Annotated in this window: 44 protein-coding genes (1 of these 44 running past the window's edge); 14 read left to right on the forward strand and 30 right to left on the reverse strand. The window is 71.0% G+C overall.

Features of this window, described 5'->3' with window-relative positions; translation table 11 throughout:
* Positions 1 to 1,365, forward strand: a 1,365-nt coding sequence (locus tag ACYVIP_RS30265) for a hypothetical protein (protein WP_460402468.1), incomplete at its 5' end; no start/stop codon positions are given.
* Between the two features lie 70 nt (positions 1,366 to 1,435).
* Here ACYVIP_RS30265 and ACYVIP_RS30270 read toward each other — a convergent pair.
* From ACYVIP_RS30270 to ACYVIP_RS30300, 7 genes are all read right to left on the reverse strand, one after another.
* Positions 1,436 to 2,344 (reverse strand): DUF3800 domain-containing protein, encoded by a 909-nt coding sequence (locus ACYVIP_RS30270; RefSeq protein ID WP_460402470.1) that lies wholly within the window; start codon positions 2,342 to 2,344, stop codon positions 1,436 to 1,438.
* Between the two features lie 14 nt (positions 2,345 to 2,358).
* On the reverse strand, positions 2,359 to 4,266 hold the full coding sequence (locus tag ACYVIP_RS30275; protein ID WP_460402472.1) for a Xaa-Pro dipeptidyl-peptidase: 1,908 nt from the start codon (positions 4,264 to 4,266) through the stop codon (positions 2,359 to 2,361).
* Positions 4,267 to 4,301: 35 nt separating this feature from the next.
* A complete protein-coding gene (dhaM, locus tag ACYVIP_RS30280) occupies positions 4,302 to 5,024 on the reverse strand; it encodes a dihydroxyacetone kinase phosphoryl donor subunit DhaM (RefSeq protein ID WP_460402474.1) in 723 nt (240 codons plus the stop codon).
* Positions 5,021 to 5,677 carry a dihydroxyacetone kinase subunit DhaL gene (gene dhaL, locus ACYVIP_RS30285; RefSeq protein ID WP_460402476.1) on the reverse strand — a complete coding sequence of 219 codons (657 nt, stop codon included), beginning with the start codon at positions 5,675 to 5,677 and terminating at the stop codon, positions 5,021 to 5,023. The genes dhaM and dhaL overlap by 4 nt, the downstream gene beginning before the upstream one ends.
* Entirely contained in the window at positions 5,677 to 6,678 is a 1,002-nt protein-coding gene (gene dhaK, locus ACYVIP_RS30290; protein ID WP_460402478.1) for a dihydroxyacetone kinase subunit DhaK, read from the reverse strand. Before dhaK ends, dhaL begins: the two co-directional genes overlap by 1 nt.
* Positions 6,679 to 6,920: 242 nt before the next feature.
* A complete protein-coding gene (locus tag ACYVIP_RS30295) occupies positions 6,921 to 7,283 on the reverse strand; it encodes an STAS domain-containing protein (RefSeq protein WP_460402480.1) in 363 nt (120 codons plus the stop codon).
* A 94-nt stretch (positions 7,284 to 7,377) separates the two neighbouring features.
* Positions 7,378 to 8,340 carry an NAD-dependent epimerase/dehydratase family protein gene (locus ACYVIP_RS30300; protein ID WP_460402482.1) on the reverse strand — a complete coding sequence of 321 codons (963 nt, stop codon included), beginning with the start codon at positions 8,338 to 8,340 and terminating at the stop codon, positions 7,378 to 7,380.
* Positions 8,341 to 8,455: 115 nt separating this feature from the next.
* Here ACYVIP_RS30300 and ACYVIP_RS30305 point away from each other — a divergent pair, with 115 nt between their 5' ends.
* Both ACYVIP_RS30305 and ACYVIP_RS30310 read left to right on the forward strand, forming a co-directional pair.
* Positions 8,456 to 8,764, forward strand: a complete 309-nt coding sequence (locus tag ACYVIP_RS30305; protein WP_460402484.1) for a hypothetical protein — start codon at positions 8,456 to 8,458, stop codon at positions 8,762 to 8,764.
* A 447-nt stretch (positions 8,765 to 9,211) separates the two neighbouring features.
* Positions 9,212 to 12,031, forward strand: a complete 2,820-nt coding sequence (locus ACYVIP_RS30310; protein WP_460402486.1) for an ATP-binding protein — start codon at positions 9,212 to 9,214, stop codon at positions 12,029 to 12,031.
* Here ACYVIP_RS30310 and ACYVIP_RS30315 read toward each other — a convergent pair.
* On the reverse strand, positions 12,024 to 12,941 hold the full coding sequence (locus ACYVIP_RS30315; RefSeq protein WP_460402488.1) for an AraC family transcriptional regulator: 918 nt from the start codon (positions 12,939 to 12,941) through the stop codon (positions 12,024 to 12,026). The genes ACYVIP_RS30310 and ACYVIP_RS30315 overlap by 8 nt on opposite strands.
* Positions 12,942 to 13,078: 137 nt before the next feature.
* Here ACYVIP_RS30315 and ACYVIP_RS30320 point away from each other — a divergent pair, with 137 nt between their 5' ends.
* The 5 genes from ACYVIP_RS30320 (at position 13,079) to ACYVIP_RS30340 (ending at position 19,916) form a co-directional block, all read left to right on the forward strand.
* Positions 13,079 to 15,838 carry a family 78 glycoside hydrolase catalytic domain gene (locus tag ACYVIP_RS30320; RefSeq protein WP_460402490.1) on the forward strand — a complete coding sequence of 920 codons (2,760 nt, stop codon included), beginning with the start codon at positions 13,079 to 13,081 and terminating at the stop codon, positions 15,836 to 15,838.
* The gene (locus tag ACYVIP_RS30325) at positions 15,835 to 17,133 is read left to right on the forward strand and encodes an ABC transporter substrate-binding protein (RefSeq protein WP_460402492.1); all 1,299 of its coding nucleotides are present in this window, start codon (positions 15,835 to 15,837) and stop codon (positions 17,131 to 17,133) included. Before ACYVIP_RS30320 ends, ACYVIP_RS30325 begins: the two co-directional genes overlap by 4 nt.
* A gap of 2 nt (positions 17,134 to 17,135) precedes the next feature.
* Positions 17,136 to 18,005, forward strand: coding sequence for a carbohydrate ABC transporter permease (locus tag ACYVIP_RS30330; RefSeq protein WP_460402494.1), 870 nt, complete (start codon positions 17,136 to 17,138; stop codon positions 18,003 to 18,005).
* A gap of 73 nt (positions 18,006 to 18,078) precedes the next feature.
* Entirely contained in the window at positions 18,079 to 18,897 is an 819-nt protein-coding gene (locus tag ACYVIP_RS30335) for a carbohydrate ABC transporter permease (protein ID WP_460402496.1), read from the forward strand.
* 137 nt (positions 18,898 to 19,034) lie between these two features.
* Positions 19,035 to 19,916, forward strand: coding sequence for a cellulose-binding protein (locus tag ACYVIP_RS30340; protein WP_460402498.1), 882 nt, complete (start codon positions 19,035 to 19,037; stop codon positions 19,914 to 19,916).
* Positions 19,917 to 19,994: 78 nt separating this feature from the next.
* Here the strand turns inward: ACYVIP_RS30340 and ACYVIP_RS30345 are convergent, their stop codons facing one another.
* From ACYVIP_RS30345 to ACYVIP_RS30390, 10 genes are all read right to left on the reverse strand, one after another.
* The gene (locus ACYVIP_RS30345; RefSeq protein WP_460402500.1) at positions 19,995 to 22,064 is read right to left on the reverse strand and encodes an acyltransferase family protein; all 2,070 of its coding nucleotides are present in this window, start codon (positions 22,062 to 22,064) and stop codon (positions 19,995 to 19,997) included.
* 86 nt (positions 22,065 to 22,150) lie between these two features.
* Entirely contained in the window at positions 22,151 to 22,324 is a 174-nt protein-coding gene (locus ACYVIP_RS30350; RefSeq protein WP_460402565.1) for a PspC domain-containing protein, read from the reverse strand.
* A gap of 89 nt (positions 22,325 to 22,413) precedes the next feature.
* A complete protein-coding gene (locus ACYVIP_RS30355) occupies positions 22,414 to 23,565 on the reverse strand; it encodes a serine/threonine-protein kinase (protein WP_460402502.1) in 1,152 nt (383 codons plus the stop codon).
* Positions 23,566 to 23,690: 125 nt separating this feature from the next.
* On the reverse strand, positions 23,691 to 24,632 hold the full coding sequence (locus ACYVIP_RS30360) for an asparaginase domain-containing protein (protein ID WP_460402504.1): 942 nt from the start codon (positions 24,630 to 24,632) through the stop codon (positions 23,691 to 23,693).
* A gap of 66 nt (positions 24,633 to 24,698) precedes the next feature.
* The gene (locus tag ACYVIP_RS30365; protein ID WP_460402506.1) at positions 24,699 to 25,808 is read right to left on the reverse strand and encodes a HesA/MoeB/ThiF family protein; all 1,110 of its coding nucleotides are present in this window, start codon (positions 25,806 to 25,808) and stop codon (positions 24,699 to 24,701) included.
* Between the two features lie 63 nt (positions 25,809 to 25,871).
* Positions 25,872 to 26,069, reverse strand: a complete 198-nt coding sequence (locus ACYVIP_RS30370; protein ID WP_460402508.1) for a hypothetical protein — start codon at positions 26,067 to 26,069, stop codon at positions 25,872 to 25,874.
* Positions 26,070 to 26,211: 142 nt separating this feature from the next.
* A complete protein-coding gene (locus tag ACYVIP_RS30375; RefSeq protein WP_460402567.1) occupies positions 26,212 to 27,216 on the reverse strand; it encodes an HNH endonuclease signature motif containing protein in 1,005 nt (334 codons plus the stop codon).
* A 262-nt stretch (positions 27,217 to 27,478) separates the two neighbouring features.
* A complete protein-coding gene (locus tag ACYVIP_RS30380; RefSeq protein ID WP_460402510.1) occupies positions 27,479 to 30,004 on the reverse strand; it encodes a polysaccharide lyase family 8 super-sandwich domain-containing protein in 2,526 nt (841 codons plus the stop codon).
* 20 nt (positions 30,005 to 30,024) lie between these two features.
* Positions 30,025 to 30,531: a nuclear transport factor 2 family protein gene (locus ACYVIP_RS30385; RefSeq protein ID WP_460402512.1), complete on the reverse strand. Its 507-nt coding sequence runs from the start codon at positions 30,529 to 30,531 to the stop codon at positions 30,025 to 30,027.
* Between the two features lie 53 nt (positions 30,532 to 30,584).
* Positions 30,585 to 33,869, reverse strand: a complete 3,285-nt coding sequence (locus ACYVIP_RS30390) for a S8 family peptidase (protein WP_460402514.1) — start codon at positions 33,867 to 33,869, stop codon at positions 30,585 to 30,587.
* Positions 33,870 to 33,957: 88 nt separating this feature from the next.
* Here ACYVIP_RS30390 and ACYVIP_RS30395 point away from each other — a divergent pair, with 88 nt between their 5' ends.
* Positions 33,958 to 34,902: a TrmB family transcriptional regulator gene (locus ACYVIP_RS30395; protein WP_460402516.1), complete on the forward strand. Its 945-nt coding sequence runs from the start codon at positions 33,958 to 33,960 to the stop codon at positions 34,900 to 34,902.
* A 142-nt stretch (positions 34,903 to 35,044) separates the two neighbouring features.
* Here the strand turns inward: ACYVIP_RS30395 and ACYVIP_RS30400 are convergent, their stop codons facing one another.
* From ACYVIP_RS30400 to ACYVIP_RS30425, 6 genes are all read right to left on the reverse strand, one after another.
* Positions 35,045 to 36,952, reverse strand: coding sequence for a molybdopterin biosynthesis protein (locus ACYVIP_RS30400; protein ID WP_460402518.1), 1,908 nt, complete (start codon positions 36,950 to 36,952; stop codon positions 35,045 to 35,047).
* Complete coding sequence (locus tag ACYVIP_RS30405; protein WP_460402520.1) at positions 36,949 to 38,175, reverse strand: molybdopterin molybdotransferase MoeA; 1,227 nt, start codon at positions 38,173 to 38,175, stop codon at positions 36,949 to 36,951. The genes ACYVIP_RS30400 and ACYVIP_RS30405 overlap by 4 nt, the downstream gene beginning before the upstream one ends.
* Positions 38,172 to 39,911 (reverse strand): NAD(P)H-dependent oxidoreductase subunit E, encoded by a 1,740-nt coding sequence (locus ACYVIP_RS30410; RefSeq protein WP_460402522.1) that lies wholly within the window; start codon positions 39,909 to 39,911, stop codon positions 38,172 to 38,174. Before ACYVIP_RS30410 ends, ACYVIP_RS30405 begins: the two co-directional genes overlap by 4 nt.
* Entirely contained in the window at positions 39,908 to 42,808 is a 2,901-nt protein-coding gene (gene fdhF / locus ACYVIP_RS30415) for a formate dehydrogenase subunit alpha (protein ID WP_460402523.1), read from the reverse strand. Before fdhF ends, ACYVIP_RS30410 begins: the two co-directional genes overlap by 4 nt.
* Positions 42,809 to 42,971: 163 nt before the next feature.
* On the reverse strand, positions 42,972 to 44,774 hold the full coding sequence (locus ACYVIP_RS30420; protein ID WP_460402525.1) for an aldehyde ferredoxin oxidoreductase family protein: 1,803 nt from the start codon (positions 44,772 to 44,774) through the stop codon (positions 42,972 to 42,974).
* Between the two features lie 116 nt (positions 44,775 to 44,890).
* Positions 44,891 to 45,736, reverse strand: a complete 846-nt coding sequence (locus ACYVIP_RS30425; RefSeq protein ID WP_460402527.1) for an NTP transferase domain-containing protein — start codon at positions 45,734 to 45,736, stop codon at positions 44,891 to 44,893.
* Positions 45,737 to 45,844: 108 nt separating this feature from the next.
* Between ACYVIP_RS30425 and ACYVIP_RS30430 the strand changes: the two genes are divergently transcribed.
* Positions 45,845 to 47,392, forward strand: coding sequence for an MFS transporter (locus ACYVIP_RS30430; RefSeq protein WP_460402529.1), 1,548 nt, complete (start codon positions 45,845 to 45,847; stop codon positions 47,390 to 47,392).
* Positions 47,393 to 47,398: 6 nt separating this feature from the next.
* Here the strand turns inward: ACYVIP_RS30430 and ACYVIP_RS30435 are convergent, their stop codons facing one another.
* Positions 47,399 to 47,704, reverse strand: coding sequence for an antibiotic biosynthesis monooxygenase family protein (locus tag ACYVIP_RS30435; protein WP_460402531.1), 306 nt, complete (start codon positions 47,702 to 47,704; stop codon positions 47,399 to 47,401).
* 87 nt (positions 47,705 to 47,791) lie between these two features.
* Between ACYVIP_RS30435 and ACYVIP_RS30440 the strand changes: the two genes are divergently transcribed.
* The gene (locus ACYVIP_RS30440; protein WP_460402533.1) at positions 47,792 to 48,190 is read left to right on the forward strand and encodes a VOC family protein; all 399 of its coding nucleotides are present in this window, start codon (positions 47,792 to 47,794) and stop codon (positions 48,188 to 48,190) included.
* On the opposite strand, the gene ACYVIP_RS30445 is transcribed toward ACYVIP_RS30440, so the two are convergent.
* Genes ACYVIP_RS30445 through ACYVIP_RS30455 form a run of 3 tightly spaced genes read right to left on the reverse strand, consistent with a single transcriptional unit; the run spans position 48,166 to position 51,470 of the window.
* Positions 48,166 to 48,969 carry a glycoside hydrolase gene (locus tag ACYVIP_RS30445; RefSeq protein WP_460402535.1) on the reverse strand — a complete coding sequence of 268 codons (804 nt, stop codon included), beginning with the start codon at positions 48,967 to 48,969 and terminating at the stop codon, positions 48,166 to 48,168. The genes ACYVIP_RS30440 and ACYVIP_RS30445 overlap by 25 nt on opposite strands.
* 22 nt (positions 48,970 to 48,991) lie before the next feature.
* Positions 48,992 to 49,960 (reverse strand): arabinan endo-1,5-alpha-L-arabinosidase, encoded by a 969-nt coding sequence (locus tag ACYVIP_RS30450; RefSeq protein WP_460402537.1) that lies wholly within the window; start codon positions 49,958 to 49,960, stop codon positions 48,992 to 48,994.
* A 25-nt stretch (positions 49,961 to 49,985) separates the two neighbouring features.
* On the reverse strand, positions 49,986 to 51,470 hold the full coding sequence (locus tag ACYVIP_RS30455) for a family 43 glycosylhydrolase (protein WP_460402539.1): 1,485 nt from the start codon (positions 51,468 to 51,470) through the stop codon (positions 49,986 to 49,988).
* Positions 51,471 to 51,839: 369 nt separating this feature from the next.
* On the opposite strand from ACYVIP_RS30455, the gene ACYVIP_RS30460 reads away from it, so the two are divergent.
* Both ACYVIP_RS30460 and ACYVIP_RS30465 read left to right on the forward strand, forming a co-directional pair.
* On the forward strand, positions 51,840 to 54,131 hold the full coding sequence (locus tag ACYVIP_RS30460; RefSeq protein ID WP_460402541.1) for a WD40/YVTN/BNR-like repeat-containing protein: 2,292 nt from the start codon (positions 51,840 to 51,842) through the stop codon (positions 54,129 to 54,131).
* A 14-nt stretch (positions 54,132 to 54,145) separates the two neighbouring features.
* Positions 54,146 to 55,972 carry a rhamnogalacturonan lyase gene (locus tag ACYVIP_RS30465; RefSeq protein ID WP_460402543.1) on the forward strand — a complete coding sequence of 609 codons (1,827 nt, stop codon included), beginning with the start codon at positions 54,146 to 54,148 and terminating at the stop codon, positions 55,970 to 55,972.
* Between the two features lie 42 nt (positions 55,973 to 56,014).
* Here the strand turns inward: ACYVIP_RS30465 and ACYVIP_RS30470 are convergent, their stop codons facing one another.
* Entirely contained in the window at positions 56,015 to 56,446 is a 432-nt protein-coding gene (locus ACYVIP_RS30470) for an uL11 family ribosomal protein (RefSeq protein ID WP_460402545.1), read from the reverse strand.
* Positions 56,447 to 56,485: 39 nt separating this feature from the next.
* Positions 56,486 to 57,310: an aldo/keto reductase gene (locus ACYVIP_RS30475; protein ID WP_460402547.1), complete on the reverse strand. Its 825-nt coding sequence runs from the start codon at positions 57,308 to 57,310 to the stop codon at positions 56,486 to 56,488.
* Positions 57,311 to 57,512: 202 nt separating this feature from the next.
* On the opposite strand from ACYVIP_RS30475, the gene ACYVIP_RS30480 reads away from it, so the two are divergent.
* Positions 57,513 to 57,671, forward strand: the 5' end (the start) of a protein-coding gene (locus tag ACYVIP_RS30480; protein WP_460402549.1) for a helix-turn-helix transcriptional regulator. It continues 459 nt past the right edge of the window; 159 of the gene's 618 nt are visible here — the first part of the coding sequence; it begins with the start codon at positions 57,513 to 57,515; the stop codon falls past the right edge of the window.

The following is a 57,671-nucleotide window of genomic DNA, read 5'->3' on the forward strand; positions in this document are numbered from 1 at the left end:
CTCGCGCTGGTGCTCGCCGCCGGCGCGTGGCACCGGCACGGCCGGATCACCCCCGAGCCGCAGCTGGTGGCCACCCTGGTCCGGCTGACCACGGCCGTCCGGTGGGGAACGACGCACTTCGACGCGCTCGCCACCTGCGCGATCGCCCGGCGCACGACGCTGGCGCTGCTGGCCGACGCGCTGGATCCGAAGGCGGACGCGGAGGCGGCGCACGCGTGGCTGGCCGGGCTGCCGTTCGTCGACCAGGTCGGCGACGCGGTCACCCTGCACGACGCCGTGCGCGAGCCGATGCGCGAACACCTGCTCGGCGGCCGGCCCGCGCGCGAGCGGGAGTTACGCAGGCGGATCGCCGACCATCTGTACCGGCTGGGCACCCTCGGCGATCGCTCGGTGCTGACCGACCTCGCGCACCTGCTGCGCAACCCGGTGTTGCGCTGGACCTACTGCTGGGACGGGAGTTCGCGCTACCACGCCGACCGGATCCGGCCGGGCGACACCGAAGTGCTCGGCGCGGCGCTGACCGCGCGCGGGTATCCGAAGTGGTGGGCGTCCAGCGAGCCGTACCACCGGCTCGCGCCGCGCAACGTCGTGGTCGCCAGGAACGACACCGGCACGCCGGTCGGCTACGCGGTGTGGCTGACCCCCGGCTCGGCACCGCGCGAGGTGCTCGCCGGCGACGAGTTCGGCCGGGACTGCCTGCGGTTCGCCGACCGGGTCTGCGCGTCGACGGACGTGGTGATCTGGCGGGACAGCATCGACCTGTCCGGCGACGCTGGCGCGGCGTTGGCGTTGCTGAACATCGCGGTGGCGCTGCGGGCCGACGTGGCCAATCCCCGGCACGCGATCGTGCCGCTGTTCCAGCACAACGAGCGGCTGCACGAGTTCTGTCTGGCGGCTGGTGGGAAGGTGGTGCCGGAGCTGGACCGGACCGTCGACGGGCGGCCGCTGTGCGCGTACTGGATCGACTACGGCGCGGGTGGACTGCGTGCCCACCAACGGGATCACGTGTATCGGGAGCTGGGGTTGCCGCCCGCGTTGAGCGTGGAGCACGTGCGCGCGGCGTTGGAGTCGTTCTCGGTGGCGGTGTCGTTGGCCGAACATCCGCTGGCGGTGGGCATCGGGGTGGCGCAGCGGGCGGAGTCGGTGCGGGAGACGTTGCGCGCGGGGATCGCGGCGGCGTTCGGGTCGAGCAAGAAGGAGGAGGAGCTGCGGTCGGTGCTGTGGCTGCGCTACGTGGAGGCCGGCGCCACCTCGGGCGCCGCGGCGCGCGCACTGTCCATGAGCAAGGCCACATACTTCCGCCGGCTCAACACCGCCCTCCACCGCCTGACCGACCACCTGTCCGCCCAGTTCCCAGCAGGCTAGGCCCGCCCCTCGACCGCAGCGAAGGGTCCCTTCGCTGCGTCCAGTGCAGTGAAGGAGCCCTTCGCTGCGGTCAGTGTGACTGCGGTGGGGTGGGGGTTACGTAGGGGCGGAGGAGGGTGATCAGTTCGTCGTCGCCGTTGCCGTTGAGTTCGTCGGAGGCTATTCGGCGGGCCACGCCGGCGAGGAAGTCGGCCACCTGCACCCTGGCGTCCAGCCGGGAGTCGACCAGGCGCAGGCCGGCCAGGCGGCCGTCGCAGAGCTGCTTGAGCTGGGCGATGCGCGACTCGGTCAGCGAAAGCTGTTCGTCGTGCACCACCTCGATCGGGCCGTCGGTGCTCCAGTGCCGGACGGTGCGCACGATCGCCGGCACCATGGGGTCCACTGTGGACATCACGTTCGGGTCGCGCGCCAGGCTGGCCCGGTAGTCCTCGATCCGTTGGCGGCCACCGGCCATCGCGCCCAGGGTCGCCTGAACCTGTTCCTCGGTACGGAAACGCAACAGGTAGTCGATGTCCTGGAAGAAGGAGTCCACGCTCACCCGGTCACCCCGCCGGTTGCGCACCCGCACCACGCTGTTGAACGACTCCAGGAACGCCGCCCACCGCGCCGGCCCGAAGGCCTTCGGGCCACCGACATGGAGCGTGTTCGCCAGGTCCACGTCACCGTCGCCGATGAGCAGGTCGACCATCCTGGACACCAGGAACAGCGTCTTGTCCACCAGTAGCACGTGCGCCTGGCCCAGGATCGGGCCCTCGTCGCTGAGCAGCCACACCAGCACGGCCCGGTGCTTGTCCCGCAGCAGATGGTTGGCCTTGTACTCCTGGGCCGGCGACCGGATCCGGTCGCGGATCTCCGCCACACACTCCTGCGCGGCGACAGTGGACAGGCCGACACCGGCGTGGGCGAACACGTCGGTCACCCCGCCGACCAGCTTCTCGCCCTCGGAGCCGGACTCGTCACAGGCGACCTCACCGATCACCGCCACACGGTAGCTCAGCGAGACCCGCGCCACCGGTTGTCCACCGAAGTCCGGTCGACAACCGGCGCCCGCACCGACGGGGCGACCGTCACCTCGGGCAACGCCGGCGCACCACGGGTCGAGGACACCGGCAGGCGCAGCCGGCTGCGCGCCAGCTCGACCTCGACCGTCGCGCCGGTGTCGGTCGGGGTGGTGAACTCGTTGTCGCTCAAGGTGATCACCAGGCCGAGCACCCTGCCCTTGGGCAACACCACGTCGTGCGGGTTGAGCGGCCAGGTGATGGTGTACCAGCGGCCAGGCCGCAACGGGGTCGGCCTGGTCAGCGAGTCGCGGTGCGCGGCGTCCACCCAGCCGCGGGTCAGCACGCCGTAGCCGGAGGTCAGCAGGTTCTTCGCGGTGTCGCGGTAGCAGGCGTCGTCGTGTTCGGTGGCCGCGCCCCAGCACGACTCCGTGTCCAGCTCGCGGATGCCGGTGCCGTTGGTGAACGCGTGGATGCGGGTCGCGGTGCCGTAGTCGACCAGCCGCGCGGACAGCTCGGTGTTCGGCCGGGAGACCCGCACCCGCAGCGAAACCGTTGGGGTGCCGCTGATCCGCAGGTCGCGGGTGAGCGGGGCGGACAGGAACGTGAGCCTGCCGGGCACCACGGCGTTCGGCTCGGCCACCGCGGCGTGCTCGCCGAGGCCCGGGTCGTCCACGACGGTCACCGTCCCCGGTGCCGGCCGGCCGCCGAGGGTGCCCCGGCCCAGCGCCACCGGCAGCGCGACCGTGCCGCGGGCCGGCCAGTCCGGCTCGTCGACCCAGACGTCGGGGGCCCGCTCGATCGACACCATCGGCTCGCGCATGACCCCGTTGGGCAGGTCCTGGAGCCAGTAGTCGAACCAGTGGTGCAGGGTGGCGACCCACTCGGCCCGGCGGAAGTCGAACGGGTCGACGTGCCCCGGCTGGCCGAGCCAGAGCTTGCGCGGCACGTCGTGGCCGGCGAGCGCGTCCCACCACCGGGCGAGGTGCTTGGTCTCCACGTTCACGTCGTTGATGCCGTGCACGGCGAACACGCTGGCGCGGACGTCGCGCGCCTTCGGTAGGTAGTTTCGCTCGTGCCAGAAGGAGTTGTAGTTGCCGGTGGCGTCGTCGGCCCCGGCCAGCAGCGCGTCGCGCGCCGGCTGGCAGACCGCAGGCTCCCGCCCGTCGACGTGGCCGGCCAGCCAGGACGGCCCGTACTCGGGGGAATAGCGCACCCCGTTGTCGCGGTAGTAGTCATACCAACTGGAGATGGCCGCGATCGGCACGATCGTGCGCAGGTTCGGCACGCCCGTCGCGGCCACGCCGTTGGCGGTCGAGCCGTCCCAGGACTTGCCGATCATGCCGACCCTGCCGGTGGTCCAGGTCGCTCTGGCCGGCGTGCCGTCGGCGTGGGTGGCGCTGGCGCGGCCGGCGAGCCAGTCGACGACCGCCTTGGCGCCGAGGATCTCCGCCCGGCCGCCGACGTCACCGCAGCCGGTGGAGCGCCCGGTGCCGGTGAGGTCGACGGCGGCGTAGGCGTAGCCGCGCGGGACGAAGTAGTTGTCCAGGAAGAGCGGGAACCTGGTCACCGTGCCGTCGGCGGCGTACTGCTTGCGCTCGTTCTCCCGGCCGCGGCCGCAGCACTGGTTGTACGGCGAGAGGTCCATGATCACCGGGATCTTCCCGGACACGCCACGCGGGCGGATCAGGTCGACCGCGACGGTGTCGCGGCGGCCGTCGCCGTCGTTGTCGAGTGGACCGGTGACCCAGACGCTCTCCCGGATGGCGGTGGCGTAGTCGTAGGCGGGCACGGTGCTGGTGCCCTCGACATGGGACGGTCGGGGTGGCTGTGCCGCGGCGGGCACCGGGATCAGCAGGCCGGCCAGACAGCCGAGCACCCCAACGAGCGCGACGCGGTACATGACCTGAACCTAGGTCCGCGAACGTCCACAGGGAATCAGTCGGCGAAACCCCGGTCCGCCAGGTCCGCCACCCGGCGTAACGCCTCGTCCGCTTGGCGGCCGGTGGCTGCCACCTCGATGGTGTCCCCGCCCTTGGCGCCGAGGGACATCAGTGCGAGCACACTGGTGCCGGCGGCGGCCCGGTCACCGAAGCGAACCGTGACCGAAGCGTCCACTTCGGACAGTGCACGGGCGAGCAGCGCGGCCGGCCGCGCGTGCAGCCCGATCTCGTTGGTGAGCACGACCCGGATGGTCGGCGCGGCGCCATCAGCAGCGCCGGCTGAGGCACGGTCAGCACCGTCGGCGTCGCTGGCGGACGCTGCCGTGGCGAACGCCTCTGCCGCGGCTGACCGGGCGGTGGCGGCCACGGCGGCGAGGTCGGCCGATCCCTGCGCGGCCACCGCGGCGGCGACCGTCGCCTCCACCAGCGGGGCGTCCACCACCACCGCGGTCGCCGGGTCGGACAGCGCCTCCACCGCCAACTCGGCCACCATCCCGGCGCTGCCGAGGTCGTAGAGCACCACCACCCCGGCCCCACCGTCGGCCATCGCCAACGCCTCGCCGACCATGTCGAAGTCCGTGCCGACACCGCCGTCGGTGCGCCCGCCGGCCGCGACCACCGACACCGCCGGCGCCATCTGCGTGGCCACCTCGACCACACCCTCCGCCAGCCGCGCACTGTGCGAGACCACCACCAGCCCCACCCGCGGTGCGGTCATCGGGACCCGGCCGCCGTCTTCGCGAACGACGCCAGCAGCAGCGCCGTCGAGCGGGCGCCGGGATCGAGATGGCCGGCACTGCGCTCGCCGAGGTAGGACGCCCGGCCCTTGCGCGCCACCAACGGCACCGTCGACTCGGCACCGGTCCTGGCGGCATCGGCCGCCGCCGACAACACCTCGGCCACCGAACCCGCCGCCGCCACCGCCGCCACCTTCGCCGCCGCCACCTTCGCCGCCGCCACCGCCGGGGTCAGCGCGTCGACCATCGTCTTGTCGCCCGGCTCGGCCTTTCCCCTGGCCACCACGCCGATCAGCGCCGCCTCGATGGCGGCGGCGACCTCGGCCGGGCCGACGGTCGCCTGGTCACCCACGGCGGTCGCCGCACGCAGGAACGCCGTACCGTACAACGGACCGGCGGCGCCGCCGACCTTCGAGATCAGCGTGAGCGCCACCGACTTCAGCACCGCGGCCGGCGTCTCCGGCGCGGACTCGTCCAGCGCGGCCACCACGGCGGCGAAGCCCCGGTTGAGGTTCTCGCCGTGGTCGCCGTCGCCGATGACCCGGTCCAGCTCGACCAGCTCGTCGCGGTGCTCGGCGACCACCCCGGCCGCGGCGCGGATCGCGGCGGCCACGTCCCCGGCCGTGCAGGCCATCAGCTACCCCACCGCAGGGCCGCGGTGCGCACCGGCGCGTCCCACAGGTCGCGCAGCTCGTCGTCCAGCTTCAGCAGCGTCAGGCTCATGCCCTGCATCTCCAGGCTCGTCACGTACGGGCCGACCAGGCGCCGCTCGACCACGATGCCCCGCTCGGCGAGCTGCCGCTCGGCGATCCCGTGTGCCAGGTACAGCTCGAGCAGCGGGGTCGCGCCCATGGAGTTGGTGAACAACAACACCCGGTCGCCATCGGCGAACGGCAGGTCCTCGAGGATCGGCGTCAGCAGCCGGGTGACGATCCCCTCCGCGCTCTCCACCGGCATCCGCGCCCGCCCCGGCTCACCGTGGATGCCGATGCCGACCTCCATCTCGTCGTCGGCCAGCTCGAAGCTCGGCGTGCCGACGTGCGGCACGGTCGGCGCGGCGAGCGCGAGGCCCATCGAGCGGACGCCGGCCACCACCCGCTGGGCCAGCGCCAGGCAGCCGGCCAGGTCATCGCCCCGGTCCGCGGCCGCGCCGACGATCTTCTCCAGCAGCACGGTGCCGCCGACCCCGCGCCGGCCCGCGGTGAACAGGGAGTCCTTCACCGCGACGTCGTCGTCGATGACGATCGTGGCCACCTCGACGTCGCCTGCCTGCGCCAGCTCCGCGGCGGTCTCGAAGTTCAGCACGTCCCCGGTGTAGTTCTTCACGATCAGCAGCGCGCCGGCGGCGCCGTCGGTGCGCTCGATGGCCAGTTGCACCTGGTCGGGCGTCGGCGAGGTGAAGACCGCGCCGGGGCAGGCGGCGTCCAGCATCCCCGGGCCGACCAGCCCGCCGTGCATCGGCTCGTGCCCGGCGCCGCCGCCGGAGATCACCGCGACCTTGCCGCGCACCGGCGCGTCCACCCGGACCACGACCGCCGGGTCCTCGACCACCTCGAGCAGATCGGCATGCGCCAACGCCAACCCGCGCAGCGACTCAGCCACTACCGTCGACGGATCATTGATGATCTTCTTCACTACCAGCACCGTCCTGACCTGCGATTACGCCATTGTTGATCGTGGTAGGTCGCCCGTGGGCCGTGTTCGGACACGATGCCATGATCCGCGCGACCTCCGCCACGACCGGACGATATGGCCGGACGATTCTCGGCCCCGGGCAAGAGGAAACCCCGTGCTGCTGCCAGGTCGGGGGTCCGCCAGCAACACGGGGCAACCCGCTCATCGCGAGCGGGTCGCCCGGCGTTACACCGACGTACTACTCACCTTCGCTCGGCGGGCACGGCGGTCGATAGCGCGTCCTGCACGCTGCTCCGCACGTCGAGCACCTCGAGCAGTTTGGTGATCTGCATCGGCCGCAACACCTGCCGCCGGGTGGCGACGATGCGCAGGTCGATACCTCGCTCACGGGCCTGCCGGTCGATCATGATCAGCTCGTTCAGGCCGATCGAGGTCAGGAACGTCACGCCGTCGAGATCGACGACCATCGGGAATGGCGGGGTCGACAGGGCCAACGCGGTGGCGAACGCGCGGCGCACCTGGTCGAGCCCGTCGAGGTCGAACTCCCCGTGGATCCGGGTGAGCACGACGAAGTCGTGAATCTCGCGTTCGATATGGACGACCATGGCTACCTCACTGAGGAGACGAGGTATGGGAGTGGCTCCTGGCTGAACCACCACCTACCGTAGCTGTCAACCGCCGAATGCGCCTTTCGAGTGGTCAAGGTAGCGGAGGAACCTCGCCCTGAGCAGCCAACCACTCCAGAGAGTCACGAACTGTGGCCAGTGAACTGAACCGGGGTTGATAACCGAGCAACCGGACCGCCTTGGCGATGCTCGCGTTCGGGCTGTGCGCGATGTGGTCCCAGGTCATGGCGGCGGCCTGCTCGTCGACGGTTTCCCGCCACTGGTCCCAGCCGAGGAACGCCAGCCGCGCCGGGCGGCCGTACCAGCCGGCGACCGCCTCGGCGAACCCGCGCAGCGTGAGCGCGGCCGGCGACACCACGTGGAAGCTCTCGCCGACGGCCAGTGCCCGGTTGCTCATCGCGGCGGTGAACGCCTGCGCCACGTCGTCGGCGTGCACGTGGTGCACGGTCTCCAGCCCCAGGTTGGGCAGCACCAGCTCCTCGCCGGCGGCCAGCGTGGCGAAGACGTCGAGGTCGCGGTGGCCGGCCGGGTTGACCGGCGGCCAGCCGGGCCCGCTGATGTGGCCGGGGTGCAGCACGGTCGCCGGGAAGCCGGTGCGCCGCGCGTCGTCGAGCAGCAGGCGCTCGATCTCGGCCTTGCGCACGCCGTAGTCACCGAAGGGGTGCCGGGGCGCGTCCTCGGTCGTCGGCACCACCGCGCTCGGCCCGTGCACCCAGATGGTGCCGCAGTGCAGGAAGTGCTGGACCCGGCCGCGCAGCGCCTCGACGAGCTGGCGGGCGCCGTCGGGCAGGAAGCAGATGAGGTCGATCACCACGTCCGGCTCGAGGCCACGGACCCGGTCACCGAACGTGCCGGCCCGGTCCTCGGCCTCCCGGTCGGCGATCACCGTGGTGACCGCGCGCCACGCGGCATGCGACCGGTACGGATCGGACTTTCCCCTGGTCAGCACGGTTACGTCGTGGCCGGCCTCGACCAGGCGCGGCACCAGGTAGCCGCCGATGTGTCCAGTTCCGCCGATGACCGCGACCCGTGCCATGTCGTCGATCCTACGGCGCAACACATACGTCACCTGACCGATGTCTCAGCCATGGGACAGGTCAAGAGTGGCACAGGTCAAACATTGGAAGAGCGCACACGAGATGGGTGAAGCGGTGACCGCTCCGGACTGGCACGACGAGTTGGTGCTCGTGGCCGAACTGTCCAGCGTCAACAACCAGATTGCCCGGTACGTTCTCCGGCTTCTCGACGCGGACGCCGGCCGGCGAGAGCACGTTGACGTGGCAGATGAATGCGTCCTGGGCGGGCGACTCGTCGACCTCGGCTACGCACTGCAGAATCGCGCGGTGCACCGAGCCGCAGGTCTTAACGGAGATGGTGGGGCCATCGACGAAGAAGACCCGCGGCCGGCGCCGCTCGAACTGGACGGATTTCTAGCCCGACCCAGGTGCGCGATCCACTGAATGATTACCGAAGGCCCGTCAGTCGTACGTCATCCCAGGTGTGACGCTGTCGTAGGTCATACCCGGCGGGTCAGCCGCAGCTGTGCCCGCAGCCGCGAAAACCAACAGAATCGAAGCAACAAGGGCCGTGACCACTCGCGCGATTCTCATCCTTGCCTCCCAAAATTTCCCGACCAAAAGATGACCCAATAGTTCAACGGGGCGGCATGCCAAAGCGCGCTTGGGGGTTTAGAAGGGGCCCAACATATCGGTTTACCAAATTAACTATCGCATGCGAGGTGTAATAGAGGAAATAACCGGCAGCTAACGAGCGGCTAACGACTGGAGCCGTTCGTTCAACTGGGCATGGTTCACATCTGATGTGGTGTACCCCCACACCGGGTTGGTTGGCACATACCGCCCGGATGGCCGATGCTTCTCGGCCACGGCACGTCATATCGTCGAACCATGCCGGGTGGTGCGTCTGCGCTTGTTGGCCGCGACGCCGAACTCCTGAGGCTCGTCGAGTGGACCGTGGATCTCGCCGGTGGGACTGGGCGGGCGGTGTTGGTCGAGGGCGAGCCGGGTATCGGCAAGTCCTCTCTCGTGCGTGCCGTGGTCGCGGTGGCCGAGGAGCGCGGTTGTCAGGTGTTCTGGGCCGAGGGCGACGAGCTCGGTCAGGCGCTGCCCCTGCGGCCGTTGCTGGATGCGTTGCGGGCGAGGGAACTGGACAACGAGCCCCGTCTGGTGACCATCCAGCGACTGCTGCGGGGTGAGGTGGCCGGTGGTGCCGACCCGACGATGGCGGCCACTGAGCAGATGCTCACCCTGGTGACCGAACTGTGCAGTGCGGCCCCCACTGTTCTGGTGGTTGACGACCTGCAATGGGCGGATGCCGCGACGATCGGCGTGTGGGAGTACCTCACGCGTGTGGTCGACCGCTCCGCTCTGCTGCTGATCGGCATCGTCCGGCCGATCCCCCAGCGCGACGAACTTGACGCGGTTCGGCGCGCGGTCGGCGAGCCCGGCACCGTCCGCCTCGGCGGTCTGCCGCAGAAAGCGATCGCGAACCTGGTCACCGCGATCGCCGATGGCAGGCCAGGCGAGGATCTGCTGCGGCTCGCCGACGGGGCCGCCGGCAACCCGTTGTACGTGACCGAGCTGATGGAGGCGCTGCTGCGCTCGAACCGGTTGAAGACCAACGATGCCGGCACGGTCGAGGTGACCGGCGGACCCGTCCCCGACTCCCTCTACGCCGCCATCACCCACCGGCTCGACTTCCTGCCGCGCGAGCTGCGCACCACCCTGCAGGCCGCGGCGTTGCTCGGCATGGAGTTCCAGGTCTCGGACCTCGCGCTGGTGCTCAACAGCCGGATCGTCGACCTGGTGCCCGCGATCGACGAGGCCTGCGCCGCCGGAGTACTCAAGGAGGTCCGCGAGAAGCTCGCCTTCCGCCACCCGTTGATCCGCCAGGCGCTCTACGACGACATCAGCGACGCCGTCCGCCCCGCCTGGCACCGCGACGCCGCCCGCGCCCTGGCCGAAGCCGGGGTGGCACATGACCGGGTCGCCCGCCAGTTGCTCGCGGCGGTCAGCGCTCCCGGCGCGGGACCACTGGACGAGTCCCTGCTGGACTGGCTGGCCGACGCGGCGCCGACCCTCATCGCGCAGACCCCGAAGATCGCGATCGACCTGCTGCGCCAGGCCTCCCGCCGCTCCCCCGCGAGCACCCCGAGGGGCGCGGTCCTCGCCTGCCGCCTCGCCGACGCGCTGTTCCGTTCCGGGGACCGGGTCAAGGCCGAACGGGTCGCGCACCGCGCCATGGCCGTGATCTCCGACGCCGACCTACTCGTCGACCTGCACTGGACGGTCTCCCAGTGCCGCATGCTCGCCGGCCGCGCGGACGAGTCGTTCGAGTCCCTGGCCCGCGCGCTCACCCTGCCCGGCATGACCGCCCAGCACCGGGCACGGCTGCTGGTGATGACCGCGCGCGCTCACCGAGGACTTGGCGAGGTCACGATCGCGGGCCGGGTCGCCACCGAGGCGCTGGCCACCGCCGAGCAGACCGGCGACCGCTGGGCGGTCGGCTGGGCACTGCACGTACTGATCATCGTGTCGATGATGCAGGGCAACGTCGCCAACGTGCTGCCGATGTTCGAACGCGCGCTCAACGTCGTCGAGGACGACACCACCCTCACCGACCTCGGTCTGCTGTTGCAGATCAACAAGTCGGTCGCGCTCGGCGACATCGACCGGCTTGAGGACGCGATCCACGTCGCGGAGCTGGTTCGTCAGCAGGCCGACCAGACGGGCAGCCTGGTTCGGTTGGCGCAGGCGCAGAGCGCGCTCGGCGGTCTGCTCTTCGAAATCGGCCGCTGGGACGACGCGCAGGTCGAGGTCGAGACGTTGTCCGACGACTTCAAGGGGCCCGGCGAGACCTGTTGCGACCGGGGCATCGCCGCGGTGATCGCCTTCCACCGCGGCGACCCCACCACCGGCCGCCAACACCTGCAACAGGCCGCACCCAGCGCGGAGAAGATCGGCAACCGGGTCATCGCCTCCCTCACCCTCGCCCGCAGCCTCCACCACGAAATCAACGACGCCCCCGCCGAAGCACTCGCCGAACTCACCGCCTGCGTCACCGGCCACGCCGAGGAACTCGACGAGATGGAGGACCTGCTCCCCGAAGCCGCCCGCCTCGCCGCCCAGGTCGGCACCACCGGCACCGCCGGCGACATCGCCGCCCAGGCCACCATGCTCGCCCGCCAGTCAGAAGTCCCCCACCGCCTCGCCGCCGCCGCCTACTGCCGCGGCCTGCTCGACCGCGACCCGGCACTGCTCCACCACGCCGCCGAACGCTACGACCAGGCCAGCCGCCCACTACTGCGCGCCAAAGCCCTCGAAGCCGCCGCCATCACCCACGTCGGCCGGGGCGACCGGGACGCCGCCCGCTCCGCCTTCACCACCGCCGACGACCTCTACGGCGAACTCGGCGCCAACTGGGACCTCACCCACCTACGCGCCCGCCTGCGCCGCTACGGCATCCGCCGCGGCCCCCGGGCCAAGCACCGGCACGCCAAGTCCGGCTGGCAGAGCCTGACCCCGACGGAGAACAAGATCGCCGGTCTGGTCGCCGCCGGCCTGCCCAACCGGCAGATCGCCGAGCGGCTGGTGCTCTCGCCGCGCACGGTCGGCACCCACGTCTCGCACATCCTGGCCAAGCTCGGGGTTCGCTCGCGGATCGACATCGCCCGCGAGGCCGCCGAGAACGACCACGTGCTCACCTGAGCAGGCCCTTGGACCGCACCACGTCCAGGGCGATCGTGTTGTCGGTGAACCTGGCCCGGTACCCGGACGCGCTCAGTCCATAGTGGACCTTGAACCGACGGGCGAAGTAGTTCTGGTCCGGCCAGCCGACCGAGCGCGCGATGTGCGCGATCGAGTGGTCGGTGTGCAGCAGCCTGGTCGCGGCCAGCTCCACCCGCAGCCGCGACAGGTAGGCCATCGGCGGCAACCCGGTGGCGCCCTTGAACAGGCGCACCAGGTAGCCGGGCGCGAGGTGCAGCAGTTCGGCCAGCTCACGCAGCGTCCAGTGGTGCGCCGGGCGCGACTCGAGCAGCCGCATCGCGGCCACCACGGCGGGATGGGTCGGGCCGGCGGTCTCCGATGCCGGGTCGACCGTGCGCGCCAGCGCGCTGAGGAACAGCGAGAGCCGGCCGACGATGTCGCCCCGGTGCCGGTCGGCGGAGCGGAACCGCAACGCGTGCAACGCGTCCAGGTGCGTCACACACTCGGCGAGAATGTCGTCACCGAGCCGGGTGCTGAGCATTCCCCTGCGCTGCAAGGAGTACGGCCCGGTCCACAGTAGATAGCCGAGCAGCTGGTCCGCGCGCGTCCAGGCCAGCTCCCGGTGCAGCAGCTCGACCGAGATGCAGCAGTTGAACACCTCGAGCCGCCGGCAGTCCGCGTAGCCGTGCCACACCCCTGGCCGCAGCAGCACGACATCGCCGACGGTGACCGGCTGCCGGCCGGCCAGCGAGACGTGCCGGCCCTCGCCGCCGACCACCACCGCGACCTCGACGAAGCTGTGGGTGTGCAGGTGGTGGCCGGGGTCGTGGGCGTGGCGCCCGGCGTAGACCAGTGACCCGTCGACGAAGTGCAACAGGTCGTTCGCGTTCCCGACCGGGGAGCCCGCCATGACTGACCACGATAGGCGGGGCGGTGATCGAAAGTGCGTTTCGTGCTAACACCGGTACATCTCGGGCTAGCCGGGACCAGCCCCGTTGGTCGACGATCCGAACGCGGGTTGGAACGTTTCACTCACCGAGGAGTGTCATGGTCGACGCAGCGGCCCCCACCGGAATCCGCTTCGAGCAGCAGGTCCAGCCGGCGATCGGCATCGGCCACCGGCGGCCACGACTTTCCTGGTACCTGCCTTCGGCGGCACCGGGATTCCGGCAACTGGCCTACGAGATCGAGTGCCGCGGCCGGCGGTTCGTCGTCGAGTCGTCCGCGCAGACACTCGTGCCGTGGCCGGACGAACCGCTGCTCGCTCGCGAACGGGTCGAGGTGCGGGTGCGGGTGCGCGGCACCGAATGGTCGCCGTGGAGCGAGCAGGCCACCGTCGAGGCCGGCCTGCTCGACCCGGCCGACTGGACCGCCACGATGATCGGCCAGGACACCACGCACGCGCCGCTGCTCACCGGCAGGCTGACCGTTCCCGGCGAGATTCGCGCCGCCCGGCTCTACGCCACCGCGCACGGGGTCTACGTCCCGTCGGTCAACGGCGAACGCGCGGGCGACCACGTGCTCGCGCCCGGCTGGACCAGCTACCACCACCGGTTGCGCTACCAGACCTACGACGTCACCGACCTCGTCCGGCCCGGGGACAACGTCGTGGAGGTACTGGTCGGCAACGGCTGGTACCGGGGAAAGCTCGGCTGGCAGGGCAAGCGCGCGACCTACGGCGACCGGCTCGGGCTGCTCGCCCAACTCGAGGTGACCACCACCGACGGCGCGACGCACGTACTGGCCACCGACCACACCTGGACCGCGCGGGAGAGCGGGGTCATCGCCGACGACCTCTACGACGGCCAGCGCACCGACCTGGCCCACAAGTCCACAGTGGACACACCGGTCGTCGTGCTGGACACCGACCTGACCCGCCTGGTCGCCCCGGACGGCCCGCCGGTGCGGGTCACCGGCACCGTGCCGGCGGTCGAGGTCAGCACCTCGCCCTCGGGCGCCACCGTGGTGGACTTCGGCCAGAACCTCGTCGGCTGGGTCCGGCTGACCACCAGCGGCGGCACCGAGGGCGACGAGGTCACCGTGCGGCACGCCGAGGTCCTCGACGACGGCGAGCTGAACGTCCGTCCACTGAGGAGCGCCGAGGCGACCGACAGCTACCTGCTCGCCGGCGGCGAGGAGGTGCTCGAACCGAGCCTGACCTTCCACGGCTTCCGCTACGCCGAGGTCACCGGGCTGCCCGGCCTGCGCGCGCGGGACGTGACCGCGGTCGTGGTCGGCTCCGACCTGGAACGCACCGGCTGGTTCGAGTGCTCACAGCCGCTGCTGAACCGGTTCCACGACAACGTGGTGTGGAGCGCGCGCGGCAACTTCCTCGACGTGCCGACCGACTGCCCGCAGCGCGACGAACGCTTCGGCTGGACCGGCGACGTGCAGATCTTCGCCCCCACCGCCGCGTTCCTGTTCGACAGCGCGGGTTTTCTCACCTCGTGGCTGGCCGACCTGGCCGCCGAGCAACGCGCGGACGGCTCGGTGCCCTGGATCGTGCCTGACGTGTTCCCCTGGCACACACCGGGCGCCGCGGCCTGGGGCGACGCCGCGGTGCTGGTGCCCTGGGTGCTGCACGAGCGCACCGGCGACCTCGGCCTGCTGGCCAGGCAGCTGCCGAGCATGCGCGCCTGGGTCGACCACGCGGCCGGGCTGGCCGGCGCGGACCGGGTGTGGGCCGGCGGGTTCCAGTTCGGCGACTGGCTCGACCCCGCCGCACCGGCCAACGAGCCCTTCGCCGCCCGCACCGATCCCGACGTGGTCGCCACCGCCTGCCTTGCCCGCTCGGCGCGGGCGGTGGCCGACGCGGCCGCGCTGCTCGGCGAGGACGACCTCGCCGAGCACTACGCCCGGCTGGCCGACGAGGTCCGCGCGGCGTTCGCCAGCGAGTTCGTCACCGAGGGCGGCCGGGTGCTCGGCGACACGCCGACCGCCTACGCGCTGGCGCTGGCCTGGTCCCTGCTGCCGACCGAGCACCAACGCCTCCGGGCGGGCGACCGGCTCGCCGACCTGGTGCGCGGCGCCGGGTTCCGCACCGCCACCGGGTTCGTCGGCACCCCGCTGATCATGGACGCGCTGACCGTGGCCGGCAAGGTGGACGTCGCCTACCGGCTGCTGCTGCAGACCGGGTGCCCGTCGTGGCTCTACCCGGTGACCATGGGGGCGACCACGGTGTGGGAGCGCTGGGACAGCCTGCTGCCCGACGGCTCGGTCAACCCCGGCGAGATGACCTCGTTCAACCACTACGCGCTCGGCGCGGTCGCCGACTGGCTGCACCGGTCGGTCGCCGGCCTGGCCCCGGCCGCCCCCGGCTACCGCGAGCTGCTGGTGCGCCCGCTGCCCGGGACCGGCCTCACCCACGCCTCGGCCAGCCACCGCACGCCCTACGGCCCGGCCTCGGTGGCCTGGCACCGGGCCGACGGCCGGTTCACACTGCGGGTCGGCGTGCCGGTCGGCGCCACCGCCACCGTGCACCTGCCGGGCAGGCCCGACCCGGTGCTGGTGGCCCACGGCGAGCACGAGTGGCAGGTGCCCGACCCGCTCGCCGAGCACCCGGCCGAGCTCGACGACCTGGCCGTGCGCGACCTGCTCGACCACGAGCCGACCTGGTCGCGGGTGGTCGAGGAGGCCACCGCGCTGGGCATCGTCGGCGACGAGGCACAGGCCGCCAAGCGCCTCGCCCGCCACCTCGGCGAGCCGGCGTCCCGGCTGGTCGCCGCGCTGACCATGGGCTTCGCCCCGCACGCCGAGGAGCTGACCCGCCGCCTCGGCCAGCTGCACCCCTCCAGGAGGTCCCGATGAAAGCCACCTTGGCCGTGGTCGCCTGCGTCGTGCTGGCGACGGCCTGCAGTCCGGGCGACCTCGGCTCCAGCGACGCCGATGGCCAGACCACGCTGACCTTCCTCGTCGACAACGCCGACGCCAGCATGCGCCCGGCGCAGGGGCTGGCCGACGCGTTCATGGCCGAGCACCAGGACATCGTCGTCGAGGTGGCCGCACGGCCCCAGGGCGGCGAGGGCGACAACGTGGTGAAGACCCGGCTGGCGACCGGGGACATGGCCGAGGTGTTCCTGTACAACTCCGGCTCGCTGCTGCAGGCGCTCAAGCCGGCGCAGACGCTGGTCCCGCTGACCGACGAGCCGTTCCTCGACCGCGTCGACGACACGTTCTTCCCCAGCGTGTCCGCCGGCGGTGAGGTGTTCGGCGTGCCGATGAACCCGGCGATGGGCGGCGGGGTGCTGTACAACCGGGCGATCTACGCCGAGCTCGGCCTGGACGTGCCGAAGACGTGGGCGCGGTTCATGGCCAACAACGCGCGGATCGCGCAGGCCGGCATCGCCCCGGTGATCCAGACCTACCAGGACACCTGGACCTCGCAGGTGTTCGTGCTCGCCGACTTCCACAACGTCGCCGCCGCCGAGCCGTCCTTCGCGCGGGACTACACCGCGAACCGGACGAGCTACGCGCGCTCCCCCGCCGCGCTCAAGGGCTTCCAGCGGCTCCAGCAGGTGCACGACGCGGGCTACCTCAACGAGGACTTCGCCGCCGCGACCTACGCGGACGGCCTGCGCGAGCTGGCCACCGGCACGGGCGCGCACTACCCGATCCTCACCTCGGTGATCGGCACGCTGGTGGCCAACCATCCCGACGAGGCCGCCGACATCGGGCTGTTCGCGCTGCCCGGCGACGACACGGCGCGCAACGGCCTGACCGTGTGGCTGCCGGGGGCGCTGTACGTGCCGAAGACCACCCAGGGCGCCGAGCTGGCCGCGACCAGGGAGTTCCTCGACTTCGTCGCCAGCCCCGACGGCTGCCGGGCGCAGACCGAGGCCTACGCGCCGATCGGTCCGTACATCGTGGACGGTTGCGAGCTGCCGGCCGACCTGCCGAGGGCCGTGCTGGACATGCTGCCCTACTTCGAGACCGACGGCGCGACCACGCCCGCGCTGGAGTTCGCCTCGCCGGTCAAGGGGCCCGCGCTGGAGCAGATCACCGTGGAGGTCGGCTCCGGCATCCGCCCGGCCGCCGACGGCGCCGCGCTCTACGACCAGGACGTGGCCAAACAGGCCAAGCAGCTCGGGCTGCCGGGCTGGTAGCGGTGGCGACCGTCCGGGTCCGGTCGACGTATCCGTACTGGTTCTACCTGCCGGCCGCGGCCGTGTACGCGGTGTTCTTCCTGCTGCCGACGTTCGCCTCGTTCTACTTCAGCCTCACCCGCTGGACGCTGTTCGACCACGAGTTCATCGGGCTGGAGAACTTCGTGCAGTTCTTCCGCGAGCCGGCGCTGGTGCGCGGGTTGGTGAACACGCTGGTCTACGCGGTGGTCACCTCGGGGTTGAAGGTGGTGCTCGGGCTGCCGCTCGCGGTGCTGTTGACCTCGAACATCCTCGGCCGGGGGCTGCTGCGCTCGGTGGTGTTCTTCCCGGTGCTGGTGAGCACGATCGGGGTGGGGATCACGTTCACCGTGCTCATGCACCCCAGCCAGGGGTTGATCAACGACGCGCTCGGCACGCTGGGCATCGACGGGCCGGGGTGGCTGACCGATCCCTCCTACGCGCTGCTGTCGGTCGCGCTGGTGGACGTGTGGAAGGGCATCGGGCTGGCCACGATGATCTACATCGCCGGGGTGGTGTCCATCCCCCGGGAGTACTTCGAGGCGGCCATGGTCGACGGCGCCGGCCGGCTGGCGAGCTTCCGGTACGTGCTGTTGCCGCTGGTCTGGCCGGCGACGACCACGGTGATCATCCTGTCGCTGATCGGCGGGCTGCGGTCGTTCGACCTGATCTGGGCGATGACCAGAGGCGGACCGGGGTTCACCTCGGACGTGATCGCGTCGGTGATCTACAAGCAGTACCAGGCGGGCTTCTACGGCCTGTCCACCGCCGGCAACGTGGTGCTGTTCCTCCTGGTCACCGCCATCGTCCTACCCCTGACCCACGTCCTGAACCGCCGCGAGGTCCACCTGTGACCGGCCAACGCGGTGTCGACCGCAGCGAAGGGACCCTTCGCTGCGTTGCGGACCGAGCCGGGGAGGTGGGGCCATGCGGCGGGTGTTGGTGAGCGTGGTGGCGGTCGGGGTGTCGGTGGTGCTGTTCGTGGTGCCGTTCGTGTTCGTGGTGCTGCAGGCGCTCAAGGACCGGCAGGGCGCGGCCGCGCTGGACTTCTCCTGGCCCGACCAGCTGCGGTTCGTGGAGAACTTCGTGGCGGTCATCGAGGCGCGCGACTACATGTTGATCATCGCCTACATCAACAGCACGATCCTGACCGTCACCAGTGTCACGATCATGGTGGTGCTGGCGGCGATGGTGGCGTTCGTGCTGCAGCGGCGGCGCGGCCGGTGGCGCGGGTTGGTCGACTTCCTCGTCCTGGCCGGCCTGATCATCCCGCCCGCGGTGGTGCCGACGATCTGGGTGCTCCAGCGGCTCGGCCTGTTCCGCACGATGCCGGGGCTGATCCTGGTCGAGGTGGCCTTCGGGCTCTCGTTCTCCGTGTTGTTGTTCCGCAACTTCCTGGCCACCGTGCCGCGCGAGCTGGACGAGTCCGCGGTGATCGACGGCGCCGGGCCGCTGCGGGTGTTCTTCCAGGTGATCTTCCCACTGCTGCGCTCGGTCGCGGTGACGGTGATCGTCGTGCAGTCGGTCGTGATCTTCAACGACTTCACGAATCCGCTGTATTTCCTGCCAGGGGACCAGAACGCGACCGTGCAGTTGACCATCTACAACTTCCAGAGTCAGTACTCGACCCAGTACAACCTGTTGTTCATGAACATTTTGCTGATCACGGTCCCACCACTGGTGATGTTCCTCATCGCCAACCGGCGAATCGTAGCTGGTCTGACCGCGGGCGCCATCAAGGGCTGAGTTGATCATGGCAAACCAGCGGAGGGCCTTCACTGCCTGCTAGTTTTGCTGGTATACGTGGAATCAGCAAAAAGTGTTCGTTAGCGACACCCGATCTGTCCACAAAGGACAGTTGGGGCAGAGGGAGTGATGGCCGGGTGGCTGACGGCAGGGAGCTGGTACCACTGCGCACCGGATTCGACGTGGTGCTCCGTGGTTACCGGCGCGGTCCGGTTCGCCAGTACGTGCAGAGCGTCGAAGAGGAGCTCCGCATGCTGGCCGCCGACCGCGACGCGAACGCCCATCATGCCGAGAGCCTTACCAAGGAGGTAGAGAAACTCCGGGCCGAACGGGCCAAACTCGAACGGAAAGTCGACGAGCTCAGCCGCGCGCCGATCGACGCGACCGCGCTGCCGGAACGGTTACGGCGCATGCTTGAGCTGGCCAAGGAGGAGGCCGCGGAGATCATCGCCCGCGCCCAGGCCGCCGCCGAGAACTGCTGGGCCACCGCCGAGGAGGCCGCCGGCCGGCTGCGCGCCCGCTACGAGGACTCCATCGCCGAGTTGGACGAGCGACGCCGCACCATGGAGACCGAGCACCGCACGCTGCTCGCCCAGACCAGGGCCGAGGTCGCGGACATGACCACCGAGGCCGACCGCCGCCGCGCGGAGCTCGACGACCGCGCGGCCAAACGCCGCGAGCGGGTCGAAACCGACTTCGACCTGGCGATGTCGGCCAGACGGGCCGAGGCCATGCGGGAGATCGTCGAGCAGAAGCTGGCGGCCAGGGCCGAGGCCGACCGCCTGGTCGCGGAGGCGAGAGCCGACGCCACCCGCCGGATCGACGCCGCCACCCGCCGAGTCGACGAGCTCCACGACCTGCGCGGCCAGGTGGCGGCCAGGATCCGCGGCGCCCAGGAGGTACTGGCCGCGGCCAGTCCCCTGCTACGACCGGACGCGGCCGAGGCCGAACCACCCCCGAGACCGAGGGCACTCCCCACCCCCCGAGAACACGTCGCCCCCACCCAGGCAGCCAGCTGACCTGGCCGCACACCGGGACCCGATGCCCTGAATGAGGCATTCAGGACGGTGAACGTCCCGAACGACCCATTCAGGGCGTCAACCGACGGCCGGCGCCAGCATCGGTTTCAGTGACCGGACGAACTCCAGGTTCAGGTGGTCGCCGTCGAAGTACACCGCGACGTTGCCGACCACCGCGTAACAGCGCTCGGCGTCGCAGAAGTGGTCGGACAGGTCGACCAGCGTGACCTCCTGCGTGGTCCTGGCCACCTCGGTCAGCGGGTCGAGCGGGTGCGCCTCGGCGCGGGGCACCGCGCAGGCGAGCGGCTCGGTCGGGTTGAGCGTGACGCAGTCGCGGTCGCGCACGTCCCGGTTGTACGGCGGGTCGGCCAGCACGACCACCCGCGCGCCCGCGGCGGTCCACGTGCGCCAGTACGGCAGCAGACCGTCGCGGTACTGCTCGACCTGCGACCGGTCGCTGCCATCGTCGGCGATCTCGGCGCGCGCGAAGAACGAGACGAGCACCAGGTCCGGGGAGTCGTCGGCGATCACCTCGACCATCCGCTCGCTCCAGTCCATGCACGGCTGGGTGCCGCCCTCGGCCGCCCGCGCCCGGTAGCCGACGTACTCGATGTCGGCGAACGGGCACGCGCCGAGGTAGCTCAGCTTCAACACCCACCGGTGTTCCCGCGCCAGGTCGAGCAGCGGCCCCTGCCACTGCTGGGCGTGCGAGTCGCCGACCAGCCACACGGTCTTCGGTGAGTCGGCGCCTCGGCTGAAGTCACAGATCGAGGTCGTCTTCTTGCCCCCGGCGGCGTACTCGTCGAGCTGACGGCACTCCCTGGGGGTCTTGTAGTACTCGTTGGCCGGGCCCATCGCCACGATCTCGGCCGGGCCGAGCGGGTCCGGGCACTCGTTGGCCGGGTCGAGCGCGCCCGCGCCGTGACACCGGTTCGCCCGCTGCTCGGCCATCTCGACCTCGGCCTGCGCGACGTGCCGCCCGTAGGTCCAGTTCAGCGTGCCGGCCACGAGCGCGATGACCACCACGCCGGCGACCATGCCGGCGAAGGTCAGCCCGGTGCCGCGGGTCAGCGCCATCCCCCGGTCCTCCACCAGCACCTTCGACAGGTACGCCAGCAGGATGGCGACCCCGAGCACGCCGAGCAGCTGCGGCACGCTCGGCTCGGTGGTGCCCAGGACGAACGGCGCCAGCAGGATCAGCGGCCAGTGCCACAGGTACAGCGAGTAGCTGACGTTGCCGAGGAACTGCACCGGCCAGGCCGAGGTCACCGGCGTGTGCCACAACCGCGCCCCACCGGTGCCGGCGACTATGACCAACGCGGTGCCCACGGTCGGCAGCAGCGCGAGGTAGCCGGGGAACGGCGTGCCGTGCCCGTAGGCGATGGCCGTGGTCACGATCAGCGCGAACCCGGCGAGCGCGGCCACCCCGGCGGCGACCTTCGGCAACACCAGCCGCGCACCACCCAGCGCGACCAGCGCGCCGAGCGCGAACTCCCAGACCCGCACCGGCGTGACGAAGTACGCCGCGTTGGGCGACACCTCCGTGAGGTACACGCTGTAGCCGAGCGAGGCGGCGCCGACCACCGCGATCCCGACCAGCTGCGCGCGCCTGCCGCGCAGCTTGAACAGCAGCAGCAACAACAGCGGCCAGACCAGGTAGAACTGCTCCTCGACCGACAGCGACCAGTAGTGCTGCACCAGGCTGGCGACCGCGTTGACCGCCGAGTAGTCCACCGAGTTGACCGCGAGCAGCCAGTTCTCGTAGTACAGCGCGCTGGCCACGGCCTCGTCCGCGGTCGCGGCCCAACGCGGGTAGGGCAGCAGGAAGTAGGCGGCGACCAGGCTGACCACCAGCACCAGGAATGCCGCCGGCAGCAGCCTGCGCACCCGGCGGGCGTAGAACCGGCCGAGCCGCACCCGGCCGGTGCCGGTGATCTCCCGGTTCAGGTGCGAGCTGATCAGGAACCCGGAGATCACGAAGAACACGTCGACGCCGACGTATCCGCCGGTCAGCCACTCCGGCCACAGGTGGTTGAGCACCACGGCGAGCACCGCCACCGCGCGCAACGCCTGGATGTCGGCGCGGAACCCGGTGCGCTGACCTGCCGGTGCGCTGCCGCCCACCCGCTGCTCGACAACGGTGCCCACGTGTGCCAGCCCCCAGATCGCGGTGACATTCCCCTGCGGGCACCGTACCCATCAACCGCGCACGCCTCACATCGGCGTCACCCGAGTCAGTAGCGCTTGGGCATCATGATCCACAGCGCGATGTAGAGGATGAACTGCGGTCCCGGCAGCAGACAGGACAGCACGAACACCAGCCGGACCCGGCCGACGGGCCAGCCGTAGCGGTCGGCGATGCCGGCACAGACACCGGCGATCATCTTCTTGCTCTGCGGTCTCGTCATTGTGGTCATGACTCCACCATCCCCGCTCCGCACGGCCGCGCCATCGTTGAGAACCCTGAGTTACCCCCGGCACGCGGCCGGCAAACCCCTTACCGGGGAGGCTGGTCCGGCAGTCGCGGGCTGACCCTGGCCTGGGTGTCCAGGGGCGTGGCCGGTGGCGGCGGGCTCGCCGGCGGTGGTGTCGGCCCGACCACCGTCGAGTTGGCGACCGGGGCGACCGGGGTCCTGCTCGGCGTCACGGGCGGCGTGGTGCTCGCCGGGGGCGAGCCGTCTTCGCTCGGCCGTTCTGGCACCACGACCGTGGAGCCGATGACCCCGATGACCAGCGCGCCGGCCAGGCCCGCGACCAGCAGTCCCACTCGGGCTAACTTCGGCTCCCGGCGTAGGGGAAGCACCGGGATCACCGCCAGCGGGTCGCGGACCAGCGCGCCGAGCAGCCCGGCGCAGGTCGCCGCGTCCGGCCGGTTGACCGGCTCCCGCGAGGTCATGGCGGTCAGCAGGCCGCGCCAGGCGGCCGGGACCTCCTCGCCGATCCGGGGTTGCCTGGACAGCCGGGCGACCGCGGCCTCCACCGTGGTGCCGGTGTACTCGGGCCTGCCGGTCAGGCACTCGAGGAGCACCAGGCCCAGCGCGTAGACGTCGGCCTTGGGCGTGACGTCCACATCGGTCACCTGCTCCGGCGCGAGGTAGGCGGCCGTGCCGATCAGCTCCCCGGTCAGGGTGAGGTGCGCGGCCCCCATGGCCCTGGCGATGCCGAAGTCGGCGAGGAAGCCGGCGCCGGCGGTGTCGACGAGCACGTTGGACGGCTTGACGTCGCGATGCACGATGTCCCTGGTGTGCACGTAGGCGAGCACCTCGGCGATCCGCGCGCCGACGCGCGCGGTGGTCACCGAGGCGAGTGGCCCCCGGTCCATCAGGCCACGCAGCGTGCTGCCGGTGACCAGGTGCATCACCAGATAGGGTTGGTCGCTGTCGAGGCAGACGTCGTGCACCGTGACCAGGCCGGGATGGGACAACCCGGCCAGCAGGCGCGCCTCGGCGGCGAACCGGTAGAGGGAGAGGCGACTGCCCTCCCGACGAAAGACCTTCACCGCGACGTCGCGTCCCAGGAGGACATCGACCGCCGAGTACACCGTGGCGACCCCGCCGCGGCCGAGCACCTCACCGATCCGGTACCGGCCGTCCAGCAGGGTGACGGGGCCAGTTGTGGCCGGAGACGGATTCTGAAGCTCCACAGGCACGCACCCCCCTCTCCCAGGACGATGCTTACCACCGGCAATACCAGCCGAAACCCTGGTGACGGCGACTCCCCCCGCACCGGGGGTACCGCTCCACCAACGGGTCAACCGGTCACCTCACAGTTGTCCTATGTAGACGATTGATCGGCGGTCCAGGCGGCGAACCAGGCCCTGGCCGCGGCGACCCCGCCGCCGTCACCGATGGCGACCATCAGCGCGACCCGTGCCTTGCTCGGCGGCAGGCCACCGGCGCCGAACGCGCCCATCCGCCCGACCAGGCCGATGCCGGTGGTCGGCACCCGGGAGGCGACCACCACCGGGATGTCCATCGCCGTCGCGTCGACGACCGGGGTGAACAGCTCGACCGGCACGTTGCCCGCGCCGGTGCCGGCCAGCACCAGGCCGCGCGCGCCGGCGTCGGTCACCGTGGTGACCAGCGACGGCGGCATGTCCGGGTAGACGCTGAGCAGCGCGACGTCGGCCTCCGGCTCGACGGGTCCGCGCGGCGGTCGCGGGGGGCGCGCGCCGAGCCGGACCTGTCCGGCCGCCACCCGACCGAGTGGCCGGCGGGGCCAGGAGGTGACCGTCGCCGAGTCGGCGAGCGTCGCCCAGCGGGCGGCGTGCACCTCGCCGCCGAGGCCGACCAGCGCGCCCGCGCCCCTGGCGGCCGGGTCGGCGGCGAGGGCGATGGCGTCGGCGAGGTTGGCCGGCCCGTCGGGGTGCGCCGCGGCCAGGGTGGTGGCCGCGCCGGTGAACACGATCGAGCCCCGCGCGGCCACCGGCCCGGCGACCAGGTCGGCGAGGAAGGCGGTGTCGGCCAGCGTGTCGAGGCCGTGGGTGACCACCACGCCGGCGAACCCGTCGGCCGCGAGTGCCTGGCGCACCCGCCTGGCCAGCGCCAGCTGGGTGGCCGTCGAGATGTCCCAGGACGGCTCGGCCAGCACGTCCTCGACCACGATCCGGGTGCCGGTCGGCCCGGCGGTCGCGAGCAGCTCCGCGCCGGTGGCCACCGAGGCCAGGCGATGGGCCATGGTGTCGCCGGTGGCCAACAGCAGCAGCGGCCCGCTCACGCGGCACCAAGGGAAGACATAACCCCATATATAACCCTTCAGTGGGTTACATGCCAAACATGCTGGTCACGCACGCCGGGGGCAGTCGGGGCTGCGGGGCACCGGCCACTCCAGGACCGCCATCGTCCAGAAGTCCAGCTGGACCCACCGGTCGGTGAGCGCGGTCGGCATGCCGGCGAGGAACCGGATCGTCTCCCAGGACATGGTGTTCCCGACGATGCCGGACTGCGCGCCGATGACCCCGGCGTACCGGGTCTTCGGTTTGAGCCGCCGCATGCCGGTGCGGTCCAGTTTCCTCTTCCCCTCGGCCAGCAGGCAGTACCAGCAGGCGGTGGTTCCGGGAATCACGGTGAGACCGAACATGCCGACGTGGTAGGCGTAGGCGCCGCCGATGAGGTGGGGCGTGTGCGGCCAGCACGCCTCGGTCACCAGCTCGGCCATTTCCGTGATACCCGGCCAGTCCGCGCAGTTGACGACGAAATCGCTGGCGGCCGCGATTTCCCGGAGATCGGCGGGCTGTTCGAGCCTTTTCACCACCGGGGTCACGGTGATGTGCGGATTGCTGGCCATGAGCCGTTCGGAAAGCACCACCGCCTTGCGTTTTCCGACGTCCGCCATGGTGTACAGATGTTGCCGGTGGAGGTTGTTCTCCTCGACGATGTCGTCGTCACACACGATGATCGTGCCGACCCCGGCCGCGGCCAGTGATGCCGCGGTGAAACTGCCGAGCCCGCCCACTCCGCAGATCACCACGGTGGCCGCCTTGAGCCGTTCCTGAAAGGCGTACCCCCGGTCGCCGTCAATGGTCCCGGCGTCGCAGAACTCCTGGAACAGGCGCAGCTGACGGTCGTAGTGCCCGGCCTCGCCCGCCGTGAGTGTGCCGTGTTCGGCGAGCGGGTCCGCGACCTGGCTGAGCAGGCGCCCTTCCCGCAGGGTCAGCAGGGCCGTGCACAGTTCGACGACGGTCTCCTCGGAATCGCACAACCGCTCGATCAGCTCCGCCACGGTGTGTTCCCCGGTCAGCAGCGGGACAAGCCGGAGAACGACGTCCGTAGCGGAGAACCGCCTGGCCCGCCGATCAGAACTGGAGACGAACAGCAACTGGTTACCGACGTGTTCGGCGACGAGACTGTCGCGCAGTCGTGGCCGCCAGTCCAAGATTTCCACCTGGTTCATGAGGGCTCCCGTGCCGGAAGGAGGGCCGGGGCGCCCCGGCCCTCCTTCATGTGATTGCCGGTCTCAGGCACCGCTGGGGTTGCTCGGGGACCAGTCGAGTGGGGCGAGATCCCGCGCCTGGTCGACGGCGACCAAACCCGGCGTGATGTCAGCGCCCTGCGGAGCGGCCACTGCCGGAGTCGCGGTCAGCGCGAGCGCGCCACCCGCCAGAATTCCCGCGGCCAGCGTAAGGAATGCCGCCCGCTTTGTTGAGTGGTCCATCGTGCCTCCTTCGGTTGGGGTTTACAAAACTGCCGGCGAGCGTAAAACTACGCACCGCCGACGGGACCCCTCCCGAATCAACGCGGAACACGACGGTTGCCCGATCCGGGTCCATCGTCAGTTTCACCCGTGGTGAGTCGGGTCAGAAAGGCGGCGGGTCGGGGTCGGCGATGGGCTCTGGTCGGTGGGGGTAGTGGTAACCCGCCGGGAAAAACCAGACCAGGGTGCGTTCCTGGTCGCGAACTCGCCAGCCACCCAGCGTCTTCGCCCGATGATGACGCCTGCACGCAGGGTGAAGGTTGTCCCGATCGGTTGGCCCATCAGGGAACGGTTGTCGATGATCGATATCGCACCGATACGCCGGCCGAACGCAACCGGGACCGGTACAGGTGGGTAGCTCTGCCCTCACCTGGTCACGCAACGCGGCTGGCGGGGTGTACCTACGTCGGCCGACATCAACGGCTTGACCGGTCGCCGGATCGGTCAGGATCCGCCGCCAGGTCGCGTCGGTCTGCCCAGCGAGCACCAACGCCCGCTGCGCGGGAAGATCACCGTAACCAGCCAACTGAGCAGGCGCGGTGGTAACACCGAGTGCGGTGGCGGCGGGCAGGGTGAGTTGCACGGTGACTTTGGCGTGTTCGAAATCCTTGCCTGCCAACAGATCCAACGCGACATCCGCACGCAACTGATCAAGCGTGCGACCCTCAGCAGCGCCGGTCTCCTTCAGACGACGAGCGATCGCGTTCACCCGCTCATCAGCGAGATGAACACGGTCAGCGGGACCGTGCACAGTGAACGCGGCGCAGCCGTCCTCGGTCGGGTAGGCGTCGACTCGTCGTTCGGCCATCCGCTGCTCGTGCCGGCGTTGGATGACGGAGGCGTCGACCCGGCGAATCACCCTACCCAACAACCGATTCAACGGAGCCGGCGCCAGATCCCCAGCCTGGGGAACCACTTCCGCTTCAACGGTGGCCGCGTCCTGATCAGACAACAGTGCGACCGCATCGGCGATCCTGCTCGCCCGATAGCTGTCGAACCGACCCTGCTTCACCGCCTCCAAGGTCAACGGAAGCCGGGTAGCCAGGGTGATCGCCAGATCAAGTCGTCGTTGCGCGGCACGCAACGACATCCCGAACAACGCCGCCACCTCCAACGCCGCGAACCTCTAATCCGCGTTCGCCGCGTAGGCAGCCAACTGCTCCAACGCATAACCCTCAGTCCGCCACGCCACCCGCTGCATCCCCAACGCAGTCGCCAACGGAATCCCCTGCAGGAGATCCCCTGACGGCACATCGATAACGGGAGCGAACATATGCCCAGTTTACCCTCGAACGCGAGACTTTTCCTTGCCACACAAGGGAATCACCTGATCGAGAAAGTTATGACAAGACGTAGCGAAGACAAGTCGGTTACGCGCCGAGTGTCGCGGTCAGGCTCTGGCCATGGGTCTCGTGGGTGCGGGCCTCGACCAGGGTGCCGCCGGGGACTCGACGCACCCGGACGCCGTCGTCGGCGGAGATCGGGCGTAGGCGTTCGCCGCGGAGCAGGACCGCGACCTCGTGGCGGTCCATCGTCGGGTCGGACAGGGCGATGGTGAGCGTGCCGCCGGGGAGGCGGCGCAGGATCACCGAGGCCGGGCCGTCGATCGCCAGGCGGCCGACGCGGTGCCAGCCGGGGGCGAAGGCGTTCGCCGCGACCAACCCCAGCCCGCTGCGGCGGATCGCCTGTAGTCGCCGGGTGTTGGCCAGCACGCGCAGCGGTCCCCTCGCGTAGGCGCGCAGCCGCTCGTCGGTCGCGCCGGGGACCAGTACGTAGGCCAGGTCGCCGGTGCCGGCGATCGACACCGTGAACACGTTCTTGGTCACCTGCGTGTCGGGGTTGGTCGCGCGCACCACCCGCTGGCTCCGGGTCACCGGCGCCAGTTCGACGCTGACCTTCGGCTCGTCCGGGAAGACGTAGCCGACCGCCGTGCCCTCGGTGGTGTTGGCGTAGCGCAGCCAGCGCAGCCTGCTGGTGCCTGGCGCGCCACCGGTGAGCACGATCTCATCGGCCGGTGCGGCGATTCGACTGTCCACAGTGGTCACTACCGCTCGACCGTCCGGATCGGACACCCCGGCGGCGAGCACCACGATCTCGTCGTCGAGCAGGAACCAGGACTTGGTCGCGCGCGCGTTGCGGTAGGTGACGAAGTCCGCCGGCAGGATCCCCGCCCGCTGGTCGACGTAGGGCACGTCGTCGGACAGCACCATGCCCGCCGCCCCGTACGTGCCGAGCGTGGCACCGCCGGAGAACCCGTTGGTACCGCGCGGAAAGTACACGTACTTGTTCTGCGACTCCGACGACGACGTGAACTCCAGCGGATGACCGGGGTTCTCGTACCAGAACCGGCCGTACAGCTCGGGAACCGTCTGCCGTCGCTGGGTCGGCACGGTCGTGCCCGGCAGCCGGTATGGCGACACGGTGGTGACGAAGTCGACGCCGTACGCCCTGGTCTGGTCCTGTCCGGACAGGTACAGGTGGTACGCGCCGTCGCCGGCGAACCACGGCATCAGGTTCTCGCCGTTCATGTACTCGTACTTGCTGATCCGGTCGGAGCTTCGCGCCAGCGCGAACGCGTAGCCCGGCCGCCGGTGCACGGTCCGGTCCATCGCGTTGAAGGCCACCGTGCGCGCGGCCGGGTTCAGGTCCGCCTCCGGGATCGCCGCGTCGGCCATGATGTCGGCGTAGCGCTGGATGCTGGCCGGGGAGACGAAGCTCGTCGGGTCCAGCGCGCTCGGCGACGCGGCGCGCAGGTGCTTGACGTAACCCTTGAGCGCCACGGCGTTCGCGCCGGTGGCGTAGTCGGCGAGGTCCACGATCGCCTCCACCACGATGGCCACGTCGGCGTAGCCGGTGGCCGGCCGGGACACCGCCCGCCCCTTGACGATCTCCATCATCCAGCCCTCGAAGATCAGCGGCGCGAACCCGTTCACCACCCAGCCACGCACCACCTCGACCAGCTCGCCCCCACCGGCGTGCGCGGTGCCGTCCAGGACCTTGATCGCCTGCACCACCCTGGTCAGCATCGCCTTGCCGTACGAGCCGGTGTAGGCCACCGAGTGGTGCTGGATGAACGACCCGTCGGCGTAGTAGCCGTCGGTGACCCCGTGGTTGAGGTGGTACGGGTCGACCGTGGCGAACACCGTGCGCTGGTCGGCGACCGCCTTGGCGACCCGGGCGTCGTCGCCGAGCACCGCGCCCTGCAGGATGCGGTTGGTGGTGATGTCGGCCAGGTTCGCGCCGGTGTGGAACCGGGAGTCGAGATCGACGTCGCCGTCGGTTCCGTTGCGCAGGTAGGCGTCCATCGAGTCCACATAGGTCCCGACCAGCTCGGGCGCGACCACGTCGGCCAGCAGTACCAACGTCTTGCTCACGCTGGCGGAGATGCCGATCTCCCAGTTGTGCCAGTTGCCGTAGTAGCCGGCGCCCTGGTCGCCGTAGTGGTGCTCGTGCAACCAGACGAGCCCGTCGAGCACCGCCTGCTGCGTGGCGAGGTCGTCGAGCAGCTCACCGCCCTGCGTGCGGGTGGCGAGCGCGATCTCGTACAGGTACTGGAAACTACGGTTGAGGTTGGCGTCGTCGGTGCCCAGCGGCACGCCGGCGAACAGCTCACCGTCGCCGGCGGCGGCCAGCGCCGCCACGTGGTCGCGCGCGGTCCGGGTGATCAGCGCGAGCTTGCCGGCCACCTCGGGCCGCGCGTTGGACGCCGCGGTGCCGGCGAGGCTCGCCACGGTGTTGGCGAGCAGCCGGGACGCGTCCGCCGGCACGGCGGTGGACACGGCGGTGGACACGGCGGGGGACGCGGCGGTGGACGCGGCGGCCGGCGCTGGCACGGACACCGCGAGCAGGCCGGCCGCGGGCGCCAGGGCAAGGGCTTGTCGACGTGTGATGCGCACACGGATGACAGTAACCAGATCTACGCGTTGTTCAATGGTTCTTTACCCACCGATTCCTGAGTCCACCGGTTGGCGGTCAACCGGAAGCTCGGCAGGTCGTCGAGGGACATGGTCGCCTCGTAGGTCCGCTGGTAGCCGGTGTGCCGGATGCGCCACTGACCGTCGGCCTCCCGGCGGTAGCGGTCCTCGTAGAAGGCCGCGCCGGTGATCACCACCCGGTAGCGGGTGGCGATCACCGTGTCCTGGAAGGACCAGCGGCCACTGGCCTGGTCGCCGTCGAGGTCGATCTCCGGCTGGCCGGCGAGGTGGGTGGTGATCATGTCCGGGCCGCCGAGCTTGTCGCGCATGAACCCGACGATGGCCGCGCGGTCGGCCAGCCGCAGCGGCTCACCGTAGACCGGGGTGCCGTAGTCGGCGGTGGCGTCCTCGGTGAGCGTGCCGGCCAACCCCTCCCAGTCCTTGGTGTCGACACAGCGCAGGTAGCGGTACTTGAGACGCTTGATCTCTTCGAGTGCGACGAGGTCCATGGCCTCCAGCCTGCGCCGGATCGCGGCGACAAACAAGAACGTGTTCTACTAAATCAGCGGACCGGGTAGGCGTCGATGATCGTCTGGCTGACCGTCCTGCCCTCCGCTCCAGCGCCCTCGGCGCGCACCGACACCGCCTGCCCTGACCTCGGCGAGATCAACGCCATGGTCAGGAACGTGCCGTCCCGCTGGGGCAGCACGATCGCCCGCTGCCAGTGCCGGCCCTGGTCGGTCGAGGTCCACAGGTTCAGCCCGCCGCGCTCGGTCCTGATCGGGGTCAACGTGTTCGGGTTCGACATCAGCCGCATGGGCATCAGCAGCGGCACCCTCGCCGGCAGCCGGCCTGCGGTGTCAGTCGGCGGGTCGTAATCCAGCGCGAGCAGCGTGGGCGTGCTCGTCCACTTGGTCGGATCGGTCGGCGCGGCGGAGGGGAAGGTCCACGTCGTGTCGACCTGACCGCCAAGGCGCAGGTGGTCCCTGCTCGGCGTCGCCCGGTGTTCCAGCCGGAAGTTGGCCTGGTCGGGCGATGAGATGTCGAACCAGCCGGTACTGGGGACCACCGGGGACTGCTCGACCCCGTCGCGGAACAGGCGCAGGCTCGCCTCGCCCATCACCGCGGGATCCCGGGGGTGGCCCCGATGAGTCCCGTCGGTCAGCCCGACGAGCAGCTCCATCCGGTTCCGGTCGTGCTGTCCCTGGAACATCGTCGGCGTCAGCGCGCGGAACCAGACCGGGCTCTGCCGCGACCGCGCGGCGTAGCTGGCCGGCGGCGTACACATGCTCACGAGCGCTCGCGGACCGAACAGACAGTGCGACCACGCCACGTCCGGCCGTGCGCTGACCCACTCGACCCGCTGCCGGGGCGCGGTCGCCGCCCGGCTGAAGGTGAACCCGCCGTACAGCTCCTGCGCCGGCCACCAGTCCTCGCGATAGGACTGTTCGCCGGGACCGGCCGTGTGGTAGTTGGTATCCAGCCGCGCGAGGTCCTTTGTGGACACCTGATAGGCGGGCGGGTCCGGCACGACGTCCTTGCCAAGCAGCAGTTCGAACAGCTCACCCTGATCGCGGCCGGTGCCGTCGAGCTCCCACTGGGTGTGCAGCGCCACGCGGCCCTGAGTGACCCGGCGGGTCGGCTGCACGAAGACCCTGCCCTGTTCGATCTCCTCGCGGGTGACCGGGAAACCCGTGCCGAGCGAGCCGGTGTTCGCCTGGTCGTGGTGGGCGTAGTGCACGCCGGCCGCCGCCACCCGGGTGCTCTTACCGGTCACCGTCGCCGGCTTGAGCACCTTGGCCTTACGCGCGTCGATCGTGTAGTCCAGATCGGCGTCCAGCCGCACCTCCGGCGAGCCGGCCAGCGCGACGGTGGCCGGCGAACCACCGGCCGCCGGGGTCTCGATCACGGTCAGCACACTGACCGCGCCGGGCACCAGCCGACCCGTGCCCCGGCCGTGCTCGTCCAGTTGCACGATGGTGAACCCGCCACCGGTCTCGGGGTGGATCTTCTCGATGTTGCCCAGCCACACGGTGCCGCCGGCGACCGGCTCGCCACGCCGGTCGAGCACGGTCAGGCGCAGGTCGGCCCGCGGCGCCTCGGCGTAGAAGGCCACCGGCAGGGTCATCGGGTCCTGCCCGGCGCGGGCCAGGGTGACCGCGCCGACGTACCGGCCGGGCTCGGCGTTGCGCGGCGTGACGGTGACGGTGAACGTCGCGGACGCGCCGGGGGCGATGTCCAGCCGGTCCGGGGAGATGGTGATCAGGTCGTCGGGCGCGGCGGCGTCCGAGGCGTGGTAGACGAGGTCGGTCGCGGTCACCGACTCCTCGGTGGTGCCGGTGTTGGTCAGCGTGATCTCGGTGTCGCGGGGCTCCTGGCCCTGCGGGTAGCGCAGGTAGCCGAAGTCGACCGACGGGGTGTCGAGCAGCAGGGTCTCGCTGGTCGCGTCCGGCAGGTTGAGCAGGCCGGCACCCTGCTGCTCGGTGCTCGGCCGGCCGGTCCAGGTGCCGTCCGCGGTGGACATCAGCGCGGCCTTGATCCGCTCGCCGTCCCAGTCCGGGTGCTGCTCACGCAGCAGCGCGGCGGCGCCCGCGACGTGCGGGGTGGCCTGGGAGGTGCCGCTGAGCTGGGCGTAGCCGCCGCCCGGCGCCGCGCCGGTGATCTCCGCGCCGGGAGCGGCGATGTCCGGCTTGGGGCGGTAGGTCCCGTTGGTCGGGCCCCAGGAGGAGAAGCGCGCGACCCGGCCGGCGGCGTCGGTGGCGCCGACGGTCAGCGCGCTTGGCGCGGAGCCGGGGGTCTCGATCGACAGCTGGCCGGGGCCGCTGTTGCCGGCCGCGACCACGAACAACGTGTCGGTCGACTCGCTGAGCGCGTCGAGGGCCATGGTCACCGGGTCGTCGCCGGTGGTGGTGCGCGCGCCGAGGCTCAGGTTCACGATGTCCGCGCCCTGGCTGGTCGCCCACTCCATGCCGGCGATCACCCAGGACGCCTGGCCCAGGCCCTCGGCGTCGAGCACCTTGGCCGACAGCAGCCGGGACTTCGCGGCCACCCCCTGGCGCGCGCCCGCCGCGGCGGCGCCGGTGCCCGCGATGATGGACGCGACGTGCGTGCCGTGCCCGTTGCCGTCGGCCGGTGAGCCGCCGCCGGTGAGGTCGACCTCGGCGGCGACCTGGCCGGCGAGGTCGGGGTGGTCGCGGTCGACGCCGGTGTCCAGTACCGCGACGTCCACGCCCGCGCCGGACAGGCCGGTGTCCCAGACCTCCTGCGCGCCGATGGCGGTGAGGTTCCAGTCCAGTTCGGACATCGCGAACTTCCGGTCCAGCCAGACCTTCGTCGTGCCGGCGATCCTGGTGCGGGCCAGGGTCGTGCCCTTGGGCACGGACACCGCGGTGGCGCCGATGCTGGGCAGCGGGCGGGTGCCGGCGGTGCTGGCGAAGGGCTGGGCGCCGCGCACGATCACCGGCAGGGTGTCGGTGGCCGCGTCCGCGTAGCCCATCTCGACCAACCCGGTGACGTTGAACAGCTCCAGGTCGAGCACCTCGGGGACCAGGTGCTCGACCTGGTCGGGGACGACGTAGACGTCATCGCCCTGGCGCAGGGTGGTGACCGCGCGGGTGCCGGCCGCCTGGCGCACGGACACCGCCGGCTGGCCGTCCGCGCGCTCGGTGAGGGTGACCGTGTCACCGGTGATCAGCGTGACGGCCGTCGTGGTGGGGCGCGGTGCGGCGGTGGATGGGGCCGCGGCCGCAGGCGGCGCGGCCACGGCCCCGGTCAGCACTCCGGTCGCGGTGACCGCCAGAACGCCGAGCAGCGCACCGGAACGTCGGAGAAAATCTCGAGCCAGCATGGACAGTTCTTACTGGACGGTGCGGCCCGACGGAACGCGACTGTGATGGCTGATTGTCGCCATGTCCACAATCAGACAGGATGCGGTCATGTTGGAGACCCTGGGCATCACCGAATTCGCGGAGACCGCGTACCGGGCGTTACTGGCCGCGCCCGGCCGCACCACCCCCGAGCTGGCGCGGCAGCTGGACCGCTCCGAGCGGGCGACCCGCCGGGCGGTGACCGAGCTGGAGGAGCTCGGTCTGGTCAGCAGGCTGCCCGGCCGCCCGGTGCGGCTGGCCGCCGCGCGCCCGGACACCGCGATCGACCTGCTGGTCGCCCGGCGGCGCACGGAGCTGGACATCGTGCAGCGCAACGCCAGGGTGCTGGCCAGGGAGATGGCCGAGCAACGCCAGCAGCCAGACGAGCTGTTCGAGATCCTGGTCGGCCAGCAGGCGGTCGCCGACCGGTTCACCCAGCTGGTGACCGGGTGCCAGCGGGAGCTGATGGTCTTCGACCGGCCGCCCTACGCGGCCGATGTGCCGGCCTCCGAGCATGAGGTGGCCGGGCGGCTGCGCGAGCATCTGATCGTTCGGGGGTTGTACGCGCCGGAGTCGCTGGAGTTCCCGGGCGCGCTGGCCGCGGCCAAGCGCGCGGTGGAGAACGGGGAGCGGTCGCGGATGCATCCCCGGGTGCCGATGAAGCTGGCCATCGCCGACCGGAGTACCGCGCTGTTGCCGCTGGTGATGGCGGACATGGTGGCCAGCGCGCTGGTGATCCGGCCGTGCGCGCTGCTGGACGCGTTGGTGGCGCTGTTCGAGCTGCTCTGGGAGCAGGGGACGCCGCTGATCCCAGAGCCCGGGGTGGCCGTGCCGCCGGACCCGGGGCTGCTCGCCCTGCTCGCGGCCGGTGCGAAGGACGAGACGATCGCCAGGGAGCTGGGCATCAGCTCGCGCACGGTGACCAGGCGGGTGGGCGAGCTGCTCGACGAGCTTGGCGCCAGAACCCGTTTCCAGGCAGGCGCCCTGGCCCAACGCGAGAACTGGCTCCGATGACGGGCGTGCGACTCGACGAAAGAGACCCCGGCCACCGAGGACGGCGACACGCCCGGGCAGCAGCTGGTCGAAGCCATGCGTGGCAAGGCGACGACCACGTCGACCACCGACGAGTTGCTGGCGCTGTTCCGCGGCGAGTAGCTCAGCTGACGCGTTTGCCGGTCTCGACGCAGGAGTAGCCGCCGAGGGACTCGATCCGTTCCCGGAAGTCCTCCCGGTCCAGCAGTGTCCACAGTGGAGCCAACTGGGCGCTGTCCAGGTCCTCCGCGCGCAGCACCAGGTCGTATGGCTCCTCGGCGACCGGCACGAAGTCCAGGTCGAACGCCCTGGCCGCCGCCAGGATGCCCAGCCCGGTGTCCGCCCGCCCGGCGGCCACCGCGGCCGCCACCGCGAGATGGGTGTGCTCCTCGCGCCCGTAGCCCCGGACCGCGCCGGGGTCGATGCCGGCCAGCGCCAGCTCGTGGTCCAGCAGCGCCCTGGTCCCCGCCCCGCGCTGTCGGTTGACATACCGCAGGTCCGGCCGCTTCAGGTCGGCGATCCCGGTGAGCCCCAACGGGTTCCCGCGCCGGACGAACAGCCCCTGGGTCCGGTGCACCAACCGGACGACGGCCACCCCCGCGCCGAGCAGTCTGTCCACATAGGGCAGCGTGTACTCGCCGGTCGCCGGGTCGAGCAGGTGGGAGCCGGCGATGTGGCACAGCCCGTCGCGCAGGGCGACCAGGCCGCCGAGCGAGCCGACGTTCGACGACGCCAGCGTGCGCAGCGGATCGGTGGCCCGCAGCTCGGAGGCCGCCAGGTCGAGCACCAGGTCGTGCGAGCCGATCGCCACGATGGTGCGGTCGATCTCCCCCATCCCGCGCAACAGGTCCACCCGCACCTGCTCGCCGGCGTGGTGACCCTCCACTCCGGACGGCACGACCAGCAGCCCGTCCGCGCGCACCAGCGAGGTGAGCACGCCCGCGCCCCTGGGCAGCGGGGTCGCCACCACCTGGTCGCGCACCCGGCCCAGCCGCACCCGCACCCAGTCGTCCATGCCGATCGCCGACGGCAGCTTGCGGGCCAGCCGCGCGCTGGTGCGCGGGCGCTCCGGCGGCGCGAGACCGGCCAGCTCGGCCAGCAGCGGGGCGGCGAAGATGTCGAAGGTGAGCGCGGCCGACACCGGGTACCCCGGCACCCCGATCACCGGCGTGTTTCCCGCCGTGCCAAGGACGACCGGGTGTCCGGGCCGGACCGCGACCCCGTGCACGGCCACCGCGCCGGCGGCGGCCACCACTCTGGCGGTGTAGTCGTCGCGGCCGGCGCTGGAGCCGGCGATCAGCAGCACCAGGTCGGCGTCCAAAGTGGACTTCGTGAGTACCTCGGTGATCCGCTCCGGGTCGTCCGGCACGATGTCGGTCACCCGTGCCGCGCAGCCGATCTCCCTGGCCTGCGCGGCGAGCATCAGCGAGTTGGTGTCCGGGATGTCGCCGGGGCGCAGGTCGGCGCCCAGCGGCCGGATCTCGTCGCCGGTCGGCACGATCACCACCAGCGGAACCCGGCGGACGGCCAGTTCGAGCGCGCCGGCCGCGGCGCACGCGGCGACGTCCACCGGGCGCAGCCGGTGTCCCTCCGAGAGCAACAGCTCGGCGGCGCTGATGTCCTCGCCGATCGAGCGGATGTGTTGGTAGGGCGGCACCGCGGCCCGCAGCTCGGCGCCGCCGTCCTCGGTGCGGTGCACGTGCTCGCGCATCACCACCGCGTCGTAGCCCGCCGGCAGCGGGTCGCCGGTGTCCACGACCTCGAACGCGCCCGGCCCGAGCACCACCGGGGTGGTCTCGGCCGCGCCGATGGTCTCCGCGCTGCGCACCGCGATGCCGTCCATCGCGGACGCGTCGAAGGCGGGCGAGGACCGGTTGGCCCACACCGGCGCCGCGGTCACCCGGCCGACCGCCTCGGCGACCGGCACCCGGTGGATGTCCACCCTCGGCGGGCAGCCGGCCGCGATCCTGGCCGCCCGCCAGGCGGCCAGCGCCTCCTCGGCCGGCACGTCGGTGACGAAGGGACTGCTCATCGGTACCGGACCACCTCGACCTGGGTGCCGGCGGCCAGGCCGGTCGCCGGCTCGGGAATGGTCAGATAGCCGTCGGCCCTGGTCAGCACCGACAGCAGCGCGGACGGGCCGAACAGCGGCTCGGCCACGCCGTCGCGGAGGGTGACCTGGACGATGTCGCGCCTGCCCGCCGCCGAGGCGAGGTCGCGCCCGAGGCGGGCCAGGGTGCTCGGCGGGGGCGGCGGAGTGTCGCAACCGGACAGTCGCCACAACAGCGGCACCCCGACCTGGCCGAACACCACCAGCGCGGAGAGCGGGTTGCCCGGCAGCCCGATCAGCGGGATGCCGCCGCAGTCGGCCAGCAGGGTCGGCTTGCCCGGTTTGATCGCCAGGCCGTGGCACCAGATCTCGCCGACCGCCGCGACCGCGCCCGCGGTCTCGTCCCGCGCGCCGACCGAGGAGCCGGCGGACACCACGACCAGGTCCGCGTCCGCGAGCACCTCGGTCAGCTTGTCCTTGAGCGCGCCCGGCTCGTCGTCGACGATGCCGGCGAGCACCGGTTCACCGCCGGCGTCGGTCACCAGGCCGGCCAGTGCCGGCGCGGTGGCGTCCCGCACCTGACCCGGCCCGAGGTCCACTGTGGATGGTGGGACGACCTCGTCGCCGGTGGAGATGATCGCCACCCTCGGCCGGGCGGCCACCGCGACCGTGGTCACCCCGGCGGCGGCCAGCAACCCGAGGTCGGGGGCGCGCAGCGGGCGACCGGCCGGCACCAGCGCCGCGCCGGCCGCGACGTCCTCGTCGGCGCGCACCACTCCCCCGCCGGGCGCGACCGGGCGGGTGACCTCGATGGTGCCCGGCATGGTGGTCGCGGTGTACTCGACCATCACCACCGCGTCCGCGCCGTCGGGCAGCACGCCCCCGGTCGGCATCGCGACACAGCAGCCGGGGCGGACCGCGACCTCGGGCGCCGCGCCCATCAGCACCGCGCCCGTCAGGTCCAGATAGGACGGCAGGCCTTCCGACGCGCCATAGGTGTCGGCCGCGCGGACCGCGTAGCCGTCCACTGTGGAGCGAGGGAAACCGGGCAGCGGCCCCGGTGCCGGCACGTCGGCGGCGGGCACCCGGTGCAGCGCGGCGGCCAGCGGCACGTGCTCGACCGGGGTGCGGTGCGCCGGCCGGAACCCCGCCAGGGCCTGCGACACGGTACGGGCGGTGAAGAACTCCTTGCCGCTGCTGGTCACCTGTCCGGCTGTTCCGGCGCGCCGGCCGGCCGAGGCTGGGGTCGAGCCGCGGCGCCGCCCTTGTCGAGACCGAGCACGGAGACCACCGGTCCGAGCGCCACCTGACCCAGCCCGCAGATCGAGGTCTTGCGCATGGCCTCCTCCAACCGAAGAACCTGCCCGCGCCGCTCGTCGTCCAATGTGGACGTGCCGGAGTCGAGTACCCCGCGCAGCAGCGTGTGGGCCTTGGTCGACCCTACCCGGCAGGGCACGCACTTGCCGCAGGACTCGTTGCGGAAGAAGCGCAGCACGTTGGTCGCGGCGGCCAGCAGGTCGGTGCCCTCGGCGAGCACCACCAGCGCGCCGGACCCGAGCATGGTGCCGGCCTCGGCCAGCGTGCCGAAGTCCAGCGCCAGGTCGAGCCCGTCGGGCCCGATGAAGTTCGACGACGCGCCGCCCGGCTGCACCGCGCCGACCTCGGCCCCGCCGAGCACACCGCCGGCCTGGTCGATCAGCGCGCGCACCGTGGTGCCCATCGGCACGCAGTACACCCCCGACCGCTCGACATGCCCGGACACCGCGAAGAACTTCCAGCCGACCGAGTCACCGAGGCCCTGCTCGCCCCACCAGCCGGCGCCGCGTTGCAGGATCACCGGCACGTCGGCGAAGGTCTCCACCGAGTTGATCAGTGTCGGCCGCCCGTGCAGGCCGTAGTTACCGGGGAACGGCGGCTTGTTGCGCGGTTCGCCGCGATGGCCCTCCATGCACTCCAGCAGCGCGGTCTCCTCGCCGAGGATGTACCCGCCGGGTGAGACGAAGATGTCCAGATCCAGGGTTCGTCCGCTGCCACAGGCGTCGCGGCCGAGCACGCCGGCCGCACGGAGCGCCTCGATCTCCGCGCGCAGCACCCGTTCCTCCGGGCCGTACTCGTGCCGGATGAACACCCAGCCCTGCTCCGCGCCGACCACGGCCATGCCGAGCAGCAGGCCCTCCAGCACCAGGTGCGGCTGGTCGGCGAGGATCTGGCGGTCCTTGAAGGTGCCCGGCTCGGACTCGTCGGCGTTGCAGATCGCGTACTTCACCGTGCCCGGCTGGGCCGCCGCGACCAGCTCCCACTTCTTGCCGGTCGGGAAGCCGGCACCGCCCATGCCGCGCAGCCCGGAGGCCGACAGCGTGGCCACCACCTCACCGGGGTCCAGCTCGCCGGCCAGCAGCGCGCGCAGCGACCGGTACCGCTCGGTCACCGCGGAGCCGGCCGGATAGGGGTCGTTTGGCCACGGCTCGGCGCGGCCGGCCACGCTCGCCTCGCCGACCGTGCCGGCGCGCGCCGAGGCCACCAGGTCGTCCACATCGGACACCGGGGCGGGATGCTCGTTGACGTCCGCGGCCGGCGCCACGTCACAGCGGCCGATGCAGGACACCTCGACCAGCTCGACGTCGGTGTCGGTGCCGTAGCGCTGTTTCACCTCGGCGATCCGGTCCTCGCCGCCGCGCAGCCAGCACGACAGGTCGTGGCACACGTGCAGCGCGACCTTCGCCGGCGGAGTGGTGCGGAAGTGCGGATAGAACGAGATCAGGCCCTCGATCTCGTAGCGCGGCCGGCGGGCCTCGCGGGCCAGCTCCTCCAGCTCCTCGCGGGGCAACCAGCCGAGCCTGGCCTGGATCGCGTTCAACGCCGGGATCAACGACGGCCCGGGAAACTTCCCCGCCCGCGCCTCGACCCCGGGAACCCGTGTCCTGTCAGGAGTAACCGTCATGCGTCAACCCCAACCGCGTGCGCGGTGCCGAGTGCCTCCACCTGGACCGCGCAGAACTTGAACTCCGGAATCTTGCCGTACGGGTCGATCTCGTCGATGGTCAGCAGGTTGGCCGCCGCCTCCCGGAAGTGGAACGGGATGAAGCAGTTGCCCAGCTGTTCCCGGTGGGAGATCCGTACCCGCAGCTCGATCACCCCGCGCCGGGACCGCACCCGCACCAGCTCGCCGTGCGCGAGCCCCCGGTCGGCGGCGTCCTTCGGGTGCAGGTACACCTCCGCCTCCGGCGCGATCGTGTCCAACGCGAACGACCGGCGGGTCATCGACCCGGTGTGCCAGTGTTCGAGCAGCCGCCCGGTGTTGAGCACCAGCGGGTACTCCGCGTCCGGCAGTTCCTTGGCCGGCAACCACTGTGCCGGCACCAGGTGCGCCAACCCGTCGTTGGTGTTGAACCGCTCGTCGAACAGCACCACGGTGCCGTCGGAGTGCTCCGGGTCGGCGTTGGGATACAGCTTCCCGGACAGCCCGAGGTTCTCGTGACGCAGGTTCGCGTAGGAGGGCATCAGCGCCACCATCTCGTCGAACACCTCGCTGGGCGCCGTGTAGTCCCAGTCGAGGCCGATCCGGCGCGCGATGTCCTGGATGATCTCCCAGTCCACCCGCGCCTGCCCCGGCGGATCGAGCACCTTCCGTCCCAGTTGGACTCGACGGTCGGTGTTGGTGTACGAGCCGTCCTTCTCCAGGTACGACGACGCCGGCAGCACCACGTCGGCGAACTCCGCGGTCTCGGTGAGGAAGATGTCCTGCACCACGAGGAAGTCCAGCTGCGACAACGCCTTGCGCACCTTGTTGATGTTCGGGTCGGACAGGAAGGGGTTCTCGCCGAGCATGTACATGCCGCGCACGCCATCGGGTTTGAGCACCGAGCCGATGATCTCGGTGACCGTCAGCCCCCGGTTCGGGTCCAGCGTGGTGCCCCACGCCCGCTCGAAACGCTCGCGGGTGGCGGCGGCGTCCACGCCCTGGTAGTCCGGGTAGAACATCGGGATCAGCCCGGCGTCCGACGCGCCCTGCACGTTGTTCTGTCCGCGCAACGGATGCAGGCCCGTACCCGGTCGCCCGACGTTGCCGGTGATCGAGCACAGCGCGATCAGGCAGCGCGCGTTGTCGGTGCCGGTGGTGTGCTGGGAGATGCCCATCCCCCAGTAGATGACCGCGGCTCCCGCCTCGCCCCACACCTTCGCGACCTCACGGATCAGGTCGGCGTCCACGCCGGTGATCTGCGCGGCCCGCTCCGGCGGGTAGTCGGCGACCGTGCGGGCCAGCTCGTCGTAGTTGGACACCCTGGCGGCGATGAAGTCCCGGTCGATCAGCCCGAGCCGGATCACCTCGTGCATGATCGCGTTGTAGAACGCGACATCGGTGCCCGGCTTGACCTGGCAGTGGTAGTCGGCGTGCTCGGCGACCGTGCTCGCCCTCGGGTCCACGTAGACGATCTTCGTGCCGCGCCGGCGGGCCTGCTTGAAGAACGAGCTGGCGACCGGGTGGTTGGCCGTCGGGTTGGACCCGGTGATGATCACGACGTCGGCGTTGGCCACGTCGCCGTAGGTGGTGGACACCGCGCCGGAGCCGACGCCCTCGAACAGCGCGGCCACCGAGGAGGCGTGGCACAGCCGGGTGCAGTGGTCGACGTTGTTGGTGCCGAAGCCGGTGCGGATCAGCTTCTGGAAGAGGTAGGCCTCCTCGTTGGAGCACTTCGCCGAGCCGAACCCGGCGATCGCGCCCGGCCCGCCGGTGGCGTGGATCTCCTTGAGCCGCCTGGCGATCAGGTCGAGCGCCTCGTCCCAGGTGGCCTCGCGGAAGTGCGGCATGACCTCGTCGTAGTCGACCAGCCCGCCGGGCTTGCGGCGCCCGTCGCGGCCTTTCTTGGCGCCCTTCTTGGCATCGCGGCGTGCGTCGCCGCGGACGTCGGCCGACAGCGGGCCCTTGGGGTAGGCGGCGTCGACCCTGATCAGCGGCGTGGTGAGGCGTTGCGGGGAGGCGGCGTAGTCCCAGCCGTAGCGGCCCTTGACACACAGCCTGCTCTGCGAGCCCGGCTGGTCGCGGCCCTCGGCGTAGGCGATGGCGTCCCGCGAGCGGTCGACGTAGTAGGTGAGCGCGCAGCCGACGCCGCAGTAGGGGCAGACGCTGTCGACCGCGTCGAGCTGTTCCTTGGGCTGGATCGGGATGTTGTTGATGGCCTTGTTGGTCAGCGCGCCGGTCGGGCAGGCCTGCACGCACTCGCCGCAGGTCACACAGGAGCTCTGGCCCATCGGGTCGTCCAGGTCGAAGGCGATCCTGGTGGCGTAGCCCTTGCCGGTGCGGCCGATGACGTCGTTGCCCTGCAGGTCGTCGCAGGCGCGCACGCAGCGGTCGCAGAGGATGCAGGCGTCGTGGTTGACGTCGATGACCGGGTTGGACGAGTCCCGGCCGCGGCCGGAGCCGCATGGCAGCTCGGTGGTCTCCTTGGCGACGTCGAAGGTGTCGGCCAGGTCGAGCAGCAGGTTGTCGCCGGTGGTGGTCTGCTTGGGGTCCTCGGCGCGGGCCGGCTGGTCGGAGATCAGCAGCTCGGTCAGGGTGGCGCGGTTGCGGACCAGTTCGGGGGTGTCGGTTTTGACGGTCATGCCGTCCTCGCAGGGCCGCACGCAGGCGGCGGCGAACACCCGCCCGCCGGTGTCGACCACGCACATCCGGCACACGCCGACCGGGTCGTAGCGCTCGTTGTGGCACAGCACCGGGATGTCGACGCCGACCTCCTTGGCGGCGTCGTAGATCGAGGTGCCCTCGGCCACGGTCACCTGCTGACCATCGATCTCGGCCGTCACCGTCCGTACGGCCGTCCGCTCATCGAGAGCCGTCATCATCACTCCGTCCCTCGTATTGCATACAGCATACCGTATCTTTTGGTCGCTCTCGCGACTACGCTAATGCGCCGTCTTCCCTCCTCCCGTGCTCGGCGCTGGCGCGCCTGCGCGCGCTCGTCAGTCCAGACGGCGCACGCTCCGTCGCTCCCGCTCCTGGGCGTCAAGCCTCGAGCAACAGATCCGCCAGATCACCCGGCACCACCCTGCCCTGCTCGTCCAGCCCTCGTGCCACGTAGTACCCGGCCACCATCGACGCCAGTCGTTCGGCGCTCAACGTCGCCGTGCGCCCAGAGCCGAGTTCCAGCGGCGTGGCCAGCATCCGGGGCGGCAGCGTGTCGTCGGCCGGGGTGGCGCCCTCGCGCACGTTGAACGCCCGCTTGGCGCGCACGATCCGCCGCGCGGCGGCCCGCAGCTCGGTCGCGTCCAGGTCCCAGCCGGTGACCAGGGCCAACAGCCTGGCCCACTCGGTGAACGGGTCCTCGAACACCCCGCGCAGGAACTTGCACAGGATCATCGAGTCCATCACCGCGGCCCGGTCCTCGGTGTCCACCGCGGCCGCGACGTGCGCCGCGCCGCCGTCGAACCGGTCCAGGTCGCCGGACAGGTCGGCCTCATAGGCGCCGGAGCGGTTGTGGTCGGCGCCGCGCGCGTTCACCGCGAGGCCAAGCGCCATCGCCTGCAGGCTGCGCGGCTCGTATCCGGGCAGCTCAAGGCCCTTGACCTGCGGCGCGAACGCCAGCGAGCCGTGGCCGACCAGCCCGGCGGCGTGCCGCGAACCGTGCGCGAGCAGCTCACCGATGCCCGGGGTGCGCTCACCGATCGCGTTCAGCGCGCGCAGCAGCGCCGCCCCGTCGCCGAACCGCAGCCACGGCTCGTCGATCAGCCCACGCTCGACGCACTCCATGGCCCAGGCGATCGTGCCGCCGGCGGAGATGGTGTCGATACCGAGCTCGTCGCAGCGCGCGCTCGCGGCGAACACGTCGTCGGCGTCGGACACCCCGCACAGCGGACCGAGCGCGAACACGTTCTCGTACTCCATCCGCTGGCTGCCGCCGCCCTTGCGGGAGTAGATGTGCTCGCAGCCGATGGAGCAGGACGCGCAGCTGTTGCGGGCCACGCCGCGCATCTCGTGCAGTTCCTCGGCGGCCAGGTTGGCCGCGCCGTCGAAGGTCGCCGCGGTGAAGTTGCGGGTGGGCAGCGTGCTGACCGCGTTGAACGCCAGCAGGTTCGCCAGCGTGCCCAGCTCGCGGTACTTCGCGGTGGCCGGGCCGAAGCTGCGGGCGCGCAGGTCCTTGGCGGCGGCGAGCACCCCGGCATGGTCGGCGACGTCGACCTTGGCGGCGGCGCGCACGAGCACCGCCTTGATGTTCTTCGCGCCGAGCACGGCGCCGAGCCCGCCCCGGCCCGCGTGCCGGCCGTCGTGGCTGATGGTCGCGTACCGCACCCCGCGCTCGCCGGCCGGGCCGATCGCCGCGGTCCGCCAGCCCCGGCCGAAACGTTGCCGGGCAACGGTTTCCGCCTCGGCGGCGGGCAGGCCGGCGAGGTCGGGGGCCGGTTCGAGGCGGGCGCCGTCGCCGTCGACGAGCAGCACCGAGAGCTGGTCGGCCCGGCCGGTGATGACGATCGCGTCGTGCCCGGTCAGCTTGCCGGCGATGGCGAACTGGCTGGAGGCCAGCGCGTCGGTGAGCAGCCCGGTGAGCGGGGACTTCGCCACCACGGCGAACTTGGCGCTGGTCGTCAGCGGCGTGCCGACCAGCGAGGAGAACACGAACGCGAGTGGCGCTTCAGGGGCGAGCGGGTCCACCCCCGGCGGGGCGAGGCGGTGCATCAGCCAGGTGCCGAGTCCGACCCCGCCGAGATAACGGCGCAGCACCTGGTCGTCCAGGTCGAGCGGCGTTCCCGCAGCCCGGTCCCCGCGGACGTCCACCACCAACGCCCGCCCGAAGAACCCACCAGCGGCCATGTGCCCGACTGTACGCACCCCCTCGCAGCGAAGGGTCCCTTCACTCCACCGGACGCAGCGAAGGGTCCCTTCACTGCACTGGGCGCAGCGAAGGGCTCCTTCACTGCACTGGATGCTCATCCGCCGGCGTCGGCCGAGAGGAAGGCCACGGTGTCGCCGGCGACCAGCGGCAACCTGGCCTCCCGGGTGACCTGGTCGCCGTTCACCGCGGCCACCACATGCCGGTCGAGGGTGAGGCCGACCGCGGCCGCGGCGGCGCCGATCGTGGCCGCGGCCACCTCCCGCGGCCGGTGCGCACCGCCCTTGGCCAGCGCGCCGAAGCACTCCACGACCACCGCCGGTGGCGGCCGGTCACGGGCGGCCGCGTAGTCCGCCGGGGTGTTGACGTTGAGTACCGAGTCCAGCTCGGGATCGTGCCGGGCGAGGTCGGCGTCGGCCAGTAGGTCGGCGTCCTCGAGCCGGGTCACCGCGCAGTGCTCGAAGATCATGCCCGGCCGCAGGTTGCCCGCCGCGATGAGCTTGGTGACCAGGTCGGCCAGGCCGGTCCGGTAGGCCGCGGCCAGCGGCTGGCGGTAGCCCCGCGCCAGCGGCAGCACGACGTCGACGCCCTCGGTGAGCGCCCGCAGGACCCGCCGGATGTAGGCCGGGTGCAGGAAGGGCAGGTCGGTGGAGCAGACGAACGCCGCGGCCGCCCGGTCGGCCACCGCGGCCAGCCCGGCCGCGAGCCCCTGCATCGGCCCGAGCCCCTCGACCGGGTCCTGGACGACCCCGACCCCGGCCGGCAGCTCGGGCAGCGGCTGGCCGGGCGCGGCCACCACGACCACCGGGCCGTCGACCGTCCTGGCCAGCACCGAGGCCGCGCGGTAGAGCAGCGTCGAGCCGTGCCAGGCCAGCCCGGCCTTCGACTCACCCATGCGGGAGGACCGCCCGCCGACCAGCACGACACCCGCTGCGGTTACCACGCTGCCGATCGTAGCCATCGAAAAAAACTTCGGGCCCGATGTCGAACGGCGGTCGGCTGACTCGACTTGTAGGTGAACCGACCATGACATCGACCACGAGGACACCCCATGACGCTGGAGACGAAGGCCGGACGCCGAGAGTGGACTGGGCTCGCCGTCCTCGCGCTACCGACCCTGCTGCTGTCGCTCGACATGAGCGTGCTGCACCTCGCGGTGCCGCACCTGGCGGCTGACCTGCGCCCGAGCGGCACGGAGCTGCTCTGGATCATCGACATCTACGGCTTCCTGGTCGCCGGCTTCCTGGTGACCATGGGCACGTTGGGCGACCGGATCGGCCGCCGGAAACTCCTGATGATCGGCGGCGCCGCGTTCGGGCTGGCGTCGGTGGTGGCCGCGTTCGCGACCAGCCCGGCGATGCTGATCGGGGCGCGGGCGCTGCTCGGGGTGGCCGGCGCGACGCTGATGCCCTCGACGCTGGCGCTGATCAGCAACATGTTCCAGAACCCGAGGCAGCGCGGCACGGCCATCGCGGTGTGGATGAGCTGCTTCATGGGCGGGATGGTGCTCGGCCCGGTGGTCGGCGGCCTGATCCTGAGCGTGGCCTGGTGGGGCGCGGTGTTCCTGATGGCCGTGCCGGTGATGGTGTTGCTGCTGGTCACCGCGCCGCTGCTGCTGCCGGAGTACCGCGACGAGCACGCCGGCCGGCTGGACCTGCCCAGTGTCGGGCTGTCGCTGGCCGCCATCCTGCCGGTCGTCTTCGCGTTGAAGGAGCTGGCCAAGAACGGCCCCGACGCGGTCAACCTGCTGTCGCTGGTCGTCGGCCTCGGCGTCGGCACGGTGTTCGTCCGCCGGCAGCGGCGGCTGACCGAGCCGATGCTGGACCTCGCCCTGTTCCGCAACCGGACCTTCAGCGCGGCGCTGTGCATCATGGTGGTCGGCGCGGTGACCATGGGCGGGGTGTTCCTGCTGGTCAGCCAGTACCTGCAGCTGGTGGAAGGGCTGAGCGCGGCCGAGGCGGGACTGCTGCTGGTGCCCCAGGCCATCGCCGTGGTGATCGGCTCGCTGATCGCGCCGAGGCTGGCCAGGCGGTTCCGGCCGGAGTTCGTGCTCGGCTTCGGCATGCTCGTCGCGGCGGCCGGGATCGCGCTGTTCACCCAGCTCGACGCGGGCAACGGGGCGACGCTGCTGGTGTTGGGGATGTCGGTGGCGTCCTTCGGCATGGGCCCACAGGGCGTGCTGTGCACCGAGATGGTGATCGGCTCGGTGCCGCCGAGGAAGGCCGGCGCGGCGTCGTCGCTGTCGGAGACCTGCGGCGAGTTCGGGATCGCGATGGGCATCGCGGTGTTCGGCAGCATCGCGACGGCCGTCTACCGCGGCGAGCTGACGGTCCCGACGCAGGTGCCCGCCGGCGCGGCGACCGAGGCGGCGGAGAGCATGGCCGGCGCGGCGAACGTGGCCGCCGGCCTGGACGACCAGCTCGCGGCGAGCCTGCTCGGGCCGGCGCGGGAGGCGTTCACCAGTGGCCTGCACCTGGTCGCCGGTGTCGGGGCGGCGGTCGTGGTGGTGTTCGCGGTCGTCGGCATGATCGCGCTGCGCGCCCGGCGCGACGAGACCGTGACCGCCGAACCGGTCGAGGAGCCCGCGCTCGCCCGGTAGGGACGCTCAGAGGTCGGCCACCACGTCGTGGTGGCTGACTTCCTTGTCCCAGTGGGACAGCACGCGTTGGGCCGCTTCCTCGACCACCGCGAGATCCGGGTGCGGGCCGGCGAACTCGCGGACGGCCCGCATGCTGGTGAAGAACGTGATCGACGTAAACGCGACCTCGGCGTCCTCGGTGCGGCGCAGCAGCCGGGCGCCGAGGAAGCCGTGCACGCCGGTCAGGTGCGCGGCGACCTCGTTGTCGTAGTGTCGCTGGTACTCGTCGGCCGTCTCGGCGGGTGCCCAGCCCCGCCACACCCGAGCGATCATCTCCGCTCCCTTCGGCAGATGCCAACAGTACCGGCGCGGGGTTCCGGAGCGGATTGACGGGCATCCACACGGGGTACGTCAGCGGGCATGACGATCAGATTCGCGCAGTGGACCCTCGACGTACGAGACGTGGACCTGATGATCGACTTCTGGTCGCGCGCCCTCGGCTACACCGCCGAACACGATCACGACGGCTCGGCCATGCTCTACTCACCGGGCGGCGCGGCCGGCCACGCGCCGACCCTGTGGCTGCAGCCAACCGGCGAGCCGAAGAACGGCAAACTCCACTGTCATCCCGACCTGCGTCCGGTGGACGGCGACGTCGAAGCCGAGGTGGCCCGACTCATCGGGCTCGGCGCGCGCCCCGCCGACGTCGGCCAGACCGGCGACGAGCCGTTCGTCGTGCTGGCCGACCCCGAGGGCAACGAGTTCTGCCTACTGCGCACCGAACCCCGGTCAGCTCACACCCGCGACCGGCCGACGTAGACGTTGCGGGCCTTGTAGTAGGTGTCCGAGGTCGGGCCGGGCGACCCGGACGAGCCCTCCATCTGCAGGTTGATGATTATCCACAGTGGACTGTTGACGAAGTTCGCTCCCCGGTGCTGGCCGACCCAGTTCCCGTCGAGGTAGTAGTGGATGTCCACGTCGGTGGCGTTCACCTTGGTGATCCACGCGCGATAACCGTGCCAGCCACCGGGATTGGACACCGAGACAATCGAGTTCGACCAGCCACCACTGGCATTGCGGTAGGTGTTGAACCAGTTCCGGCTGTCGCCCTTGAACTCCAGGATGTCGCTCTCCGGCGGCCAGCTGTTCACCCCGGTCAGCCAGAACGCCGGCCAGGTCCCCAGCGCGGACGGCGCCTGGAACTCGCCCTTCACCTCCCAGTTGGGGAACTGGTCGTTCACCAGCACGTGCTGCTTGGCGTGCAGGGCACCGGAATGGTAGCGAATGGGCAGGTACGGGTCGGCCGAGCTGTTGCCCTCGTCCCAGTTGATCCTGGTCGCCTTGATCGCCAGCACACCCGAGCTCTCCAGGTACACGTGGTTGATGTCCGACGAGCTCGCGTACATCCTGGCGGTGCCGTTGTGGTCCGACCCCCACGGATACCGGTAGTTCCAGTACGTCTCCAGCGCGCCGCGGTCGGCGAACGAGCCGCTGATCACGGTCTCCCACGCGGCCGCGTGTGCGGGCGGGCCGGCGATCGCGGCACCGGCGAGGCCGGCACCTCCGGCGACCAGGAACTTCCTTCTGCTGTGCGGCACGGCACACCCCTTCCTTGAGTCCTCAGTAGATAGCCGGCCAGCCGCCGCTCCAGCCGACGAGGTTGACGCCGAGGCGACTCCCGCTGGAGGTGTAGTAGTGGTAGATCAGCAGCCAGCCGTCCGAGTCCGCCAGCAGCGCCGGATGCCCCGGTCCCCGGATGTCGCCGTGGCTGGCCACGACCTCGGACCCGCCGCCGTTGGTCATGGCCGCGCCGTTGCGGTCGGTGTACGGGCCGGTGATCGACGTCGACCGGCCGACCATGACCCGATAGGTGCTGTCGGTCCCCCGGCAGCAGTAGTCGAACGCGGCGAACAGGTAGTAGTAGCCCTCGCGGTGCACGATGAACGGCGCCTCGATCGCGCCACCGGCGTTGGGCCTGCTGGCGATGTTGTACCGCGTCCGGTCGGTCGGGTGCAGCTGGCCGGAGGACGGGTCAAGCCGGATCAGCTTGATGCCCGACCAGAACGAGCCGTAGGACAACCACCAGCCGCCGCCGGTGTCCACCACGAGGTTCGGGTCGATCGCGTTGTGGTCGCTCGAATTACTGGTCTGCACGATCAGCCCGCGGTTGGTCCAGGTGCCCGGCATCGCGGTCGGGCTGGTGGCGAGGAAGATCGCCGAGTTGCGGGACCCGAACGTGGACGCCGAGTAGTACAGATAGAACTGTCCATTGCGGTAGGTCAGGTCCGGCGCCCACAGGTGGCGGCTGCCGCCGGTGAACGGCAGCGTCCAGGACGCGCCGTTGGGCCACACCGCGCCCACCCGGCGGAACGCGATCCGGTCGGTCGAGGTGCGGATGTCCAGACCGTCGCCGGTGGACACCAGGATGTAGGTGCCGTCCGGCGCCCGGACCATCGCCGGGTCGTGCACGGCGACATCCCCGGTCACCAGCCCGGGATTGGGATAGTCGGCGGCCACCGCCGAGGAGGCGGTCGCCGGTGCGAGCACGAATCCGAGCAGCACGGCGAGCAGGCCGGCAGCGGTCCTCATCGTCGATCTCCCTTCGTATCCGGCCTTACGCCGGCTGCAGGCGCCACTGCTGGCAGGTGTTGTTCAGCCAGCTCCACTGGCGCACGGCGACGCCGTCACCGGTGCCGCAGTCGGCGACGTCGGCGACCTTGCCGCTGTTGACGTTCATCAGCCGCACCCAGCCGCCCTGATCGACCACCACCGGCCGGAACCGTTGGCAGGTGTTGTTCAGCCACGACCACTGCCGCATGGCCGTGCCGTCGGCGGTGCCGCAGTCCGCGACGTCGAGCACCTTGCCGCTGCCGACGTTGACCAGCCGGCTGGTGTCGTCGGCCTGGTCATCGAACCGCCAGCGCTGGCCGCTCGTCCCGGTACAGCTCGCCTGCTGGGTGGCCGCGCCGTCGGCGGTCGAGCCGCCGGCGATCTGCAGGCACTTGCCGCTGTTGCGGTTGACGATCGTGTAGCTCGACGGCGTGGCCGCGGTCTCCCCGGACGGCCCGTCCAGCGTGCTGCCCAGCCGCGCCGGCGTGCCGAAGTTCGGTGTGCCGTCGGCGTTCCAGGTGAACCGCTGCGCGCGGGTGGTCCGGTTGTTGTCACAGCCGTCGCTCGCCGAGTCGTTGGCGTGGTAGACGATCCAGCTCTCCGTGCCGTCCGGCGAGGTGAAGAAACCGTTGTGCCCCGGGCCGTACACCCCGTTGCCGTCGGCGCGCTGGAACACCGGCTGGGCCGACTTGACCCACGAGGACGCCGACAGCGGGTCGCCGCCGTTGTGGGTCAGCAGCCCCAGCTTGTAGTTCGGGCCCCAGCACGCGCTCGCCGAGTACACGATGAACGTACGACCGTCGCGCTGCAACGGTTCCGGGCCCTCGTTGACCGTGCCGTCCTGGCGTTCCCAGGAATGGGTCGGGGTGGAGATCGTGGTGAGCGCGCCGCTGACGGTGTACGGGTTGCTCATCGGCGCGATCACCACGTTCTGCGTCGAGCCCCAGACGCTGCCGAGGAAGTAGCGCCGCCCGCCGAGCTCGAGCACGCTGCCGTCGATCAGGCCGACGTCGTTGCCCGGCGCGAACAGCTTGTTCTTGTAGGTGTACGGGCCGAGTGGGTCCGTGCCCGCGCTCTCCAGCACGTGCGTGCGCTGGTTGCGGACGTAGTCCTCGCCGGCCGGGCCGCCGCTGAAGTACAGGTACCAGCGGCCGTTGGCCAGCCGCAGCTCCGGCGCCCAGTAGTTGCAGCACCGCGACGCGTCGTCGCTCGCCCACACCTGCACGCTCGGCGCGGTCGCCAGGCCCGCCAGGGTCGGCGACCTGCGCATGGTCAACACCGAGGTCCACGACGTGGTGACCAGGTAGTAGTTGCCCTGGTAGTACTCCAGCCACGGATCGGCGCCCTTCTGCGCCTTGATCGGGTTGGTGTACGGCTGCCCGGCCTTGGCCAGCTCCACCGGAGCCGCCGACGCCGGGCTCACCACCGACGAGACCGCCAGGATCGCGGTCACCGCCAGCAGTGCGCGGCGGAGCGGGGATCGAGGCATCGTTGCCCCCTCGGGTGCTGGCGAACGACGACGGAGGAAAGCGTTTGCCTGACCGAAGGTAAAGCCGGCCGACGAAACCCGTCAACCGTCCGTGATCACCCGCGGCCGTTCGGTCACCCTCGGACCGTCCCCCACGCCCGTCGAGTGAGAGCGCTCCCAACTGCGGTTTTCATGTTAACGTTCACATCCTCGTGCCGGACCTGATTTGCGAACGATAATTTCTCCGCGCACCTCGACCCATCGCCGCACGTCACGCCGATGAGCGCCGACCGTTGACACCCCTCGCAGTCGGGTGCTAACAATTTGTTCACCCGTTCTGGGAGCGCTCCCACACTCGCCAAGATCAATCCCACAGGGAAGTGGTAGATCATGCGGACCACCCTCGTGCACCTGCTGGCCGCCACGGCGTTATCGGCCTCCCTGCTGATGGTGCCGCAGGCAGGCGCGGCCCCGACCGCCCCGGCGCCGGCCGCCGAGAACTACACCTTTCGCAACGTCGAGATCGCCGGCGGCGGGTTCGTCCCCGGCATCGTGTTCAACCGCACCGAACCGAACCTGATCTACGCCCGCACCGACATCGGCGGCGCGTACCGGTGGACCCAGAGCACCCAGCGCTGGACCCCGCTGCTGGACTGGGTCGGCTGGGCCGACTGGGGGTTCAACGGCGTGGTCAGCCTGGCCACCGACGCCGTGGACCCCAACCGGGTCTACGCCGCGGCCGGGATGTACACCAACAGCTGGGACCCGAACAACGGCGCCATCCTGCGCTCCGCGGACCGAGGGGCGAACTGGCAGGTCAGCCGGTTGCCGTTCAAGCTGGGCGGGAACATGCCCGGTCGCGGCATGGGCGAACGGCTGGTCGTTGACCCCAACGACAACCGCGTGCTCTACCTCGGCGCGCCGGAGGGCAACGGCCTGTGGCGCAGCACCGACCATGGCGTGACCTGGTCGCGGGTGACCGCGTTCCCCAACCCGGGCAACTGGGCCCAGGATCCCAACGACGCCAACGGTTATCTGTCCCACCGGCCGGGCGTGGTGTGGGTGACCTTCGACAAGTCGAGCGGCAGCTCCGGCAGGCCGACACCGGACATCTACGTCGGCGTGGCCGACCTGCAGAACACCGTCTACCGCAGCACCGACGCCGGCGCGTCCTGGCAGCGGGTGGCCGGCCAGCCGACCGGTTACCTGGCACACAAGGTAGTGCTGGACGAGGCGAACGGGCTGCTGTACATCGCGACCAGCGACACCGGCGGCCCGTACGACGGTGGCAAGGGCGACGTGTGGAAGCTCGACACCAACACCGGGACCTGGACCCAGATCAGCCCGATCCCATCCAGCAGCGGCGACGCCTACTTCGGCTACGCCGGCCTGACCATCGACCGGCAGCATCCGAACACCCTCATGGTGGCCACCCAGATCTCCTGGTGGCCGGACGTGATCTTCTTCCGCAGCACCGACGGCGGCGCCACCTGGACGCGGATCTGGGACTGGACGAACTATCCCAACCGCAGCTTCCGGTACACGATGGACATCTCGTCCTCGCCGTGGCTGACCTTCGGCGGCAACCCACAACCTCCCGAGGTGACACCGAAACTGGGCTGGATGACCGAGTCGCTGGAGATCGACCCACACAACTCCAACCGGCTGATGTACGGCACCGGCGCCACCGTGTACGGCACCACCAACCTGTCCAACTGGGACAGTGGGTCGCAGATCACCATCCGGCCGATGGCCGCCGGGCTGGAGGAGACCGCGGTACTCGACCTGATCAGCCCGCCGAGCGGCGCACCGCTGATCTCCGGGCTCGGGGACATCGGCGGCTTCCGGCACAACAACCTCACCGCCGTGCCGTCCACGATCTTCGTCCAGCCGAACTTCACCAGCACCACCAGCCTGGACTACGCCGAGCGCAGTCCGGGGGTGATGGTGCGGGCCGGCAACTTCGCCGACGCCGACCGGCCCAACGACAGCCATGTCGCGTTCTCCACCGACGGCGGCGCGAACTGGTTCCAGGGCACCGAACCCGGCGGTGTCAACGAGGGTGGCACGGTGGCCGCCGCGGCCGACGGCAGCCGGTTCGTGTGGGCGCCGGTCGGCCAGCCGGTGCACTACTCGGTCGGCTTCGGCAACTCGTGGACCCAGTCCCAGGGCCTGCCGACCGGCGCGGTGGTGGAGTCCGACCGGGTGAACGCGAACACCTTCTACGGGTTCAGCGGCGGCCGGCTCTACCGCTCGACCAACGGCGGCGCCACGTTCACCGCGACCTCGGCCAGCGGGCTGCCCAGCACCGGAGTGAAGTTCAAGGCGGTTCCCGGCCGCGAGGGCGACCTCTGGCTGGCGGGCGACACCGGCCTGTTCCACTCGATCGACGGCGGCACCACCTTCACCAAACAGTCCACTGTGTCCAGTGCGGTCAACGTCGGCTTCGGCGCGCCGGCACCGGGACAGAGCTACCAGGCCGTCTACACGGTGGCCACGATCGGCGGTGTCACCGGGGTGTACCGCTCCGACGACGCCGGCGCCAACTGGGTGCGGATCAACGACGACCGCCACCAGTACGGCAACGCGGGCGAGGCCCTCACCGGCGACCCGCGCGTGTACGGCCGGGTCTATCTCGGCACCAACGGCCGCGGCGTCATCTACGGCGACCGCGCGAGCTGAAGGGAACCAGAGCCATGCGAAGAACACGGCGAATCGCGTTGGGCCTGGCCGGCGGGTTGCTCGGCGCGCTGGTGGTCGCCACCTCCCCGGCACAGGCAGGCGAGCCGGCGACCGGCGAACAGGTCAGTGTGGACCAACTCGACCGCGGCCTGATCAGCGTGCGGTCCTCGGCGGGGAACTTCGTCAGCTGGCGGCTGCTGGCCGACGACCCGGACGGGGTCGCGTTCAACGTCTACCGCGGTACCACGAAGGTGAACCCCACCCCGGTCACCGGCGCGACCAGCTACCACGACCTCGGTGCGCCGCGCGGCGCGGTCTACACCGTGGCCCCGGTGGTGGCCGGCGTCGAGCGGCGCGCACAGTCCTCAACGGACTCGCTGGTGTTCGCCGCCGACTCGATGGACGTGCCGTTGCAGATCCCGCCGAGCGGCACCACGCCCTCCGGCGAGAACTACAGCTACGTGGCCAACGACGCCAGTGTCGGCGACCTCGACGGCGACGGGCAGTACGAGATCGTGCTGAAGTGGGATCCGACCAACGCCAAGGACAACTCGCAGTCCGGGTACACCGGGAACACCTACCTGGACGCGTATCGGCTCAACGGCACCAGGTTGTGGCGGATCGACCTCGGGCGCAACATCCGCGCCGGCGCGCACTACACGCAGTTCCAGGTGTTCGACTACGACGGCGACGGCCGGGCCGAGGTCGCGGTGAAGACCGCGGACGGCACCCGGTCGGGCACCGGGCAGGTCATCGGCAGCTCGAGTGCGGACTACCGCAACTCCAGCGGCTACATCCTGTCCGGACCGGAGTTCCTCTCGGTGTTCCGGGGCACCGACGGCGCCGTGCTGGCCACCGCCGACTACGTCGTCCCGCGCGGGAACGTCGCGTCCTGGGGCGACAGCTACGGCAACCGGGTGGACCGTTTCCTGGCCGGCACGGCCTATGTGGACGGTTCGCAGCCGAGCATCATCATGGCGCGCGGCTACTACACCCGTTCGGTGGTGGTCGCGTGGGACTTCCGCAACGGCGCGCTGACCCGGCGCTGGACGTTCGACTCCAACTCGTCGACCAACGGTTCGGCGTGGACCGGAAAGGGCAACCACCAGCTCTCAGTGGCCGATGTGGACGGTGACGGCCGGGACGAGATCATGTACGGCTCGATGGCGGTGGACGACAACGGTTGGGGGCTGTGGCAGAACAACACCCAGCACGGCGACGCCTACCACGTCGGCGACTTCATCCCGTCCCGGTCCGGACTTGAGGTGTTCAAACCGTCGGAGTCCGGGAGCAACCCGGCACACTGGATGGGCGATGCCAGGACCGGACAGATCATCTGGAGCGCGGCCGCCTGCAACTGCGACAACGGCCGGGGCGTCGCGGCGGACATCTGGTCGGGCAACGCCGGCGCGGAGGCGTGGTCCAACTCGGTGTCCGGCCTGCGCAGCGGTACCAACGGAAACCAGGTGGCCAGCCGCAAGCCGGGGTCGGCCAACTTCGTGATCTGGTGGGACGGCGACGCCCAGCGGGAGCTGTTGGACGGCACGAACATCGACAAGTACGGCACCGGCGGGGACACCCGCCTGCTGACCGGTTCTGGGGTGGCGTCCAACAACGGCACCAAGGCCACCCCGGCGCTGTCGGCCGACATCCTCGGTGACTGGCGTGAGGAGGTCATCTGGCGCACGTCGGACAACCGTGCCCTGCGGATCTACTCGACGACGGACTCCACGAACATCTCCCGGCCGTCGCTGATGCAGGACCGGCAGTACCGGGTGGCGGTCGCCTGGCAGAACACCGCCTACAACCAGCCGCCGCATCCCAGTTTCGCGATCGGCTGACCGGACGGGAGAACTGGCCACGTGCGCGCACGTGGCCAGTTCTCAGTCCACTACGGACACTCCCATCGAGCGGGCGGTGCCCGCGATCGTCCGCATCGCGGCCTCGAGGTCGGTGGTGTTGAGGTCGGGCAGCTTCCGCTGCGCGATCGCCCGCAGCTGTTCGGTGGTGAGCGCGCCGGCGCCGCGGTGCCCGGGTCGATCGGAGCCCTTGCCGCCCAAGGTCTTCCTGATCAGGAACGCCGTCGGCGGGGACTTGAGGAGCAGCTCGAACGAGCGGTCATCGAAGACCGAGACCACGACGGGCACCACGTCACCGCGCTGACCGGCCGTGCTGGTGTCGTAGGCGCGCTTCACCTCGACCAGGTTCACGCCGGTCTGTCCCAGCATCTTGCCGAGGTCGACCATCGGCGCGTCGCCCGCCGGCAGCTCGAGGGTTATCCGGAACGTCTGCTTCTTCGCTTTTTTCGGTGGCATGCGCCGGACGCTAAAGTCTGCCGTAACGAGAGACTCAAGTCAGTTCAGCGCGTCGAGCCGGTCGCGGTGTGTCGGGGTCAGCTCGACCCGGCCCGCCGCGACGTTCTCCTCGAGGTGGGCGATCCGCGCGGTACCGGGAATCGGGAGCATCACCGGGGAGTGGTCGAGCAGCCAGGCGAGCGACACCTGCGTCGGCGTGGCGCCGACCTCGGCGGCCACCTCGGCGATCGCCGCCTGCTCGGCCAGCTTGCCCCAGGCCACCGGCCGCCACGGCAGGAACGCGATGCCCGCCGCCGCGCAGGCCGCCAGCACCGGCTCGTGCTCGCGGTCGAGCACGTTGTACCGGTTCTGCACGCTGGCCACCGTCACCAGCTCGCGCGCGGCGCCCAGTTCCTCGACAGTGACCTCGGACAGCCCGATCCGGCCGATCTTGCCTTCGTCGCGCAGTTCGGCCAGTGCGCCGAGCTGGTCGGCCAACGGGGTGTCCTGGTCGATCCGATGGAGCTGCAGCAGTTCGATCCGCTCCAGCCGCAGCCGGCGCAGGCCGGCGTCGACCTGGTCGCGCAGCGACGACGGCCGGCCGTCGGATCGCCACTCGCCGCCGGGCCCGGTGCGGGTGAAGCCGACCTTGGTGGTGACCAGCAGATCGTCCGGGTACGGGTACAGCGCCTCGGCGAGCAGCTCCTCGTTGGCGCCGCCACCGTAGAGGTGGGCGGTGTCGATCAGGGTCACGCCGAGCTCGACGGCCCGCCGGGCGAGCGCGATGGCCGCCGCGCGGTCGGCGGCCGGCTCGGCCGGCAGGTGCATCGCGCCGAACCCGAGCCGGCCGACGGTCAGGTCGCCACCGATCTGGAAGGTAGTCATCACCCGCGACCCTACGTGCCCAGCCGCCGGGTCGGCCCACGGTGCCCGCAGCGACTACGGAGTGTCGATGGGTGGGGTCGGTTGCGTAGTTTTGGTGGCCCCGGTGTAGCCATAAGGTCGCTCACAGCGAAGTTGCGCCTTGACGGCACGCACGTTTCCAGCTAAACAAAGACAGACCTAATACAACCGGGGGTAAACCCACATGCCTGGGTCGCGAATCCAGGTGCTCGTCATCACCACCGACGCACTGAGCAGACTCGGGCTGGCGACGACCCTGCGGGACCACGCGCAGATCACCGTCCTGCCAGAAACATCCCGGCAGGACGACCCGGACGTCGCCGTGCTCGCTCCCGGCTGGCTG

Source organism: Actinophytocola sediminis, assembly GCF_054779715.1.

Excerpts from the sequence above, each read along its gene's own strand:
- ACYVIP_RS30320 (WP_460402490.1), top strand. The coding sequence starts at position 13,079 with ATGGTCGACGCAGCGGCCCCCACCGGAATCCGCTTCGAGCAGCAGGTC.
- ACYVIP_RS30395 (WP_460402516.1), top strand. The coding sequence starts at position 33,958 with ATGTTGGAGACCCTGGGCATCACCGAATTCGCGGAGACCGCGTACCGG.
- ACYVIP_RS30370 (WP_460402508.1), bottom strand. The coding sequence starts at position 26,069 with ATGGACCACTCAACAAAGCGGGCGGCATTCCTTACGCTGGCCGCGGGA.
- dhaL (WP_460402476.1), bottom strand. The coding sequence starts at position 5,677 with ATGGCCTGCACGGCCGGGGACGTGGCCGCCGCGATCCGCGCCGCGGCC.
- ACYVIP_RS30465 (WP_460402543.1), top strand. The coding sequence starts at position 54,146 with ATGCGAAGAACACGGCGAATCGCGTTGGGCCTGGCCGGCGGGTTGCTC.
- ACYVIP_RS30435 (WP_460402531.1), bottom strand. The coding sequence starts at position 47,704 with ATGATCGCTCGGGTGTGGCGGGGCTGGGCACCCGCCGAGACGGCCGAC.
- ACYVIP_RS30335 (WP_460402496.1), top strand. The coding sequence starts at position 18,079 with ATGCGGCGGGTGTTGGTGAGCGTGGTGGCGGTCGGGGTGTCGGTGGTG.
- ACYVIP_RS30365 (WP_460402506.1), bottom strand. The coding sequence starts at position 25,808 with ATGAACCAGGTGGAAATCTTGGACTGGCGGCCACGACTGCGCGACAGT.
- ACYVIP_RS30295 (WP_460402480.1), bottom strand. The coding sequence starts at position 7,283 with ATGGTCGTCCATATCGAACGCGAGATTCACGACTTCGTCGTGCTCACC.
- ACYVIP_RS30475 (WP_460402547.1), bottom strand. The coding sequence starts at position 57,310 with ATGACTACCTTCCAGATCGGTGGCGACCTGACCGTCGGCCGGCTCGGG.
- ACYVIP_RS30450 (WP_460402537.1), bottom strand. The coding sequence starts at position 49,960 with ATGAGGACCGCTGCCGGCCTGCTCGCCGTGCTGCTCGGATTCGTGCTC.
- fdhF (WP_460402523.1), bottom strand. The coding sequence starts at position 42,808 with ATGACGGCTCTCGATGAGCGGACGGCCGTACGGACGGTGACGGCCGAG.
- ACYVIP_RS30350 (WP_460402565.1), bottom strand. The coding sequence starts at position 22,324 with ATGACGAGACCGCAGAGCAAGAAGATGATCGCCGGTGTCTGTGCCGGC.
- ACYVIP_RS30385 (WP_460402512.1), bottom strand. The coding sequence starts at position 30,531 with ATGGACCTCGTCGCACTCGAAGAGATCAAGCGTCTCAAGTACCGCTAC.
- ACYVIP_RS30420 (WP_460402525.1), bottom strand. The coding sequence starts at position 44,774 with ATGGCCGCTGGTGGGTTCTTCGGGCGGGCGTTGGTGGTGGACGTCCGC.
- dhaM (WP_460402474.1), bottom strand. The coding sequence starts at position 5,024 with ATGACCGCACCGCGGGTGGGGCTGGTGGTGGTCTCGCACAGTGCGCGG.
- ACYVIP_RS30440 (WP_460402533.1), top strand. The coding sequence starts at position 47,792 with ATGACGATCAGATTCGCGCAGTGGACCCTCGACGTACGAGACGTGGAC.
- ACYVIP_RS30470 (WP_460402545.1), bottom strand. The coding sequence starts at position 56,446 with ATGCCACCGAAAAAAGCGAAGAAGCAGACGTTCCGGATAACCCTCGAG.
- ACYVIP_RS30460 (WP_460402541.1), top strand. The coding sequence starts at position 51,840 with ATGCGGACCACCCTCGTGCACCTGCTGGCCGCCACGGCGTTATCGGCC.
- ACYVIP_RS30430 (WP_460402529.1), top strand. The coding sequence starts at position 45,845 with ATGACGCTGGAGACGAAGGCCGGACGCCGAGAGTGGACTGGGCTCGCC.
- ACYVIP_RS30390 (WP_460402514.1), bottom strand. The coding sequence starts at position 33,869 with ATGCTGGCTCGAGATTTTCTCCGACGTTCCGGTGCGCTGCTCGGCGTT.
- ACYVIP_RS30410 (WP_460402522.1), bottom strand. The coding sequence starts at position 39,911 with ATGACGGTTACTCCTGACAGGACACGGGTTCCCGGGGTCGAGGCGCGG.
- ACYVIP_RS30310 (WP_460402486.1), top strand. The coding sequence starts at position 9,212 with ATGCCGGGTGGTGCGTCTGCGCTTGTTGGCCGCGACGCCGAACTCCTG.
- ACYVIP_RS30400 (WP_460402518.1), bottom strand. The coding sequence starts at position 36,952 with ATGAGCAGTCCCTTCGTCACCGACGTGCCGGCCGAGGAGGCGCTGGCC.
- ACYVIP_RS30275 (WP_460402472.1), bottom strand. The coding sequence starts at position 4,266 with ATGTACCGCGTCGCGCTCGTTGGGGTGCTCGGCTGTCTGGCCGGCCTG.
- ACYVIP_RS30455 (WP_460402539.1), bottom strand. The coding sequence starts at position 51,470 with ATGCCTCGATCCCCGCTCCGCCGCGCACTGCTGGCGGTGACCGCGATC.
- ACYVIP_RS30325 (WP_460402492.1), top strand. The coding sequence starts at position 15,835 with ATGAAAGCCACCTTGGCCGTGGTCGCCTGCGTCGTGCTGGCGACGGCC.
- ACYVIP_RS30315 (WP_460402488.1), bottom strand. The coding sequence starts at position 12,941 with ATGGCGGGCTCCCCGGTCGGGAACGCGAACGACCTGTTGCACTTCGTC.
- ACYVIP_RS30300 (WP_460402482.1), bottom strand. The coding sequence starts at position 8,340 with ATGGCACGGGTCGCGGTCATCGGCGGAACTGGACACATCGGCGGCTAC.